Below are 43680 nucleotides of genomic sequence, written 5' to 3' on the forward strand. Positions count from 1 at the left end.
GGCCCCTCCCTGTCACGCTTAGATGAGACAGCCCGTTGACCAGGGGATACTCTTCCTGGACGGTCACGAGGAGAGATCATCAGCATGACGTCGAAGCCCAGCGAGAGCCCGGATCCGGACGTCCGGCCACAGCGGCGGACATTCACCGCGAAGTTCAAGGCGCGGATCCTGGACGAGTACGAGTCGGCGTCCGATGCGGCGGCTCGTGGGGTGATCCTGCGGCGGGAACGGCTGTACGGGTCACACATTCTGGACTGGTGCAAGGCCCGAGACGCGGGAGCCGCGGCCGGTCTGACGGACCGGCGGCATCGGCCGCGCGGGCGGCGTAGAAGGCCGAGACGGCTGAACTTGCCCGGTTGCGGCGGGAGAACACCCGCCTGACGGCGGAGTTGCCGAAGACGCAGACCGCGTTGGAGATCATGGGAAAAGCGCACGCGCTCTTGGAATTGCTCTCCGAGAGCGCGGAAACCGCGCCGATGCCGAGCCCGTCCTGGTCGAGGCGCACGAGGCGCTGAGCCCGGTATGGGGCATCGCCGGGGCGTGCCGGCTGACCGGCCTGTCCCGCGCCACTCTCTATCGGCGGCGCACCCCGCCGGCGGCGCCGAAGCCGCGGACGCTGCGCAAACCGCCGCCGTCGGCGTTGACCGAGACCGAGCGGCAGCAGGTCCTCGATCTGCTCAACCGGCCCGAGTACGCCGACCTGGCCCCGGCGCAGGTGTGGGCCCGCGAGCTCGACGAGGGCCGCTGGTGGTGCTCGGAGTCCACCATGTACCGGATCCTGCGCGCAGCCGGGCAGACCGGCGAACGCCGTAGCCAGGCCACCCATCCCGCCCGGACCAAGCCGGAACTGGTTGCCAGCGCGGCGAATCAGGTCTGGTCCTGGGACATCACGAAACTGCGGGGTCCAGTCAAAGGCGTCTGGTACCACCTGTACACGGTGATCGACATCTGGTCCCGGTACGTCGTCGGGTACCTGGTCGCCGCGTACGAGGACGGGCAGCTCGCCGAAGCGCTCATCGCCGACGCCGCAGCCCGTGAACGCGTCGATCCCGACCAACTGACCGTGCACGCCGACCGCGGCGCGGCGATGACCTGCAAAACCATCACCCAACTGCTGACCGACCTGAAGATCGGCCGTAGCCACAGCAGGCCCAAGACTTCCAACGACAACCCCTACATCGAGGCCAGCTTCAAGACCTTGAAGTACGACCCCACCTTCCCGGACCGGTTCAGGTCGATCCAGCACGCCCGCCAGCACTGCGAGGCGTTCTACACCTACTACAACCACGAGCACCGGCACTTCGGGATCGGCCTACACACCCCCGCCTCAGTGCACCACGGCACCGCCGAGCAGATCCGCGCAGGCCGGCAACGCACCCTGGACGCCGCCTGAGCCACCCATCCCGCACGGTTCGGCCGCCGCCGGCCCCAACCACCACGCATCCCGAACCGTGCATGGATCAACAAACCCGACACCACCGACCCGGACCAGGCCACCGCCCCGTCGCCGACCACCCACCCAATACCAACAAGCTAAAAAAAAATCAAGAAATTGTCTCATTTGACTTGACAGGTACCGGGTCGACTACGCCGGCCGCTACCCCACCGAACTGTCCGGTGGGCAACGCCAACGCGTCGCCATCGCCCGCGCCCTGGCAACCGAACCCCAGTACCTGCTCTGCGACGAGATCACCAGCGCCCTCGACACCGCCACCGCCGCCGCCATCATGGACCTGCTACACGGGCTGCGGGTCGAACGCCAGCTGGCCCTGGCACTGGTCAGCCACGAAACCCACCTGATGGCGGCCTACACCGACACCGTCCACGTCCTGAACGACGGCGTCCTGACAGCTCACGGCCCAACCTCGCGGGTGCTTTAGGAGCGATACGGACGGCTATCCGCCGAGCAGGCGGGCGCCACCGCTGACCACCACCGGTCGACAGCGCGCGGTATCGATCGGGGGAGACTTGTTTGCGGAAAATCGGAAACAAGCTCCGTAATGGAGCATTCGATGGAGAATCTCCCCCGAGGCGTTTACTTTTCGAGGGGGACAGCATGACCCAAACGCTGCACATGCCGCGGGTCGCAGACTGCAGCGCGACGGCCTGTGGCTACAACCAAGGCGGATGCCGCGCATTCGCGATCACCATCGGCGGGCCGAGGCAGTCGCCGGCGTGCGGCACCTTCGTCGCGGCGACCGACAAGGGTGGACAGGACACCAACGTGGCGCAGGTCGGGGCCTGCCGACGGGCCGAGTGCCGCCACAACGTGGATCTTGAGTGCCACGCCTCGCAGATCACCGTCGGACCGGACAAGGGCCGAGCCGACTGCCGCACCTTCGAGCCCCGCTGACCCTTCACGCGCGGGCCCGTCCTGGCGTTGCGCTCCCATCCCCGCCAGCGGGACCACCGCAGTCGGCCGAGGGCGGACGCCGGTCCAGGAAGAGTAGTTGGGCGCGCTTGCCGGGCAGGTCGATCCGCGGCCCGGGCACGAACCCGGCCCGCATCAGCCGGGCGATGGCCCGGTCGTTGCGGGCATCGGGTTCGGCCACGATCCGCCGGCGGGTCGGGTCGGCCAGCACGAAGTCCAGGAAGGCGGCGAGGACGGCGCCGGTGAAGCCCGGTTCGGGATCGCCGTCCGGCGGTGCGACCATCAGATGGATGCCGAAATCGCCGGGCCGCACGTCGTAGCACTCGCCCACCGGGTCGGCCGCCGGCTCGTAGGTCTGGAAGAGCCCTACCGGGCGGCCGTCCCGGTGGATCAGGTACGCGTGATGGGTGGTCAGCGAGTCCAGGTACGAGTAGATCTCCCGTACCCGGTCCCGGCTGGCGTCGCGCATCCCCCAGAACCGGGCCCGGTCCCGGGTGACCCAGTCGTGGATCAGGTCGGTGTCGGTCGCCGGGTCGACCGGCCGGATCGCCACCTCCCCGAAACCCTCGACGCGGCGCAGCCAGCCCGGGTCACTGGTCATGGTCATCTTGCTCCTCGGTGAGCCGGTGCCAGTCGGTGACGACCGGGATGAGATCGCCGCGCAGCCAGTACGGCAACTGGTCGCGCTGATGCGGGTCCCCGGGCACGCCGGAGGCGCCGAACGGGACGACCCACCGGCTGTCGTCGCGCCGGCCGAGGTCCCAGACGTAACGGGCGGCGGGGGCCCGGAAGCAGTGGTGCGTAACGCCGGGCACGCTGGAGGTGGCCAGCACGCAGTCGTGGTCGCCGGAGAGGCCCGGCCACTGCGCCGCGCGGTCGGGCAGCGCCTGCCAGGGGGCCAGCCGGTGCAGGTCGCCCCAGCACGCCGGGGCCGTCCCGGCCGCCTCCTCGACGGCGGCGCGGGCCGCGGTGCGCAGGTCGGCGGCGGGCAGGAGGCCGGCCCGCAGCAGCGTTTCCAGCGCGAAGCCGACCCTGGGCACCAGCGCGAGCCAGGGGTGGAAGACCGCCGGGTAGCGGGACGGGTCGGCCAGCGGGGCCAGCATCGGGTGGGCGGCCAGCCGGCGGACCAGGGCGGCGCGGACGGCGGCGAAGGCGCCGGCGTCCACACTGTCGGCGCGCATCTCGCGGTCCCAGTCCAGCAGCCGGTCGCGCAGCGCCACGGCGGCCGGGCCGAGCCCGTCCAGGTCGGCGAGGAGGGCCAGGAGCGGCTCGGCCGAGGCCAGCCGGGTGTCAGTGTGGACGGCGCCCAGGTCCCCGGCCGACCAGTCGGCTCGGCCGGTCAGCAGCTCCCGGATCCGGTTGGCCCGGTGGGGTGCCGCGAACTCGACACCGAGCGGCGCGGAGATCCCCCGATCGTTCGCCATCACCGCGAGGTCGGACACGTCGGCACGGGGCATGGCACGCCAACCACGCCACTCGTGCCCCGGCTTCCAGGCCGGTACGACGAGCAGCCCGTTGGCCCGGTCGCGGACCGGCACGGCGCCGGCGACCCGGTGCAGCAGCCCGCCCGCGGTGTCGGCGGCGAGCAGCACGTTGACCGGCTCCACCCAGTGCTCGCAGGCGGCGTCCACGTCGGCGACCCGGGTGGCGGCGAGCAGGGCGGGCAGCGCGGCGAAGCCGAGGTCGCCCCGGACCCGGGGCACGTACCGCAGGCTGATCGCCATCTCGTCGTCCGGTCCACCGACGACGACGGGGCCGCGTTCGGTCTCGATCACCTCGAGGTCGACCGGGTCGCCGCCGGCCACCTCGACGGTCTCGGCATGGGCCGCGGCGGGGCGCCAGCCGGCCGGGCCGAGCGCCTCGACCGTCCCGTCGCGGCGGCGCAGCCGTTCGGCGTAGAGGTCCTGGTAGTCGGCCATCGCGTTGGTGATCGCCCAGGCCACCGAGCCGGTGTGGCCGAAGTGGGCGATGCCGGGTACGCCCGGCACGGCGAGGCCGAGCACGTCGTACGCCGGGCAGGCGAGCCGGATCTGCTGGTAGCTGCCCGGGTCCTCGATGTAGCGGTGCGGGTCCCCGGCGAGGATCGGCGCACCGCTGGCGGTCCGCGCCCCGCCGAGCAGCCAGCCGTTGCTGCCGGCGGTATCCGGGCCGTCGGTGGCGAAGCAGCCGACCGCGTCCTCGCCGAGGTGGCGGGCGACCTCGGTACGCCAGAGTTTTGCCGGGAAGCCGGCGAACAGCACGTGGTGGGCGAGCCAGACGGCCAGCGGGGTCCAGGGCTGCCAGTGGCCGGGGGCCAGCCCGGTGCTGGCGAACTGCGGGGCTCGCCGGGCGCCGGCGGCGAGGCCGGCGTTGACCCCGTCGACGTACGCGCCCACCCAGGCGGCCGTGTCCGGATCGAGGTTGTCGTGGCAGCGGCGGGCGGTGTCCGCCAGCCGGGCCCGCCGCGCGAACCGATCCCAGTCGATCGCCTCCGGGCCGAGGAAGGACGCGCTGGTCCCCTGTGACCGGTGCCGCTCCACCTCGATCTGCCAGGCGCGGTCGAGGGCGGTGACGCGGCCCTGGGCGAAGGCCAGCGCCGCGGGATCGCAGGCCCGCAGGTGTCGTATTCCCCACGGATCGCGGTAGATCTGGTACTCCACGCCACTCCAAAGGATGAGGTTCGCCTAACCTATGAAATCCCCCGCCCGGGACGCAGTCGCGCCCGAAAGATGACTCACCGCAAGCCTGCGGCGACTCCTTGACAGGAGATTAGGTTAGGTTACCCTAACTCAGGCCCTCGCCGGCCGTCCGCTCCGGACGGCCGACCCGGCGGGTCCACCGTCTCCACGCGACCGTTGAGGAAACCGCCATGAACCCCCAGAGGTACTCCGCCGAGGCCGCACCGCACCCGACGCGCGGGCCGGCGACGGCCGCCCGCGCGCACCTGTTCCACCACGGCACGGTCGACCGCTACCGGCAGATGCTGGTCGCCGCGGTCGACCGGGTGGCGCACCGGGTGACCGACGTCGACCGCCCGTTCAGTGGGATCACCCCGGACCGGCTGGCCCCGGAGATCGACCGGATCGACCTGGACCGGCCGCTGACCGACCCGGCCGCCGCCCTCGACGAACTGGACGGCGTCTACCTCCGGGACGCGGTCTGGTTCCACCACCCCCGCTACCTGGCGCACCTCAACTGCCCGGTGGTGATTCCGGCGCTGCTCGGCGAGGCGGTGCTCAGCGCGGTGAACTCCTCTCTGGACACCTGGGACCAGAGCGCCGGGGGCACGCTGATCGAGCGCCGCCTGATCGAGTGGACGGCCGACCGGATCGGTCTCGGCCCCGGCGCCGACGGGGTGTTCACCAGCGGCGGCACCCAGTCCAACCTCCAGGCCATGCTGCTGGCCCGGGAGGAGGCCGGGGTGGCGGTGGACCGACCGCGCGAGGAACTTCTCCCCCGGCTGCGCATCCTCACCTCCGAGGCGGGGCACTTCAGCGTGCAGAAGTCGGCGCGGCTGCTCGGTCTCGCCCGGGACGCGGTGGTCACCGTCGAGACTGACCCCGACCGGCGGATGGGCAGCGCCGCGCTGGCCCACGAGATCGCCCGCTGCCGCCGCGACGGCCTGGTCGTGATGGCCGTGGTCGCCACCGCCGGGACCACCGATTTCGGCACCATCGATCCGCTGCCGGCCATCGCCGACCTGTGCCGCGCCACCGGGGTCTGGCTCCACGTCGACGCCGCGTACGGCTGCGGGCTACTGGTCTCGCCGACCCGCCGGCACCTGCTCACCGGCATCGAGCGGGCCGACTCGGTGACCGTCGACTACCACAAGTCCTTCTTCCAGCCGGTCAGCTCCAGCGCGCTGCTGGTCCGCGACCGCGCGGCGCTGCGACACGCCACTTACCACGCCGACTACCTCAACCCGAAGCGGATGGCCGAGCAGCGCATCCCCAACCAGGTCGACAAGAGCCTGCAGACCACGCGCCGCTTCGACGCCCTGAAACTCTGGCTCACCCTGCGGATCATGGGCCCGGACGTGATCGGGGCCCTCTTCGACGAGGTGCTCGACCTGGCCGCCGAGGCGTGGCGGCTGCTCGCCGCCGACCCCCGCTTCGAGGTGGTAGCCCGGTCGCAGCTGAGCACCGTGGTGTTCCGGTACCTGCCGGCCGAGCACCACCTGGCCGACGACGCCAACCTTTACGCCCGCGAGGCGCTGGCCGCCTCCGGTGCCGCCCTGGTCGCCGGCACGAAGGTCGACGGGGCGCACTACCTGAAGCTCACCCTGCTGAACCCGCAGACAACCGTGGACGACATCGCCCACGTCCTCGACCTGATCGCCGCCAGTGCGAGCCAGTACGTCCTGACGAAGAACGGCACCGAAGCGTCCGTGGCACCGACCGACGCCACCACCCAGCCCTGCCACATCGGCTGACCGCCGCCGTCCCGCCTACCGCGTCCACTCTCGGGAGAAACCCGCATGTCCACCACCCACGACTTCGTCGCGATCGGCCTGGGCCCGTACAACCTCGGGCTGGCCTGCCTGGCCGAGCCGATCGCCGACCTGGACGGTGTCTTCCTCGAGGCCCGGTCGGATTTCGACTGGCACCCCGGAATGCTGCTGGAGTCGAGCCGGCTCCAGACGCCGTTCATCGCCGACCTGGTCAGCCTGGCCGACCCGACCTCGCCGTACTCCTTCCTCAACTACCTGAAGGAGTCCGGACGGCTCTACCCGTTCTACATCCGGGAGAGCTTCTACCCACTGCGTCGGGAGTACAACGACTACTGCCGCTGGGCCGCCGGGAAACTGTCCAGCCTCCGCTTCGGCCACGAGGTCACCTCGGTCCGCTACCGCGACGGGGTCTACGTCGTCAGCGCCACCGTCGCCGCGACCGGGGCGACGGTGGAACATCGCGGCCGGCACCTGGTGCTGGGCACCGGCACCCCGCCGTACCTGCCGCCGGCCTGCGCCGGGCTCGGCGGCGACGTGGTCCACAACTCGCGCTACCTGGAGCATCGGGATGCGCTGCGGGCCAAGGAGAGCATCACCATCATCGGCAGTGGACAGAGCGCGGCCGAGATCTACCACGAGTTGCTCACCGACCTCGACAGCCACCGGTACCAGCTCAACTGGGTGACCCGGTCGCCGCGCTTCTTCCCCCTCGAATACACCAAGCTCACCCTGGAGCTGACCTCCCCCGACTATGTGGACTACTTCCACGCCCTGCCCGAGCCGGCCCGCTACCGGCTGGAGTCCGAGCAGAAGGGCCTCTTCAAGGGGATCAACGCCGATCTGATCAACGAGATCTTCGACCTGCTCTACGCCCGCAGCCTGGACGGGCCGCCGCGTACCCGGCTGCTCACCAACACCGAGCTGACCGGTGTGCGGTACGACGGGTCGACCGGCGGATACACACTCGACCTGCACCACATCGAGCAGGAGCGGGACTTCACCCTGGACACCGCGGGGCTGGTCCTGGCCACCGGTTACCGCTACCGGGTGCCGGATTTCCTGGAACCATTGCGGGAGCGGCTCCGCTGGGACGCGCACGGCCGCTTCGACGTGGCCCGCAACTACACCATCGACCACACCGGACGGGAGGTCTTCCTCCAGAACGCCGGCACCCACACGCACAGCATCACCTCGCCCGACCTGGGCATGGGCCCGTACCGCAACTCCTGGATCATCCGCGAGTTGACCGGCCGGGAGCACTACCCGATCGAGAAGCGCATCACGTTCCAGGAGTTCGGCGTACCGGCGGGAGCCGCATCGTGAGCGCGCGGAGCGCGGGTTGGCCGCCGCGGAGGAAGCACCGCGGTCGTGACCGTAAGGAAGGCGCTGTGAGACACCCTTCGCCAACCTCCGCCCCACCGTCCACACCGGACCAGTCGGTCGCGCATCTGACTCCGCGACACTGGGACCGGGCCAACCGGCTGCTGGTCCGCAAGGCACTGGCCGAATTCGCCCACGAGCGGCTGCTCACCCCCGAGCCGGTCGGCACCGATCGGTACGTGGTACGCAGCGACGACGGCACCGTCGAGTACCGGTTCACCGCCCAGGTGCTCACCCTGGAGCACTGGCAGGTCGACCCGGACAGCATCACCCGGCACCGGAACGGGCGCGAACTGCCGCTGGACGCCGTGGACTTCTGCACCGAACTGCGCGGCACGCTCGGCCTCTCCGAACGGGTGTTGCCGGTCTATCTCGAAGAGATCACCTCGACCCTGGCCGGGGCCGCGTACAAGCTCAGCCGGCCGCCGGTGCCCGCCGCCGAACTGGCCCGCGCCGACTTCCAGGCGATCGAGACCGGCATGACCGAGGGGCACCCCTGCTTCGTCGCCAACAACGGGCGGCTCGGTTTCGGCATCCGCGACTACCACCGCTACGCCCCGGAAGCCGGCCGGCCGGCCCGCCTGCTCTGGCTCGCCGCGCACCGCGACCACGCCACCTTCACCTGCGCGGCGGACCTGGACTACGACACCCACATGCGGCGGGAACTCGGGGACGAAACCCTGGCCCGGTTCGCCGCCACCCTCACCGGGCTGGGTCTCGACCCGGCCGACTACCTGCTCATCCCCGTGCATCCGTGGCAGTGGTGGAACCGGATCTCGGTCACCTTCGCCGGTGAGGTGGCCAGCCGCCGGCTGGTCTGCCTCGGCGAGGGGCCGGACGAGCACCTGGCCCAGCAGTCGATCCGCACGTTCTTCAACATCACCGCACCGCACCGGGACTACGTCAAGACCGCCCTGTCCGTACTGAACATGGGCTTCCTGCGCGGGCTGTCCGCCGCGTACATGGCGGCCACCCCGGCGATCAACGACTGGCTCGCCAAGCTCATCGACAACGACGACCTGCTCAGGTCCACCGGCCTGACCATCCTGCGGGAACGCGCCGCGATCGGCTACCGCCACCGACAGTTCGAGGCGGCCACCGACCGGTACTCCCCCTACCGGAAGATGCTGGCCGCGCTCTGGCGGGAGAGCCCGCTACCCGCCCTGGAACCGGGCCAGCGGCTGGCCACCATGGCGTCGCTGCTCCACACCGACCGGGCCGGCCACGCCCTGGCCGCCGCGCTGATCACGGAGTCCGGGCTGCCCGCCGAGGTGTGGCTACGCCGCTACCTGGACGCGTACCTGGTCCCGCTGTTGCACGCCTTCTACGCGTACGACCTGGCGTTCATGCCGCACGGCGAGAACGTCATCCTGGTCCTGGCCGGCGGCCGGGTGGAACGAGTGATCTTCAAGGACATCGCCGAGGAACTCGTCGTGATGGACCCGGCGGTAACCCTGCCCGCGCAGGTCAGCCGGATCCAGGCGGACATCCCGGAGGAGATGCGGCTGCTGTCGATCTTCACGGACGTGTTCGACTGTTTCTTCCGGCACCTGGGCGCGGTGCTCGCCGCCGAAGGCGTGCTGAGCGAGGAGGACTTCTGGCGCACCGTGGCCGCCTGCGCCATCGACTATCGCGACCGGGTGCCGCACCTGGCCGACCGGTTCCGGCGGTACGACCTGTTCGCCGACGAGTTCGCCCTGTCCTGCCTCAACCGGCTCCAGCTCCGCAACAACCAGCAGATGGTCGATCTGGCCGACCCCTCTGCCGCCCTGCAACTGGTCGGCACCCTGCGCAACCCTCTCGCCGCTTGGGCCCCGCCGGTCCGTGGTGGCACCGGCTGACCACAGTGGCGGAGCGGCACCGGCGGGAGCTGCACGTGCACTGCTACCGGATGCTCGGGTCGTTCGAGGACGCCGAGGACACCGTGCAGGAGACGTTCCTGCGTGCCTGGCGGCGGCGGGAGACCTTCGCGGGGCGGTCGACGTTCCGGGCCTGGCTGTACCGGATCGCCACCAACGCCTGCCTGGACCTGCTCGCCAAGTGCCGCCCGGAGCCTGCGACCGGCGGCGAGGTGCTGTGGCTGCAGCGGGCCCGCGCCGGTATGCGGGAGCACCTGCCCGCCGAGCGGCAGGACTGGACCGGCGGCGAGGAGGACGCCGGGACGCGCGAGCTGGTACGCCGCTATACCGACGCCAGCATCGCCGCGGACGTCCCGTTGCTCGCCTCGATGCTGCGGGACGACATCCGGTTCTCGATGCCCCCTACGCCGGGCCTGTACGCCGGGCGCGACACGGTCGTGAACGGCTGGGTCGAGAACGGCTTCGAGGGCATGACGAACCTGCGCGCCGTCGTCACCTCCGTGAACCGGCAGCCCGCCGTCGCCTTCTACCGCTGGCGGAAGCGGGCGGGCGCGTATCTGCCGCTGACGATCGACGTCCTGCGCGTCACCGGCGGGGCGATCACCAAGATCGTCACGTTCCACGACGGCCAGTTCCCGCGGCTCGGGCTGCCGGCGCGCCTGCCGGCGGACGGCACGGAGTAGTCCGACATGAACAACATGAATGAGACCGGGTCGCCGCAGACCCGGCATCGGGCCAGACCGGCTTCTTCTCGGTCGTGGGCATCGTCATGGCCGTCGCTCTTCTTCGTTGGAGCGCTCGCCCTGCAGAGCGATTCGTGTGGACGGCAGTGTCGCTGACCGTAATCTCGTTGGTCCCGCCCCTCCTTTCCGGGGCAAACACCGCCACCACCAGCGCCCTCCTCGGGCTACACCTCGTCCCCGCGGCGGTGATGATCCCCACCCTGACGCGGAGCCTCCGCACCAGGACCCGTCGGTGAGCCCCGGGGCCGATGTGTCACCAGTTGGCTGGCGGGTCACTGGCGGGAAACGACTGCTTCCCCCACTCATCGACGACGTCGCCGATGTCGGAGGCAGTTTCCGGGGCGAGTTCCGGTAGGTGGGGGCGGGTGCGAGCTGCCGTTTCGAGATCGTTCGCTGCCGTGGTCTGCTCCGCCGACAAGGGCTGCGGTGTCGTCGGAGCGCATGGTGCGCCTGGAGTTGGCTGGGTCATCGCTGAAGCCCCCGATCTGGTCGCCTGTCGCGTGGTCAAGGTGGCCGCGGAGCTTGTGACGGTCCCGCCACGACCCAAGCCTACGACGCCAGCCACGCTACAGCCCCTCGCGCAGGATGGGAGAGCATGACGCAGCAGGGCGACCAGGTTGAGAAGGGGAACGACCGGCCAGGTTGCCCGCGATCGCTGCTCCACTACGCCTCGTCGTCCGAGGTCATCCGGGGCGAGCTGGCTCGGTAGCGTCGTCCGGCGGGGTGGGGCGCTGGTACGGGGCGGTCATCACACCGTCGGGGTCCAGCCGGTCGAGGATCGCGTCGGTGATCCCGGCCAGCTGCGCAACCTGCTCCGGCGAGAGCACCTCGAACACGTGGTGCCGGACGTTGGCGACATGCCCGGGCGCGGATTCCACCACCTTCTGCCAGCCGGCCTCGGTCAGTCGAGCGTTGGTGGCCCGCCGGTCCTGCGGGCAGGGGAACCGCTCCACCAGGCCACGGTCCGCCAATCGCCCGACCACGTGAGACAGCCGCGACAAGGTGGCGTTCGTGCGCGCGGCGAGGGCGGTCATCCGCAGCGTTCGCTCAGGCGCCTCCGACAGCATCGCGACCACCATGTACTCGAAATGGGTCAGCCCGGCGTCACGGCGCAGCTGCGAGTCCAGGGCGCCGGGAAGCAGCTCCGCCACCGCGACCAGCCGCACCCACGTCGCCAACTGTTCGCTGGTCAACCACTGCTCGCTCATCCGCACACCCTATCAAAATAGTTGACGCGACAAGTAAATCTGCTACGGTGTTACTTGAAACTTCAACCATCCGCGTATCTCGGGGAGAAGTGATGACCAACCGCACCGCCGTCGGCACCACCTCGGCCGCCGACGCGCTCATCCCCGCCCAGCACCCGTTCGCCGCGCACCTGCGGCGGGCCGCCACCCTCGAGAACGCTCAACGGCACCGGCTGTGGACGCCGGCCGACGGGCCGCTACCCGCGCTCTACCTCAGCCACGGCGCCCCGATGCTGTTCGAGATGGCCGACTGGATGACCCAGCTGCACACTTGGGCCCGGGCCCTACCCAAACCGCGGGCGATCCTGATCGTCTCCGCGCACTGGGAGTCCGCGCCGCTGAGCATCTCCAGCACCCAGCCGGTCGATCTGGTCTACGACTTCGGCGGTTTCCACCCGATGTACTACCAGATGCGCTACGACACCCCACCCGCCGTGGACCTCGCCCAGCAGGTCGTCGCACTGATGCCGGACACCGAGCAGGTCCACGAGCACCCCAACCGCGGCCTGGACCACGGCGCCTGGGTACCGCTGAAGATCATGTACCCGGAGGCGGACATCCCGGTGTTGCAACTGAGCATGCCCACCCACGACCCGGACCGGCTGATGGCGCTGGGCCGGCGGCTCACGACGCTGCGGGAATCCGGAGTGCTGGTGATCGGGTCGGGCTACATGACTCACGGCCTGCCATTCCTGGACTGGCAGAATCTCGACAAGGTGCCCGGATGGTCATCCGACTTCGATCACTGGGCCGCCGAGGCGCTGGCCCGCGGCGACGTTGACGAGCTTGCCAAGTTCCGCTCCAACGCCCCGGGCATGCCCTACGCCCACCCCACCGTCGAGCACTTCACCCCACTGTTCGTTACCCTCGGCGCCGCCACCGACCCCACCGCGGCACCGACCACCACCATCGACGGCTACGCCCTCGGCCTGGCCAAACGGTCCATCGAGGCCGCCTGACGCGGCCATCGAGCCCATCATCAGGCCGGCGCCCCGACCAGTTGCGGGCACGGCGGCCGGGTCAGCGCGATGTACCACACGGAGGCCGCCAGCAGCCCAATTCCCCACAGTGTGTAGCCGCCCATCTGCAGCAGCAACGGCAGGAACGGGCCGCCGAACTCGCCGCGGATCCAGGCGGTCATTCCGGCGATGCCGAAGTACGCGGTCAGGCTCGCCCCGACGAACACGCGGGGGCCCAGTACCAGCCACCGCGGCACTGCCCGTCCCCGCAGGGGCACCACCCAGCGGGCCAGAGCGGCCCTACGAAGATCACCTCTCTGACTACAGTAGACAGTAGTCGAGAACGGCGCGAAGGTGCTCAGGCGGTGGAAGGATCGGCTCGATCAGTGGCGTGTTGCCGGCTTGCGGGCGCTAACCAAGTGGGTCGGCAACCAGGGGCCGCTCCACCACTGCCGCCAGCCCAAATCGCGGCGGCTCACCCCGGCCATGCCGAGATGCTGGAGCCGCTGCTGGTACCGGCGGGTGCCTTGCAGATCGGCGACCAGCAGGCGTCCACCGGGGCGCAGCACTCGAACAGCTTCGTCGATCGCCGTGTCACGCTCGGCGGTCGTCTTGACGTTGTGTACGACGACGTTCGAGATGACCAGGTCGAAGGACTCGTCGGGGAACGGCAACGCGGTAATGGTGGCGGTACGGACCTCGACGCGGTCGGAGACACCGGCCGCGGCCGCGTTGCGCATGGTGGCATCGGGACCGTTGCCCGACTGGTCGGTGCGCCACAGATCTACACCGACCGCTCGTCCATCGGGCACTCGGAGCGCCGCGGAGATCAACAGCGCGCCCCGGCCGCAGCCGAGATCCAGGATCGCCTCGTCGCCACGCAAATCCAGATCATCGAGAAGACGCGCCCAGACCACGAACTTCCCAACCCGGGAGGCGTACCAGCCCAGCACGCAGCAGGCGATGATCAACACGACGCCGACCAGCGGCCAGATCGTATGTTGCAGGACGGCCTGGACCATGCCGGCGAGGATCAGTAGCGCCGGAAACGCCACCAGCCGCGGAGCATCGATCCCATAGTTCCCCGGAGGCCGGGTGGCTGTCATCTCAGGCACCTGCGGGGCTCCTCTCGCTCAAGGTCTCGGCGGACATGGCAGGGCGCGCAGCGATCGCGGTCAAGGCGGCCAGGTGCGCATCGAAGGCTTGCCGGCCCGCCGCGGTGAGCGACAGCCAGGTGCGCGGCCTCTTGCCCACGTAGCCCTTCCGCGCCCGCACGTATCCCGCGTCGACCAACACGGTCACCTGCTTGGAGAGCACCGAGTCGCTGACCTCGATCGTGTCGCGCACGACACCGAACTCGGCCTGGTCCGCAGCCGACAGATAGGCGACGATGGATAGCCGTACGGGCGCGTGGATCACCGGATCGAGCCGGTGCCGCGGGTGCCCACCCTCCGGTCGCCTGCTCACGAATTGCCCCTTTCGCCGCCCCGGGTCGCGCGATGGGCCGCCAGCGCGGCGGCGGCCACCATCGGGGCCGCGACGATGAGGCCGACCGGAAACCAGTACCAGTAGGCCGTTCGATCGCCGAAGGCGAGACGGCCGAGCACAGTGGCCGAAACCCAGAGCACGGTCCACACCCCGGCCGCGGTCAGGTAGAGCCGGCGGAGCCCGCGGCCCAAGACCCGCCGCGACAGGGCGTAGGGAGCCACGCCTAGCACGAAACCGGTCCACGCCACCCCAGCCAGCACGGCACCCCGACCGTGCAGCATCCCGGTCGCCGGGAAAGAACACCGCGGTAGCCACGCCGTACGCCAACAGGACGCGGACCGCCCAGCTCGCCTGCCGCCGGGTGGCCGCCCTCGCCTGGTCCACCGAAGCCAGCGCCACTGCCGCCCAGGCCGGGCTAACCCCCTGCTCAGCATCCCCTACCACGCGGACAGACTAGACCAGTCTTTCCGGAATGGAAAGTACTTGCCGGCTGCGGGTGATGCGTTCAGCGGGACGCTGAGCGGATCCGTGGCCTCAGCCGGCGACCGCCTCCTTAGCGAAGAGCTGTTCCAGGAACATGCCGTGCTCGCGCAGCGTGCCCGGCGGGACCGCACGGAAGCGGCCGATCTCGTCGGACTGGGCGTCGCCGACGAGGACGTCGGAGGTGGGCTTCGCCTCGAACGCCATGCCGACCGGCCAGCCGCGGTAGCCGTCGCGCAGCATGTGGGGGTATTCGATGTACCCGAGAAACCGCCCGACGCGCACGGTCACGCCGAGTTCGTCGCGCGCCACCCGCACGACGGCGTCCCGCAGGTGCTCGCCGAAGTACACGGTTCCGCCGGGCAGGTGCCACTGTCCCTTGCACGGCTTGATCGCCCGCCGGGTGAGCACGTATCCGTCGGAGGTCGAGCACACCACCTCGACGGTCAGCCGGGGCACCTTGCCGTAGATATCGGCGAACTCAGCGGCCGAGAACGGCTGCCCACCCATGTCGTAGATCCTCTCGCCGGTTGGACCACACGGTGACGCATGCCACAGCCGGGGCCGCGTCGCGCGCGGGCAACGTCTTCTTCCTGCTGCGCGGTGTCCGCGCGAAGTTCTCCTCTGACGCCGCCGACTCCCGGGACTTCCTCATCCTCGACACCCTCGGCGGCCAGGACTGGGCGTCGCAGATCGACCTCGCCGAGCGCCTCGGCATCAACCGGACCATCATGGTCCAGGTCATCGACCGGCTCGAAGAGCGCGGCGAGGTCCAGCGCACCCGCGACCCAGGCAACCGGCGCCAATACGTGCTGTCCCTCACCGATCGGGGCCGGGCCGCCCTGGAGGAGCGGCGCCGCATCGTCGCCGAGCGCGGCGCCCGCCTGACCTCCGCGCTCACCCGGCGGGAGGCCGCCCGGCTCGACGCGCTGCTCGCCCGGCTGCTGCCCGAGGCGGTCCGGCCGTTGGTGCAGGGTACCGAGAACCTCGTGGCGCAGGCCGACCTCCGGCTGCGCCGGCAGGGCGACGACAAGCTCGCTGGCACCGGGCTCCGCCTGCGCTTCTACCGGCCCCTGTCGGCGCTCGTCGCCGCCGGGCCGTGCGCCCAGCAGGAACTCGCGGAGGTCCTCGCGATCACCAGGCCGGCCGCCTCGCAGCTCGTGGACGAACTGGTCAAGCCGGGGCTGGTACGCCGCGACCGCGACCCGCACGACCGGCGCCGGTACGCCTTGGAGGTGACCGAAGCCGGCCGCACGGCGCTCACCGTCATCGCCATGGCCGTTCAGGAACTCACCGACGAGGTCGAGGCCCTACTCGGCCCCGGCGGCGAGGACGCGCTGCGGGCGCTGCTGCTGAAGATCAAGCCACGTCCGCCGCGTCCTGAACCGCCCGCACCACCGCGGCCGGGGCATCACTCGAAGCGCTCGCCCCGTTCGGCGCGCGCCACCAGAGGATGCCGGCGCGGAGGCCAGTTCCTCAGCGCTGTCGATGAGGCCAGTTCCTCAGCGCTGTCGATGAGGCCGGGCAGGCCGCGCCTGTACTGGGGGACGCCGGCCGCTCGCGCCCGTAAAGACCGGTCGACATGACATCGGTCAGAGCCAAGGTGACTGAAGCGGCAAGCCCACGATCAACGATGATGACAAGCGCGGGTGTGGTCCTTGTCGGTGTCATGTTGTCTCAGCAACTCCATGATCACCGGCGGGGCCACACCCGTCCCGCAACACCCTCCAACCAGATCGCGACACCGCGTACGCCCAGGTCAGGCACACCTCAATCGACTACGCAAAGACCCTGCAGTCACCACCCCGGCCGACACGCTACGTAGGGGTCCGCCGAGGACTCCCCGATTCACGGTCACGCAGCGTAGGGGACGCCGGGGGCATCCGACGCCAGAGGCGCGCGCCCCGTCGTTGATACATTGACGTTCATGATTCTTTGATGCACGTTCCACCGCATGCGGGAAATACCACCTCGCCGGCAAATGCGGACACGACCAAGCAATCCGCGTTCTTCACGCCTTCACTGATTACAGTCGGTTGCCATACAGTAACTACGCCGGGCGGCCCGCACCATTCTTTGCCGCTCGATCCCCTACCCCCCTCCGGAAAGGGAATCGGCATGAGAATCGCACGAACAGACTCGCGTCCCCGCGCAGCGCGGCTGCTACTGGGCGCCGCACTGACCGCGGTCATGGCCCTCGCGGCCGGCGGCACCGCCACGGCGGCCACCGGCGCGGCGACCAGCGGCGCCAACGCCAAGGCCGCGGCCGCGGACCGCACCGACGTGTATATCCGGGACACCCTGGACGACTACGGCCTGGAGCCGCACGGGCCCATCTACTCGTCCTTCTTCAACAGCCCGGACGTGAAGATCTGCCCCAGCGCAGTCGAGTGCGGATCGCACACCAATCCGGTCGTCGGATCGACCAGCTACATTTTCGTAAATCTGCGCAACAACGGTCCGTACGGTTCGGGAATCAGCGACGGAACGCTGCGCGCGTACTACACCACCTCCGGCGGCGCCGCGAACTGGCCATCCGACTGGACGCCGATCGGCGCGAAGAGCCTGCCGGTCGTGCCCGGGGTCACCACGACGTCGATCGCGTGGCCGAACGTGCCCTCCATCGGGCACTTCTGCCTGCTGCTGCGCTGGGAGTCGGCCACCGACCCGATGCTGTTCGAGGGCACGGCGACGTCCATCAACACGCAGTACAACAACAACATCGCGTGGAAGAACGCCAACACCGTCTCGGCGGGCGGCGGCGTGGTCAGCGACCGACCGTACGCCCTCGCCAACCCCCTGCCCGTGCCGGCCGCGTTCGACATCGCGTTCCGGCCGATCGGCGAGGCGCTCCCCGGCGGCAAGATCATCGTGGACCTCGGGCCGCAGCTGTTCGAGCGCTGGCGGGCCGCAGGCGGCCAGGGTGACGGCATCCAGGTGGTCGGCAAGAGCGCCGTGCAGGTCGTCGACCCGTACCGGGGGCAGCTGCGGGGCCTGCCGATCAACCCGGGCGAGCGGCCCGTACTGAAGTTGAGCTTCTCCACCGGCGAGCTGCTGCAGAAGCCGTACGTCCTGCAGATCGTCCAGGTCGGCCCGCTCCAGAAGCCCGGGGAGCGCTACGACCTCGGCGGGGTGGAGTACACCTTCGAGCCCATCAAGCGCTGACCGAGTGGGACGGTGGGCCGGGGAACGCCCTCTGCCCACCGGCTGGCCGCCGCCGCACGGGACCGCGGCGGCGGCCAGCCGCGCGTCGGGCGCCCATCAGGACTCTTCGTCGTCGGCGTCGTGACGGACGCGCGCGTTCCGGATGTCGTACTCGTGGATTTCCGCCCAGCGGCCGACCTCGATGACGAGTGGCAACAAAGATCGCCCCAGGGCGCTGAGGGCGTAATCGACGCGCGCGGCCGGGCCGGGATGCGGTGTCCGGTCTACCAGCCCATCGCGCGCCAGCACCCGCGACGTGCGGGTACGCGACCCCGGGCACCTCTGACACGAGGAGTGCCCGGGGTCGCGGCGTAGGCCGCCGTGGCATCGTTACGCGACAGCCCAGGTGCGCTTTCGTGGGACGCCCACGATCTCGGGGCCCTCCTCGTAGGCGAACCGCTCGCGGAAGTCCTCCACCAACTCGATCCCGAGGCCCGGGGCGTCCGGCACGGTCACCGCACCGTCCTCGACCTGGACGGCGGGCGTGACCAGGACGTCCCGGAAGGCGTTGTCCTTGCCCGCGTCCCACTCGACGTGGCCCCGGATGTGGGCCGGGATCGCGGCGGCGAAGTGCAGATTGGCCACCTGCCCGACGCCGTTGTAGGTGTGCTGGGCGATGATGATGTTCGCCGCGCTGGCAATCGCCGCGATCTTCATGCACTCCGAGATCCCCGCGGACTTCACCACGTCAGGCGTGAGGTAGTCGACCCCGCCCTGCCGGACGAGATCCTCGAAGTCGAACCGGGTGAACACATTGCCGCCCGATGCGATCGCCGCCTGGCCGAGGCCGCGCAGGCGCGCGGCGTCGCGCTTGTGGTGCGCGATCGTGAAGTCGAACGGGTCCTCGAGCCAAAAGATGTTGTAGTCCTGCAGCCGCTTCGCGAGACGGGCGGCCTCCGGCCAGGAGTACCGGGCGTTCGTGTCGATCATGACGTCGATGTCCTCGCCCACGCGGTCGCGCACGGCCGCGATCGCGGCGAGGTCCTTGGGCACGCCGGCGCCTCCGCGGACCTTCACCGCCTTGAAGCCCTGGGCGACGTACTCCGCGGCCTCGTCGGCCAGCGCCTCGAGGTCGTCGCGGATACCGAGCGTCTGGCAACCGACGTAGGTCGTCAGCCGGGGCCCCGCGCCGCTGTTGTCCCCGCCGCCGAGGAGCCGGTACACCGGCTGCCCCGTGACCTTGCCGAGGATGTCCCACAACGCGATGTCGATGCCGGCGATCGCCTGCGCCGCGGCCGAGCCGAGGTGGATCGAGCCGAAGAACATCTTCTCCCAGAGGCTCTGGATCTGGCGCGGGTCCTGACCGACGACGAGCGGGCCGAGCTTGGTCTCGATCAGCGCCTTGATCGCGTGCGGCGTGTGGCCGTGATACGAGCTGCCGATCCCGGTGATGCCCTCGTTCGTGTCGACGAATACAAGCAGCTCGTCGCGCTTGTAAGCCGTTCCCAGGCCCATGACCCAGGGGTTCGTGAGCTTCTCCGAGATAAGGAGGCAGGACACGCTGGTGATCTTCACCGTGATACTTCCAATCGTCAGTGAACGGGGATCGGGTCGTGGTGCCGCGGCTCTGCGGCACCGTCGAGCGGGAAGTGGCAGGCGGCGGTGACATGCGCCTTCGTCGGTCGCAGCACCGGGCGCTCGAGCGTGCACGCCTCCCGCCCGGCCGAGACGATGCAGCGTGCGGCGAACGCGCACGCTGGTGTCGCCGCGGCCGTCTTGGGCGGCGCGCCTGAGATGAACGAGATGACCGGCCGCGTAATGGTGGGTGCGCAGTCCATCAGCGCCGCGGTGTACGGGTGGGTCGATGCCGACAGCACGTCCGCCGTCGGTCCGAGCTCGACGACGCGGCCGGCGTACATCACCGCGAGGTGGTCGGTGATGCGGCGCACTGCCTCGAGGTCGTGCGAGATCGAGATGACTGACATCCCCTCGGTCGACCGTAGGTCGTCGAGCAGGTCGAGGATCTGGGCCTTGACCGTGACGTCCAACGCGGTCGTCACCTCGTCCGCGACGAGGACCCGCGGACCGGCCGCGAGCGCCATGGCGATCGCCGCCCGTTGCCGCATGCCGCCGGAGAACTCGTGGGCGTACTGGCGAGCTCGGCGGCCCGGGTCGGGGATCCCCACTCGGCGCAGCGCCTCGATGGCGGTCTCGTCGGCCGCCCGCCGGTCGGTCCCCGGAATGTGCCGGCGCACGACCTCGGCGATCTGGCTGCCGACGGTCCGGACGGGGTTGAGGGACACCAGGGCGTCCTGGTACACCAGCGCGAGGTCCTTGCCGCGGCGGCGGTCGAGCTCCTTGCGGTTCAGACTCAGCAGGTTGACGCCGTCGAGCCGCACCGCGCCCGTGGTCGTCGCGTTGGTGGGCAGCAGCCCGAGCAGGGCGAGTGCGAGGGTGGACTTGCCGGAGCCGCTCTCCCCCACGATGCCGATCGACTCGCCGGCACCGATCGAGAACCGCACGTCGTCCAGGGCCGCGAGAGGCCCGGTCGGGGTCTGGTACGTGACACCCAGCCCGCTGACCTCAAGCAGTGACGTCGACACGGTCGGCCACCTCCTCGCTGGCGCTGATGGGGTGGTTGCACGCGAACCAGTGGGCTTCGGTCTCGACCCGGGCGACGTCGGTGTCGCACTCGGCGGTGCGGCGCCAGCAGCGGGCGCGGAATGGGCAGCCCGTATCCGCGAGCGGGAGCGGTGCGGCGTCGGTGGCGAGCGCGATCTTCGCCGCCGTGGGCATGGCCTGCTGGCCGTGGGCGGTCGCCGACCAGAGCAGGCCCTGGGTGTTGGGGTGCGCCGGTTCCGCGAAGACGCGCGGCGTTGCCCCACCTTCGACGAGTGAGCCGCGGTACATCACGAGCGTGCGGTCAGCGATCGCTCGGACGACGCCGAGGTCGTGGGCGATGACGAGCATGGCCACGTTCTCGCGCGTGCGGATGTCGTCGAGCAGTTGCAGGATCTGACCCTGGACCGAGACGTCGAGCGATGCGACCGGCTCGTCCAGGACGAGCAGCTGCGGCCGCGGGGCGATCGCCCGGGCAATTCCGACGCGCTGCCGTTGACCGCCGGAAAGCTCGCGCGGTCGGCGAGCGTGCTGGACCGGGTCGAGGCCGACGATGTCCAGGGACTCGGCGACCCGCTCGTGCCGCTGCGGGCGGGAGAGCCCCGAGAGCAGCAGTGACTCCTCGACCAGTTGGAATACGGGTTTCGTGGGGTCGAGCGAGCTGTAGGGGTCCTGGAAGACCATCTGCAGCCGCCCGGCGAGGTCGCGCCGGCCACGACGGGTCCGGGCGAGCCGCACCACGTCCTGGCCGGCCAGGTGGACCGTTCCGGATGTGGGCGCCTGGAGCCCGCTGATCGCCTGGGCGACGGTGGTCTTGCCCGATCCGGACTCGCCGACCAGCGCGACCGCCTCGGCCGGGGCCACCTGAAAACTGACGTCTTTCGCGGCCCAGAAGTGCCCGGAGCCGCCGGCGAACCGTTGCGAGAGACCGGCCACGTCGAGGACCGGCGTCTCGTCACGGACCTGTGTCATCGTTCCTTTCCCCTCAGGTACAGGCCGATGGTCGCGATGGAGGTGCAGGCGAGCACCAGCACCGCTCCGGCCACGAGCACGGGCATCGCGTTGGTCTGCAGGTAGTCCTTCTCGCTGGAGATGAGCAGCCCGAGGGACACCTGGGGCGGCTGGAGGCCGAAGCCGAGGAAGGAGATAGTGGACTCGGCCAGCATCACGTTCGGGATCTGCACGAGGGAGATGGACAGCAGGAGGTCACCGGTGTTGGGCAGGACGTGGCGCCCGAGGATGCGACCCAGCGACGTTCCGTACATCCGCGAGGCGGTGATGTACTCCTCGCGTCGGAGGCTGAGCACGCGGGCCCGGATGACGCGGCCGTAGTTGACCCAAGTCACCAGGACGAGGACCAGCACCAGCGCGCTGTAGCTCGGGCTCAGCACGGTGACCAGGGCAATCGCCAGGATGATGCCGGGGAATGCGTTGAAGACGTCCATAAGCCGGCCGAGGACGTTGTCGGTGACGCCGCCGACGTACCCACCGACGGCTCCGACGAGCCAGCCGAGCGCACCCGACACGGCGACCACCGTCAGCGCCATGAGGATCGATGTGCGGAGCCCGACGGCGATCATCGACGCGAGGTCGCGCCCCAGGTGGTCGGTGCCCAGGAGGGCGTCCGGGCCCGGCGGCGTGAACCGGCGGGCGGGGTCGACGGCGGTGGCGTCCGCCGGGTTGAGCAGAGGGACCAGCACGGCCCACAGGAGCAGCACCACGGCCACGGCGGACGCGACGGTGACGATCGGCGGGACGCGGCGGAGCACCGACCGCGGGGTGGGGTGCGGTTGGATCGGGGTGGGCATGGTGTCCGTCATGGGGTTCCCACCTCGATGCGAGGGTCCAGCTTCATGTAGAGGATGTCGAGCAGCGTGTTGAGGGCGAGCACCACGGCGGTCGCGACGAAGAGCGTCGCGCTGACGAGTGCGATGTCGTAGCGCTGCATGGCCTGGACATACAGGCGACCGATGCCCGGCCAGGCGAACACCGACTCGATGACCACGACGCCGCCGATCGCGAGGCGGGTGAGCTCGAGGCCGCCGACGGAGACGATCGGTACCGCGGCGGCGCGCAGCAGATGCGCCCGTAGGGTGTAGCTGGAACCGAGTCCTTTCGAGCGCGCGACGAGCATGAACGGTTCCGCCATCGTTGAGCGCACCGATTCGCGCACCACGTAGACGAGTCGCCCGATCGGCGGGATCGCCATGGCGACCGACGGCAGCACGAGGGCGGCCGCGGTTCCCGAGCCGCCCGTCGGGAAGATCGGGACGGTGACGGCGAGCGCGATGATCAGCACCAGTCCGGACCAGAACTCGGGCACCGACGAGGCGAAGGCGCCGACGGCCTGCAGGACGCGGTCGGCGGTCGTGCCGGCGCGGACGCCGGCCCAGGTGCCGAGCGCGATGCCGACGAGCGCCGTGATGACGAACGTCGTCGTTGCGAGCAGCAGCGAGTTCGGCAGGGCGTCCATGACGACGGCGATCGCGGGACGCCCGGCCGTGGTCGATTGGCCGAAGTCGAGCAGCACGGCGCCGCGCATGAAGCGCCAGAACTGTTCCAGTACCGGGTCGTCGTACCCCATCGCCGCGCGGTACGAGGCGACCTGTTCCTCGGAGGCGTTGATCGGTAGGGTCCGCCTGGCCGGATCACCGAGCACCTGGAACACCAGGAAGACCACGCCGAGCACCACGAGGAGCGTCAGGACCGCCGAGCCGATACGCCGGAGGATGTGGGCGAGCGTCGGCGACAGCCGTGTCCGCGGCTCGGCGAGGACGGCCGTGGTCACTTCTTACCACTCCACTCGTACCAGTAGACGGTGTAAGCGTCGCTGTAGAGCTGGCCGTGGATGCCGTCCTGCGTCGCGGCGGCGTTCTTCGGACTCGTGATCCACACCATCGGCGCGAGGTCGCGCGCCATCGCGTGGACCTTCTGGTACGCGGCCGCCTGCTGGTCGACGTTGTCGAGGTCGATCGCGGCCTTGGCGGCGTCCCGCAGTTTCTCGTCACAGAACGTCGCCCGGACCTTGCCGCATGTGTAGTAGTTGTCGAGGTAAAGGGTCGAGTCGAGGGTTCCACTGCCCGCCTGGACGTAGAAGAGGTCAGGCGCGGGGACCTTGTTCTGCGGGGCGAGCAGGCCCTGGGCGATCCACTGGTCGCGGGGCAGCAGTTGAACCTTGATGTCGAGCCCGAGCTTTTCGTAGGACGCGGCGAGCGTCTGGCACGTGTCCGTGCCCAGCGTCCCGTAGTACTCGGTGACGCACATCATCGTCAGGTGGGCGCCAGCGGCCCCGGCCTGGTCGATCAGCTCCTTGGCCTTGTTCATGTCGTACGGGTAGTCCTCGAGGTCCGGGTTGTACCCGTGCACCTGCGGGGTGACGCCCTGCCCATGCGGCGCCTGCGCGAAGCCGAACCGGAGGTGGTTGGTGAGCGAGTCACGGTCGACGGCATAGTTGAGGGCTTGGCGTACCCGGACGTCCTGGAGCGCGGGCTTGGCGTCGCTGATGCGCAGGATGTCGATCTCGGTCGACGGAGCCGTCACGGTGGCCGGGGCGGCGTCGAGCAGGTCTGGCGAGAGGTCGAACGCGACGTCCGTCTCGTTGGCGCGTAGCCCCGCGAGCCGGGCGCCCGTGTCCGGGACGACGCGCATCTCGACCTTCTTGTAGTACGGGTTGACGTCGCCCCAGTACTTGTCGTTGATGGCCAACACGGCGGTGTCGTGGGCCGGGGTGACCCTCTCCACCTTGTAGGGTCCGGTGCCGATCGAGTTGTTCTGGGCGGCCTTCGCGTCCTTACCCCAGCCGTCGGGCTGGATACCGATGGCTGCCACGGTGCGGTCGACGAAGAACGACGGAACCGTGGTGAGGATGTCGACCGTCAGGTCGTCGACCTTCTTCGCGCCGGCGATGGTCGCGAGCGTGCTGTCCTTGGCGCTCGCCGGGTCCGCGAGCTTGCTGATCGTCCAGACGACGTCATCGGCGTCGAAGGTGCTTCCATCGTGGAACGTCACGCCGTCACGGAGCTTGAACCGCCAGCGTTTGGGTTCCACCTGCTCCCACGACGTGGCCAGCAGCGGGTTCCACGACAGCTTGTCGCCGTCACTGACGACCTTCGTCAGCCCCTCGACGACGCTGCCCAGCAGCAGCCGGCGTGCCGTCCCGTTGACCTGGTCCGCCACCACGTCGAGCGTGCCGAGTTCGCTTCCGGTGGAGAAGGTGAGCGTCTCGTCCCCCGACCCCTGGGAGCCGCTCCCGCCAGAACACGCGCTCAGCGCGATGACCATGCTCACGGCCACCGCCGCGACCGCACTCCGTGAGAACACGGCTCTACCCATTGCCCTGCTCCTTCTCGTCCTTGAGCCAGATATGTCGCAGGGCGAATCGCCCCTGTAGACTTCTGTATACAGTCGTGTGCCATAGTATGTAGCGACATGCAGGCGCGCTGTCAACGGCTTCGCAACATCCGGGTGGTCACGCTTCGGAAACGGCAGGTATCTGCTACACAGTGAGCTCACACGCAGGCCCACCCAGGGCGTTGCGCGCCAGACGACCAGAGAGGTTCCGGGGTGGCGAACGGTAGGGGCGCTCGTGCGACGACGCGTCAGGGGCGCCGCGCGGAGGTGTGGCGATGAACCAGCTCTACCTGACGATGCGCCAGGACATCATCGAGGGCCGCCTACAGGTGGGCGAGCAGCTCATCGAAACCACGATCGCCCAGCGCTACCAGGTGAGCCGGACGCCGGTCCGTGAGGCGCTGCGCCGGCTCGAGCAGGACGGCCTGGTCGAGCGATCCCCGCGCGGGGGGATACGCGTCAAGGTCTGGACCGCCGATGAGATGTTCGACCTGTACGAGCTGCGGATCATCCTTGAGTCGGGCGCGGCGCGGTGGGCGGCGGAGCGCAAGACGCGGCTCGACGTCATCCGCCTGCGCCAGACGAACGAGGAAATGCGCAAGCTCGACCCGGCGGTCGCCAACAACCTCCGGGACGTCAACCTCGCCTTCCATGAGGCCCTGTGGCGAGCGAGCCACAACGCTCCCCTCATCGACACGCTGGGACGCCTCCAGCGGCAGATCATGCGTCACCCCGCGAGCACCCTGAAGCATCCTGGCCGCTGGGCCGCGATCGTCCAGGAGCACGATCGGCTCATCGAAGCGATCGAGCGAGGAGACGGCGAGCGGGCCGCGAACATCGCCGGCGAACACATGACCGAGGCGCGCGACCTGCGGCTGGCGAACTACTTGGCGGACCAGGACAAACCCAACCTGGCGTAGGTGGCGAGAAGCGCCTGGTACCCCATCCGCTGTCTGAGCGGGGAGTCGTGCCGGTTGGTCGGGCGCTGGTGATCCCGAGCGGGATGCGCACCGGTCGGGCGTTTCCTGCCGCCTCGGCCGCGGTCGGCTGGGGCTCGGCCAGCCCGTCATCGCCGCACGGTGCTTTCGTGATCCGCGCCGTCGGCGCTCGGCCAGATGCCAGTTCGTGGACCTACTCTGTTTACGGCTTCTCAGCGACCACCGGGTTCTGTAGTGTCCCGAGCCCGGTCACGCTCACCTCCACCCGGTCGCCGTCGCGCAGGAACACCTGCGGATCCCGGCGGTAGCCGATTCCTCCGGGAGTACCGGTGAGGATCACGTCGCCGACGTTGAGCTGGGTGAACTCGGAGATGACATTGATCAGATGGGGGATGTCGAAAATCAACTGCGAGGTTCGGCCGACCTGCAACCGTTCACCGTTGCGGCGCAGACTGATCTCCAGATCCGAGTGGTCCACCTCGTCTGGTGTCACCAGCGCCGGGCCAAGCGGCGTCGCGTCGTCCCACGCCTTGCCCTGCAACCACTGATGCGTACGGTACTGGTAGTCACGCATCGTCACGTCGTTGGCGATGGTGTAACCCAGCACGTGATCGAGCGCATCCGTGCGGCATACCCGCCGGCCGGGGCGGCCGATGACCACGGCGACCTCGGCCTCATAGTCGACCTCTGCGGACTCCACCGGCAGCTGAATCGCGTCGCCGGCTGCGATCAACGACTGCGCGAACTTGGCGAACAGCACCGGGTACGTGGGGATCTCGCGCCGGGTCTCTCCGACGTGCTCACGATAGTTGAGCCCGACGCAGAAGATCCGCGCGGGCCGCGGCACCACGGGCCGCAGGGTGACGTCGGCGAGGGCGACCCGACCCGCCTCCTCCAGCAGCGGGTCGGCGAGCGCCTCGATCGGCGTGTCCGCGCCGAGTTCGTCGATGCCACGCAGCGGCACGACGCTGTCGCCGTCGAGCAGGCCGGCCCGGCAACGGCCGCTCCGGCGGTAGGAGATAAACCTCATCCGTTCTCCTGGATTGAGATGGTCGTGGGTGTTCGGCCGAATCTCACCGGTGGCGCGTCGTGGCCGCGAACAGGTCGTGCGGGTCGACGAGTCGCGATGTAGGCAATTCGCTCACGACCGCATTCCCCGTCCCCGAACCCGGTTACCGATCACGTTTGCCACGACGGCAACCCCCGCTGTCAGCAGGACGAGAAAGACGCCGACGACGGAGGCGCGGGCGAGGTTATTGTCGGCCATCTGGTTCAGCTGCAGGATGGACAACGGGGCCGTATCACTGGTGGCGAGCAAGGCGACCGGGCCGGTGGCACGGGCGGCGGACGAGAACGCCAGGATCACCACCACGGCGAGGGTAGGACCGATCAGCGGCAATACGACGCGGCGGAACGTGTAGATCCAGACAGCGCCGCTGCTGCGCGATGCCTCCTCGAGTTCGTTGCCCAGCTGCGCGAAGCTGGTCTTGATCATCTGCGTGGTCAACGTCGCATTGCTGAGGATCAACACCACGATGAGCGCGCCGACCGTTCCATAAAGAAGGCCGCTGAAGAACGGGACGATGAGGAACAGTGTTAGGTACCCGAGCCCGATGACCATCCCTGGAAGCATCGACGGTAGCCAGACCATGAAGTCCAGCGCTGAGCGCCCACGAGTCTTCGTCCGGACAATGATGTAGGCAAAGACGGAACAGACCACCAACGCACCGAACGCGGTCGCGGTAGCAAGAACGAGCGTGTTCTCCAAGGCGTCGGTGAACGCCCTGCTCTGAAGGATCTGCGTCCAGTGCTGCGTGGTCCACGGATCTTTAGCGTCGAACCGGCCAAACAGCTTCATGAAAGTTCCGAGGACGACGAACACCAACGGAAAGACCGTCATCATCAGGACGAGCACCAGCACCCCGACAAAGGCCGCCCACTTCGACCTACCCAGGGGGAGCACATTAGACTTGAAGTGGCCGGTCACGGTCGCGAAGCTGCGCTTGTTGCTGTAGCGGTACTGGACGATCACAGCTGGCACCAACAGAAGCAGCGAGATGATACCTATCGCCGTCGCCGCGGAGAAGTCCGGCGGGAACTGGGCTCCGAGCCGGTAGATGCGCGTGGCCAGCACATCGATGCCGGCCGGCGTCCCAAGAACGAGTTCGACCTCGAACGACTCCATGGAGCGGATGACGCCCAAGACCAACGCGACCAGGATCGTCGGCATCAGAAGCGGAATCACGATCCGCCGCAGCGTCGTGAAACTGGTGGCACCGGAGGCGTAGGAGGCCTCTTCGAGGCTGGCGCTGATGTTGCGAATGGCGGGCGCGAGAAGGATCACCTTGAGCGGTATGACCGACGCCAGTAGCTGTACCCAGGTGATGCCCCAGAACGAGTAGATGTCGAAGGGCCCCTTGTCCACGAACGGCAGCAGTTCGACGGCGCGGTTCGCCAGGCCGTTGGCAGGATCCAGGACCATGATCCAGCCAAGCGTGACGGTCAACGAGGGAAGGAAGACCGCGACCCAACAGCCATACTCGAAGTACTTGCGACCTGGTAGGTCGGTGCGCGCGATGAGCCAGGCGACCCAGACGCCGATGACGATGCCGATGACCTGGCGGGTGACGGCCAGTACCGTGGTGTCCTTCAGTACTCGCCAGAAGCTGCCGTCGGTCAGCATCGATGTCCAGGTGTCGAACCCCCAGACGACCTCCTGGCCCATCCTCCCGACGCGAAAGCTCATCGGTACCATGACGACGATCGGCCCGAGCACGAACAGCGCGACCACAGCGAGGAGCAGCAGGAACCGCGGCGACCACCGCACCCGGCTGCGGCGACCGTCCGGCATTGCGCGAGCGGGAGCCCCCGAGTCGTCGTCGCTCCGATCTGGATCGGACTCCACCGCGTCCACCAGAAGGTCACCCGTGACGCGCCTGCTTCTGCTCATCGATTCTCCAGGGATTCTGATGTCGTGGTGTGCGCGGGTGGACCCGCGCACACCACGATCGCGTCGGCTGGCGGCAACGCTCAGCGCATCTTGCTCGTGATCTCCAGGGTGCGGTCGAGCAGGTCGCCCTCGCGGTCGCTTCCCTGGACCAGGGTCTTATCCGTGATGGTCGTGTAGTCCGTCGCGTAATCGTTGTGCCTCGGCACGTCCTTGCGCCGGCTGGATGCGTCGGCCCGGGAGACCTTCGCCCAGAGGTCCTGCCCTTCCTGGCTGAGGAAGTAAGCGAGGAACACGCGCGTCGCGTTCGGGTGCGGCGGGTTCTTCAGGATGTTGACCGACTGCGCGAGGCCGAACATGCCGATCTCATTCCGGCGCTCGATGCCGTCACCCAACCCGAGCTTCTTGTAATCGTCCACGATGTCGATGGTCGGGCCGATCGCGGCAACCGCCCGGCCGTCCGCGAGCCACTCCAGGGCGACCTGCTTGTTAGCGACCAGCTTGATGTCCTGCTGGACCAGCTTCTGGACGTATTCCTGGCCGTACGCGCTGAACAGAGCTGCGACGATCTGGGTCGCGCCAGCCGGCTGACGCAGGTCCTCGGCGACAATCTTGCCGCGGTACTCGGGCTTGAGCAGGTCGTCCGCCTTCGTGATCTCGGGAGCCAGCTTGGTGTTCACGTACACGCCACCGGTCATGTTGATCTGGTTCAGGAAACTGGTCCCCTGACCGGGTTCGCCGAACATCTCGAAACCACCGTGCCAGTCCTCGTCCCGCCGGACCTCATCCGGAAGATCCGCCAGGATCGGGCGAGCGTCCGCCAGCGCTCCGGCCGGCGCTAGTCCGTTGTGGACGGCAGAGTTCGGGCCGATGATCAGGTCCCATAGGTACCTGCCGTTCTGCTGTTCGGAGAGGATCCGCGGCACCGACTCGCTGGGACCGATACTCGTTACGCTGATGTTCCAGTTCGGGAACTTGTCCTGGATCAGCCGGCCCCACTCCTCGAAGCCGGCTCCGGCATGGACGCTGATGACGAGCTTGCCTTCCTTGTCCGCGGCGGCTTTGATCGCTTCCCACCCGCTCGCGGCCTGAGCGGGCTGCTCAGGCCCACTGCTGCAGGCGCCAAGAACGAGAGTTAACACCGCTGCCCCGACAAGGAGCATCCGACGTTTGACAGGTCTTGCACGACAAATGGTCACTGTCTATCTCCTCGGGACTCGTGATGGATGCGTCGGAGCGCGGTTAATCACTGTGGTGGCTGGCCGGGCGACCACCGTTGTCTGCCGACGGCCAGACCCGACAGCGTGACACCGGAAGCTCGAGATCGATATCCGATCCCTCCAGCCACTCCTTGCCCTCGTCGCCGTTGACGAAGAGGCGATACCCCCAGGACGTGTGGACTTCCAGCACGTACTTGTCGCCGTGAAAGAGGACGGTCGACAGCCGTGCGCGAAGCGGGTTGCGACAGGAGCCCGCATCCCCGGTGACGCGGGCCGTAACATGTTCAGGGCGAATACTCACCTCGGCCTGGCCGCCGACGGCGAGCGGATCGCCGGCGACGGCCTGGTGACCACGGACCCGCTCGCCCGACGGGAGTTCCACCACCACTTCCCCGTCATGGTCGACGCTCGCCACCCGACCGGTCAGGCGCAGGGACTGGCCGATGAAGTCCCGAGCCACCTTGGTTGTGGGCTGGCGGTACATCGTCGTGGGGTCGGAGATCTCCACGACCCGACCGCCGTCCATGAGGACGATTCGGTCCGAAAGCGCGAGGGCCTCCTGCTGGTCGTGGGTGACGAAGAGAATGGTCAGGCCGAGACGCTTCTGCAGGCTTCGGACCTCGGCCCGCATCTGTTCCCGCAGCTTCGCGTCCAGGTTGCTGAACGGCTCATCCATCAGCAGCAGCCGCGGCTCGAAGACCAGCGCCCGGGCCAGCGCGACCCGCTGCTGCTGGCCACCGCTGAGCATCGTCGCCGGGCGGTCACGCATTTTGGCCAGGCCGACATTGTCGATGACGCCCGTCACCGCTGACTCGATCTGCGGCTTTGGCACACGGCGCACACGGAGCGGATAGGCAATATTCTCGAATACGGTCATGTGCGGCCACACCGCGTAATTCTGGAATACCAATCCCATGTCGCGCTTGTGTGTGGGCACGAAGATCTTGTCGGAGTCGAGAACCCGGTCCTCGTAGGTGATGCGACCGCTGTCAGCACGTTCGAGGCCCATGACCAGACGCAGCGTGGTGCTCTTGCCACACCCGCTCGAACCGAGCATGGTCAGGATCTCGCCCTGGCGTACCTCGAAATCGACGCCGTCGACGGCCGCGGTGGCGCCAAACAGCTTGGTGACGTGTTCGAGTCGGAGTACAACATGAGTCACGGCGCTACCTCGATCTACTGCGAACTTCCGACCTGCGACTGGCCGACGGCGCGATCTTGATAAGTTGATCTTTCCGCAATGCGGATGTTCAGTTCATGATCCGGTAGACTAGGTTTGTTGGCGAACGATGTCAACGGCCGTTCGCCAAGTGAGTCCGGCCGCGATCGCCAGCAGGAACCCGCCCGACGTGAACACCGCCGCGACGCCGGCCACGGACGCTACGGCGCCCGCTGCCAACGGAACCAACACCTGGCCCAACCGGTTGCCGCTCAGCCGCACCGACAGGGCTACCGCGCGATTGCCGTGGTCGACCAGGCTCGTCACCCACGCCATGGTGAGGGGCTGGCCGATTCCCCAAAAGAATCCGGCGATGCACAGCAGTATCCCGATCATCCAGGGATAACCCACCCAGGGCAGGAGCGCCATGGGCGCTGCGGCACAGAGCGTCGATGAGACGAGCAGCCACCCTCGTGGAATCCGCGCGAGGATCGCCGGCAAGGCGATGCGCGACATCATCGCCGAGATCGTCCGCACCATCAGCAGCGTCGTCACGAGCAAGACGCTGAAGCCCAGTTGCTCGCCCAACAACGGCAGGTACACCGAGACGAGGTCGACCGACGTCAGGATGACGACGCTGGTGAACATCGCCGATCGCAGGGCCGGGATGCGCAACATCGCCCCGATCGCCTGTGGCGGCGGCTGGGATCCACGGTTGACCTTTTTCGCGCGCGCCCGGAACAGGAGCATCGGGAACAATGCCGTCAGGCATAGACCCGAGAGCAGCAGCAGTGCCGGGGTGGTGGCGGTCGGCGCCCCGGCCGCCGTGGTCGAGACGGTGACCAGGCCCACCAGCGGGAGACCGACGGTCTGGCCCGCCGATACGCAGAGCGACCACGCGGAGAAGTTGCGGTCCAGGTCCTCGGGTCTCGAGAGCAGCGGCACCATTCCCTGGCTGGCCACCACGACCAGCAGTTGCCCGGTACCCATCAGGACGTTGGCGAGACAGAGCGCGACGATGCTCTTGCTCAGGCCGATAAACGCGACCGACACCGCCGTCAGGAGCATGCCGCCCCGCAGCACCAGGTCCGGGTACCGCCCGTCCACAGCCCGGCCGGCCCATACGGCAAGGAGCACAGGAACCAGGGCGAACAGCGCCGTGACCACCCCGAGCATGGCGGCGTCACCACCCAGGGCAAGGGTCCGGTAACTGACCAGGACCCGCGTTCCACCGAACACCCCCTGCGCCACTCCCGTGCCCAGGCACAGGTACAGCAGCCAACGCCGGTTGCCAGTCTGAACCGACGCCTCAGACATGCCGCCGTCCCTCCCAGTGCCGCGCGGCACGCGCACCCGCACGAACCAGGCCCCGCCCGGCTCCCGCCATGGCCGCATCCGTCGAACCGCAGATATCGACAAGGGTTATGGCATGCGTGCCACGTGGTAGTTCCGCGTCGTCACGCACGCCGCACACCACGTATGCGTCCGTACCGCGCTCGCCGGCCTGCGTTAGGACGTGACCGGGAACCTTGCCGCGGCTGCTGGTCCGGTCGAACCTGCCCTCGCCGGTGATGACGACGTCTGCCCGATTCAATGCGGCCGGCAAACCGGCCAGCTCGGCGATGGCCGTGCTGCCCGGGCTGATTCGCGCTCCCCACACGGTGGCCAGGCCGTAGGCGGCGCCTCCCGCGGCGCCCGAACCCGGTCGGTCTGGGTCACCGCCAAGGATGTCGGCCAATCTGCGCAGTCCCGCTTCCAGCGCCGCCATCTCGGCCGGTCCGGCCCCCTTCTGCGGACCGAAGGTGGTCGCCGCCCCGGCGCCGCCCAGCAGCGGCGCCGCCACGTCGACCAGCAGTTCCACGCCACCGTCCGGGGCGGAAACGAGCGCGCCGATGTCAATCTGGTCGAGCCGCGCCAGCGACCCGCCCCCGTCCGGCAGCACGGCACCCCAACCATCGAGGAACTGGACGCCCAGCGCAGATAGCGCCCCAGTTCCGCCGTCGGTGGAGCTCGACCCACCCAACGCGACGAGGCATCGGCGGGCTCCCGCCTCGACCATGTGCCGCAGCGTCTCGCCGAGTCCTCGCGACGTCGCCTGGAGTGGGGACGCCCTGGTCAGCAGGGGCAGGCCACTGGACGCCGCTATCTCCACCACGGCCGTACCGTCCGGCAGCAGCAGCGCGGACGTGCCACGCGGATCACCGAGCGGCCCGGCGACGGTCAGGCTCACCCGGCGGGCGCCCGGGACCAGTCGTTCGACGACATCGAGCGTGCCCTCGCCGCCGTCGGCGAGCGGGAGCTCCACGACCTCGTCCCGTGGTCGAACCGAACGCCAGCCACGCGCCAGCGCGTCGGCCACCTCGACCGCCGCGAGACTGCCCTTGAACGTGTCGGGGGCGACGACGACGGTCGCCATTACCTCAGCCCCACCGGGCTCAGCGGGTCACCGCCACGCAGCACCGCCACCACGTTCGCCACGGCCATCTCCGCCATGGCACGCCGGGTCGCCGCGTCCGCGCTCCCGACGTGGGGGGTGAGGACCACGTTCGCCAGCTTGAGCAGTCCCGGGTGAGGGTCGGGCTCGTGCTCGAAGACGTCCAGGCCCGCGGCCCGGATCGCGCCGGTCTCCAGTGCCCGCACCAGAGCGGACTCGTCAACGATGGCGCCGCGAGCGGTATTCACCAGTGCGGCCGACCGCTTCATCGACTCCAGCTCTCGGGCCCCGATGAGGTGCCGCGTCCGCTCGTTCAGCGGGCAGTGCAGGGAGACCACGTCGGACCGGCGAAGCAGCTCGGGCAGCTCCACCACGTTGACGTCCTTCGCCCCGTACGCACCCCGGCCGGGGGACGCGAGAATCCGCATTCCGAACGCGCGGGCGCGTCTGGCCGTGGCTCGTCCGATGCGGCCATAGCCCACGATGCCCAGCGTGCTGCCGGCCAGCGCCTCGCCGACGAAGAAGTCCGGGGCCCACGCCCAGGGTTCCTGGCTCCGGACGAACGCGTCGGCCTCGACGATGCGCCGCTGTACAGCGAGCAGTAGGCCCATCGTCAGATCGGCGGTGGCCTCGGTGAGGACGTCAGGTGTATTGGTGACGATCACCCCGCGGGCATGGGCCGCGGCCAGGTCGATGTTGTCGGTGCCCACGGCCACGTTCGCGACGACCCGCAGGCTCGGACCGGCGGCGTCGAGTACCTCGGCATCGATCCGCTCCGTCAACGAAACCACCATCGCGCAGGCACCACGAACGCTATCCAGGAGAAGGCCGCGCGGAGTAGGGCCGCCAGAGTCGTCGTAGCTGACGACGGATGGACCAAGCATCGACAGCCGTTCCATCAGGCCACCGGCAAGCCGTCGACTCAGGTAGATATGCACTGGTGCCAATTCATTCACCTCTGTCGTCCGATGGTCTGGTTGAGGCACGACGGATTGGTCGGTGGAGGAGCCCGCATCAGTCAGCGGTCAGCACCCGTGACCTGATGTCCTTGCGCGCCCGTACGGCGCGGGCCGGCCAGTTGACGGCGAGGGCACCCACCAGCGAGCCTCGCTGGTCGCGATAGGTGATGGCCCACCGGTTCTCGTCTTGAAGGCTGCGTTCCATCTCGCCCTCGCATCCGGCTGGACGGACCCCGACGAACTGGACCAGCATGGCTCCCTGGCTGCTCCAGAAGTACGGAACGGCCCGGTACGGCGTTCGAGAATGCGCCTCGCCCGCGAGCTCACACGTGAGATTCGCCGCCGCCGCCGTCGCCTGGTCTATCGCGTTCGTCCAGTGCTCGACCCGCATCGGACTGCCATAGGCCAGGTTCAGCCATCGGCACGCGTCGCCGGCCGCGTAGACGCCGTCGATCGCGGTGCGGCAGAACTCGTCCGCCTCGATACCGTCCGAACTCAGCACCGCGGTGCCGGCCAACCAGGCCACGTCAGGGGCAGCGCCGATCCCCACCAGCGCCAGGTCAGCGTCTATCCGGCTGCCGTCGTTAAGCGTGACCGTGGTCAGCTTGTCCAGACCTTCGAACGACGCGACGACGCGGCCGCCGACGAACTTGACGCCCGCCTTCCGTAGATGTCTGAGGAGAAGGTCGGCCGCCTGCCTACCGAGCAGGACCTGGAACGGCATCTCCTGGATGTCCACCACGGTCACGTCCAGGCCGAGCCCCGCCGCGAGCACCGCCGCCTCGACGCCGATGAAGCCGCCCCCTACGACGATCATTCGTCTGCCCGCCGACAGCAGGCTCCGGATCGCCACGGCATCGTCCAACGTGCGCAAATAGCGCACTCCCGCAAGTTCGGTGCCCGGGCAGGACAGCCGACGGGGCGAGGCCCCCGGACACAGCACCGCGCCGTCGAATGGGAGGCGGAGGCCACCATCCGCGTGCAGAACCCGTTCGGCCGGGTCCAGCCGTTCGACCCGCACACCGGACAGGTACTCCACGCCGAGGGTGTCGAGATCTTCCGAACTCAACAGGGTGATGTCGGCGGCCACCGACTCGTCCAGCAGGAAGTCCTTCGATAACGGTGGCCGGTCATAGGGCAGCCCGGCCTCCCCTCCGACGAGGGTGAGGTGGCCGTTGAAGCCACTCGACCGCATCGACTGGATGGCACGGACACCGGCGACCCCGGCACCAACGACGACCACCGTTTGGAGGCTGTTCATGTCCGGTTGATCCGAAGCGCGTTCGTGGGGCAGCTGCGGACCGCCGCGTCGAGCTGCCGCTCAGCCACGGTTTGCGCGGCTTCCTCATCGACCAGTACGACCCCGTCCTCGTCGTTCAGGTCGAAGACTTCCGACAGGGCTGCGACGCAGTTGCCGTAACCGAAGCAGCGGGTACGGTCCACCACAATACGAATCATTGGCCTTCCTCGGGCTCATAGCATGAAGGTGAGATTGCCCTGCGGCATTTCCCGGTTGAGCAACAACACCTTCTTCATCGCAATGAGTGGGTTGCCATTCACGATGCGGACCGTGTAGTGAACCTGACCAGCCAACACATTCACGACGCCGAGCCCGACCTGGCTGAAATCGCCAACCCGGATCTCATGAATGATCTGGTTGGTCCGCACCAGGTACTCACCCGACTCCTGCTTAACCGACTCCACATTAGACACCAAATGCATCGTTCGCGATCGGGGGGACTGGGCGGGGAACGGGATGTCCAACAGGTGCCGCACCCGCTCCTCGCGGCGAAGCGGCCAGTCGTAGATGATGGACACCGACTCGTCAACCGGCGCATTCTCGTCAATCGGCACCCAGTAGATCCCGTCGTCGGTAAACAGCGTCAACCACTCGTCGAGTTCGAGGTCGTCCAACAGCCGCGCCTCGCGGTAGACCAGCGCCTCCGCCTGCCGGCGTCCGAACACCAGGTTGGTCATGACTGCTCCTCCTGGGACTCCATCCGCCGCATCCATTCCAGCCAGAACGACCGCTGTGGGACCTCACCGCCCGGCTGACCCGACCAGTCCCCACCGCCCTCGTCCCGCTCGGCGTGGAGCCCGCGCTCGAGGATCAGCCAGTCAACCGCGGTCGCGCTGAGTCCCTGCTGGTTCACCGCGAAGACCTCGGTGTCGTCGGGCTGGCCGTAGCCGGCGGCGCCGTAGAAGCGTTCCTGGCTGCGCAGCCAACCTCGATTGATCTCCTCGTCGACACCCACGAGGTCGTAGGGGTAGACGGTGACCTCGGTCAGGTTCGCCGACAGCGGGCGCCACACCCGGATTTGGTGGTGGATGAGGCCGAGGTTCGGGAAGATGCTGGCAGTACTCCGCCCGGCGATCATTTTGAGCCGTTCCTCGCCGTAGGCGTCCAGCAGTTCCCGGTAGTACGCCCCGTGCTTACCTTCGAGCCAGGGCACCAGGTCGGCTACCGGCCGGGCGGTCAGGCCGTGCCCGTTGGGCGTGCCGTAGTTGCGACCGCGAGACCGGACCCGGCGTACGTCGGCTGGGCTGTCGTTGCCCGCGTGCACCCCGAAGTCACCCGTCGCGTCCTGGTACTGCCGTTGCAGGTGAGTGAACCCCTCATGCACGAACGAAAAGTGGTAACCGTCCACAATGTTCTCGGCCTGGAACTTCCAGTTCCCGGGGTACCGGGCGACGATCGGCTTCGAGCGGAGCTGGATCTGCCCGACCGGGGAGGCGTCCAGTTTGTTGTCGATGATCCAGGCGGCACGCCCGAGGTACTCGACGAGCGGCTTGACATCGGGGTTGAGACTCGCAAACACCATGCCCCGGTAGCTTTCAACCCGGGGTACCCGGACCAGTCCCTCGGGCCGGTCGAAGTCGCTGTCGTACCCGGCGTCGCCACCGGCGAGGCTCATCCCGACCAGCTTGCCGTCGTTGCCATACATCCAGCCGTGATAGGGACACCGGAACAGATTGGCGCTCCCCCGCTGTTCGCGACAGACAGCGGCACCCCGGTGTACACAGCGGTTCAACAGGACGTGGATCTGGCGGTCGTCGTCGCGCGAGATGATCACGGGTTGGAGCCCGATGTGACTCGTCTTGTAGTTCCCCGGCTCGGAGATTTCGCTCTCGTGGGCCACGAAGACCCAGTTGGACTCGAACACCCGCTTCATCTCGCGCGCGAACACCACCGGGTCGACGTAGGCGGCCGTGCGGACGCGGAACCGCTTCGGCCCAGTCCAGACCAGCCCGGGGTCTGCTGCTTCGTTGGACTCAGTCACTCCTCAACTCCTCGTCCGCTCACTGTCCACGGATCGGGCCGGTCAGCCCGAGATTCCCTCGATCTGCATCTCGTCATCGCCGACCATGCCGTCGAAGTCCTCGCCCCTCGCGCGCTGCCCGAAGGTGCCCGCATACGACGGGTCGGCCAGCGCTCTGATCTCGTCGCGGCTCATCCGCGTGATCGCCTCAAGTTCCAGCGGATCCAGCACCACCGACCGCCCGCGTCGCAGGTCACTGATCCGCAGTAGTGCGGGGTCGTCCCCGACCCGCTCGACGAGGACGGTGGCGAACTCGTTGCTGGCGGTCAGTCCACGTGCCGTCCCAACCGATTGCGGGTGATGGGACATGGTGGGCCTCCTTCGACGATCGACGTTCGCGACCAGGTCACAGCCGGGGCGGGCGATTCGCTCGGGGGTCGAACGCGGCAGCGGGTGCTATCCGCCTGTCGACTATCCATTCCGTATTACGGAATATATGGCGGGCACCTGAGAGTGTCAAGCAGTCCTCCGGCCGATCGCCGCCACGGTGGCCAGCCCGCCATCCCGACCACGAGCATGGCGCTCATTCCCGAAGCCTTACGGCGATCCGCGCAACCCGCCTACGGCGAACAAGCGCCGGCGGACCCCTCGTACCGCACGCCTCCCCCACCGCCCTCCGCACCCGGAGGTCCTCCTGCAATGCGGTACTGTGTTTCGCATGGCGAACATTGCGTGGCAGCCGCCTGGTCAGACTTACCAAGGTGACGCCTCGGCCTCAGCCAGCCGGCGGGGCGGGGTGACGCACCTTATCGACGCAGGGCGTTACGGAAGGCAGGATGGGCGGGTGCACATTCCTCCTACCGCTCGCATCAGGTCCGTCACGACCACGGAGGCCCAAACTCGGTATCTGATGCTCCGAGGCCGCCGATGAGCGAGCAGAACGAATCGCGGCCGGCAGTGCAGTCCCTGGACCGCGCCTTCCAGATCCTGCGGACGTTCGACCTGGACCACCCCGCCCGAGGCGTCTCGGAGATCGCTCGGATCGTAGGACTCACGCCGAGCACGACGCACCGGCTGTTGACCAGCCTCCAGGAGAACAACCTCGTACGGCGCACCGAGGATGGTCGCCAGTTCACGCTCGGCTCCGAGCTCATGAGGCTGGCCCAGGTTGCCCGAAACACGGTCAAGCTGACAGATTTGGCCCGGCCGATCCTCACCTGGCTGCGGGACCAGACCGAGGAAACCGCGGCATTGCACATCATCGATCCCACTCCGGGCAGGATCGTCATCGATCAGATCGAGAGCCTCCAGCCGCTGCGGCGCACCTATACCGACCTGGGCGAGCTGATCCCCCTCCACCAGGGGGCCGCCGGCAAGGTTCTCCTCGCGCACGCCTCGGAGGGCTTGATCGAGCTAACCCTCTCCCGGCCGTTGGAGAAGGTCACCTCCCGCACTCTGACCGACCCGGTCGCGCTGCGGGAACGGCTCGTGTCCGTACACAAGAAGGGCTACTCGCTGTCGGTCGAGGAACGCATCGTCGGAGTGTGTACCGCCGCCGTACCGGTGATGGACCACACCGGCACGGTGAACACCGCCATCAGCATCAGCGGTCCCGCGAGTCGCGTCGATCGGGCCCGGATGATGAGCTTCCTGCCGTACCTGCGCTCCGGGGCGGATGACCTGTCCCGGGAGCTGGGGGCACGCCGCAAGCCCTAACCTCTACATGTAACCGCTGAGCAGGTCACCGCCGCTCACTCCGCCGCCGACGGCGCGCCAACTCGCCGTCGCCGAGCCCAGGATCGCCGCGGTGTCCTTCCAGACGGTGGCGAACCGGTAGCCGGCCGCTATCTGGGCGATCCCGTCGCGCTCGTTGTCGCATTGGATGCCGGCCGGTGTTCCCACCCCGTTGGTCACCTCGGCCACCGTTCTCAACCCGGCCCGGTGCTCGGGTTCCGGACGCTTGAGCCCTGGCGGCAACCCCATAGCGACAGCAAGATCGGCGGGACCGACATAGACCGCGTCCACGCCGTCCACGGCGCAGATCTGCTCCAGGTTAGCGATACCGGTCGGCGTCTCTATCATCACGATGCACAAAGCGTCACCGAGCAACGCCGGGTCCCGGGTTCTGTGTAGCCGGGCCGCCCGGATCGGACCATAGCTGCGCACGCCCCGCGGAGCGTAACGGCATGCGCGGGCTACGGCCTCGGCCTGTTCGGCGGTCTCCACCATCGGGACCACGACGCCGTTGGCCCCCGCGTCCAGCACCTTGCCGATGGCCGCCTGGTCCGAGCTGGGCACCCGGACCAGGACGTCGCTTCGCGACGTTCGCAGGCTGACCAGCGCGCCCAGGACATCGGCGTAGTCGAAGAAGCCGTGCTGGGAATCGAGACACACGTAGTCCCAACCGATCTCGCCCACCAGCTCGGTCATGGTGATGGACGGAATGGTCAGCCAGGCACCGAAAGCGGGTTGACCAACGGCCCACTTCTGCCTCAGGGCACTTTGGATGGTCATTCGTTCTCGCCACCCTCCTCGGTCCGCAGCAGCAAGTGGAGTTCGTCCGCCAGCGCTCGCCCTAGCCGGTGATCGACTTCCTTTGACGCGCCTGCAACCGCTACCCCCCACTGTCCTCGCGGGGTTTCGACCACGAAACCGCCGTCTCCGATAACGAACGGCAGGGCGGCCGCGGCCACGAACGACTGGAACGCGATCGGATTGCTGTTCGCCTTGGCAACTGTGTGCTCAGTGTCGCGGCCGAACATCACGGCGCACCGGGCCTTGCCCGTCGCCGTGACGCTGGTGACGAGTTTCGCCAAGGGGTCGCGCAGGAACGCGACCTGGTGTCCGCCAGCGTCGACCACGCTCAGGGCGACCGGGTTCCCACCCTCGCGGGCGCGCATCAAGGTACGCCCCATGGCATGCATCAGCTGATCGAGTTTCTTGTCGGAAAGCAAGATCTCTACCCTTCAGAGAATCAACCGCGGACGGGCGTCAGCAGAGCCGAGACGTCGGGAACGTCCGCGAGCTGCCAGATCTTGGGTACGACCGCGTCGAACCAGTCCTGATGACCCTGGGACGCGGCCAGCCCGCGGGCCTTTTCTTCCAGCTCCCGGTCGCTGAACGCCGCTTGCCCGTGCCCTGGTAGGTTTCTCGACTCCGCCCGGGTGGTCGAGCCGTCCGACCACATGATCGTCGTAATCGCACCGTAGTCGGGTCCCTCCTCCGCGGTAAGCGACATCGACGGCTCGATGCTGACGACCTTCCGGAGCACCTTCGCCACCTCGGGACGGGAACGCTTGGTCTCGTCAAACGACCCCACGCCTACATCGCCGTCGACGACGGCGGTTGCGACGAGGAACGGCAAGGAATGGTCGGCGCCATCGATGGACAGAGGATCGTAAGCGTCCATTCGCACCATGTGGTCATGCACCTCCATCGGCACGTCCACAATCACCCGTACCGGTTCCCGCCCATCCCGCCGTCCCTCCCGCAGGGCCTCGAGGGTCGCCTTGATGCTCGCCTGGGCCCGCGAGCCGGCAGGCCATCGCTTATAGGCGACGGTCGGTGCCGTCCACTCGTCCACGCTGCCCAGTCGGCTCATCAGTGCCGACACCTCATCCGACCGCATGCCGAGGATCGTGGTGAGGCCTGACCGCCTGCCCAGCATGGGATGGTATGGACCTTCGACCCCAAGCTTGACCAGGCTGATGGCCTCGTGCGCCTTGACCGCGGCCCACGCGGCGTTGAACCGCTTCCAGCCCGTGAGAAGCCCGGCCCGGTTCCGGGCGCCGGATTCCATCTCCGACGGGGGAACTCCCATGGAGATCATGATGGCGATAGCGTGCTGGAGCTGGATCTCGTCAAGGCCGTGCAGTCGGGCCAGGCCACAGACCGCGCCGATGCCGGTGAGAGTCGTGTAGTCCCACATCTTCGACGGCGCCAGGAAGTGATCGCCGAGCAAGGCTTGGATATGGAAGGCCACTTCGGCGCTCTCGAGAAGCCGCTGGCCGCTTGCCCCGATCGACTCGGCGTTCGCCGTAAGCACCGGGATCACGTCGCTGGGGTGGACACCACGGCTCGGCCCGAAATAGAGGTCGTTGTAGTCGTAGCAGCGCAGGCGTGAGCCGTTGAGTACGGTGGCGGTAACCGGCGACACGACCGCGTCGGGCAATCCCCATACCCTGCACGATGCGGGCGCGGGCGCGCCCAGGGCGGCTTCCCAGACCGGCCATCTGCCCAGATTTTCCCTCCAGAGGGGATGCGCACTGCCAGCGAGAACGACGCCGATGGCGTCGACGAAAGATCGGCGGACGACCTGAGCCGTCTCATTGTCGGAGCCAACACGAACCACCGCTTTGGCGAGCGCTCTGACGAGTGCGTCCTCAAGTGGACCCTGGTAGTCGGACATGGCAACCCCTCGTGTGACGAGCTGAACCGCGGGCATCATGGTGCGCCCGCCCGTTCAGCCGAGCTCACTTCTCTTTCCGTGCACCGGAGGCTAGCACCACGATGCGGAAAAGTCAGCGTCAAGTCCGGCGATGCCACGGTGCCCCATGACACCAGGCCAGCACAGGAAGCTTGCAGCCATACCTGGTGTGCGCGAGCTACTCGACTGGCTGCCAACGGAGTCCGCACCCGTCACCCCGCTCGGGATCGCGCCGCCAGGTGGGAGTTCTTACCGACACGGAGGGCGCTTCGCGGTGCAGCCGATGGACTGATTGACATTCCTCAATCAGGCTTGGGAGGATACGGTCGCTATGTGTACGGCCGTTCGTATCGCGAACAGGAGGTGGTGGACCACGACGGTGGCGCTCCCCGGCGCATGACCCTATTCGGCCTGTCGGCTGATTCGGTCCCACTCCCTGATAGCGGCCCGCTCCCACCGGTCGTGTTGCTGGTGGAACAGTCGCACGGCACGCAGTCCGCTCCATGTATCGGGAAGCAGTTGCCGAGGCAGCGCGGGATCCGTTAACGGCAGGCGACGCCAGTGGTGCATGAGCTGGGTGTACCGGGCGATCGGATCGCTGGCGGGCTGGCGGGAGAACGCCTCGATGAACGCCTCGTAGCCTCGGGCGATCTCGTCGAGGTCCCACGCCTGGCGGACCAGGCTTGGCAGTTCGGCACCGCCGACGTATTCGGAGAGGAAGACCTGTGCGTGATCGCGCGCACCGGCTTCCTGGAGGATGATTTCGGCCTCCTTGATCCGGTCGGTGTGCGTACTGATCCAGACCCCGGGCGACGGTCTGCCGAAGCCCGCCCATTGCAGCCGGGTGTGCAACAGGTGTCGGCCGGCCCGGTCGCCGTCCGCCACCCGGGCCAGGATCAGCAGCCATCGACGGTCCCAGGCCGGCTGGGTGCCGGTGAAGGCGAGGATGCGGCTGGCACCGAGGTCGAGGAAGCGCTCGAACGCCGGGCTGAGCCGCCACCAGGTGTACCGGCCGTCCCGGCTGGCGACCAGCCAGCCGTCGGCTGACGCGCGGATCAGGGCCTGCCGGCAGGCGGCCTCGGTGACCCCGAGCCGGCCCAGCACCTCGATGAATGCGGACGTCGGGGCCGGTTGCCGGGCGGGGCGGACGTAGTCGCCGAGCACCGTGATCAGTAGCCCGCGGACGCCACCGGTGCCGGCGGCGTAGCGCCGGGAGATGACGAACCTCTCCCGCGAGGCGTTGCCGAACGGGCTGTCCGTTCCCTGGC

At 68.6% G+C, this 43680-nt stretch carries 44 protein-coding genes and 1 pseudogene; 14 read left to right on the top strand and 31 right to left on the bottom strand.

Going from position 1 to position 43680, the window contains the following annotated elements; translation table 11 throughout:
• Nucleotides 1–490 precede the first annotated feature (490 nt).
• The 4 genes and pseudogenes from KJS59_RS22995 (at nt 491) to KJS59_RS23005 (ending at nt 2353) form a co-directional block, all read left to right on the top strand.
• Nucleotides 491–1393 carry an IS3 family transposase gene (locus tag KJS59_RS22995; protein WP_283775863.1) on the top strand — a complete coding sequence of 301 codons (903 nt, stop codon included), beginning with the start codon at nt 491–493 and terminating at the stop codon, nt 1391–1393.
• A 205-nt stretch (nt 1394–1598) separates the two neighbouring features.
• Nucleotides 1599–1722 (top strand): annotated as a pseudogene (locus tag KJS59_RS31875) (ATP-binding cassette domain-containing protein); the annotation flags it as partial.
• Nucleotides 1723–1727: 5 nt separating this feature from the next.
• Nucleotides 1728–1880: a hypothetical protein gene (locus KJS59_RS31390; protein WP_249714752.1), complete on the top strand. Its 153-nt coding sequence runs from the start codon at nt 1728–1730 to the stop codon at nt 1878–1880.
• A gap of 176 nt (nt 1881–2056) precedes the next feature.
• Nucleotides 2057–2353 (top strand): DUF1540 domain-containing protein, encoded by a 297-nt coding sequence (locus tag KJS59_RS23005; protein ID WP_213455046.1) that lies wholly within the window; start codon nt 2057–2059, stop codon nt 2351–2353.
• Nucleotides 2354–2357: 4 nt separating this feature from the next.
• Here the strand turns inward: KJS59_RS23005 and KJS59_RS23010 are convergent, their stop codons facing one another.
• Nucleotides 2358–2972 (bottom strand): GNAT family N-acetyltransferase, encoded by a 615-nt coding sequence (locus KJS59_RS23010; RefSeq protein WP_213455087.1) that lies wholly within the window; start codon nt 2970–2972, stop codon nt 2358–2360.
• Nucleotides 2962–5010 (bottom strand): penicillin acylase family protein, encoded by a 2049-nt coding sequence (locus tag KJS59_RS23015; protein WP_213455047.1) that lies wholly within the window; start codon nt 5008–5010, stop codon nt 2962–2964. The genes KJS59_RS23010 and KJS59_RS23015 overlap by 11 nt, the downstream gene beginning before the upstream one ends.
• 209 nt (nt 5011–5219) lie before the next feature.
• On the opposite strand from KJS59_RS23015, the gene KJS59_RS23020 reads away from it, so the two are divergent.
• The 5 genes from KJS59_RS23020 (at nt 5220) to KJS59_RS31395 (ending at nt 11018) form a co-directional block, all read left to right on the top strand.
• Entirely contained in the window at nt 5220–6782 is a 1563-nt protein-coding gene (locus KJS59_RS23020; RefSeq protein WP_213455048.1) for a pyridoxal phosphate-dependent decarboxylase family protein, read from the top strand.
• A 45-nt stretch (nt 6783–6827) separates the two neighbouring features.
• Entirely contained in the window at nt 6828–8123 is a 1296-nt protein-coding gene (locus KJS59_RS23025) for a lysine N(6)-hydroxylase/L-ornithine N(5)-oxygenase family protein (RefSeq protein WP_213455049.1), read from the top strand.
• Nucleotides 8124–8188: 65 nt separating this feature from the next.
• The gene (locus KJS59_RS23030) at nt 8189–10021 is read left to right on the top strand and encodes an IucA/IucC family protein (protein ID WP_213455050.1); all 1833 of its coding nucleotides are present in this window, start codon (nt 8189–8191) and stop codon (nt 10019–10021) included.
• Entirely contained in the window at nt 9988–10722 is a 735-nt protein-coding gene (locus tag KJS59_RS23035; protein WP_213455051.1) for a sigma-70 family RNA polymerase sigma factor, read from the top strand. Before KJS59_RS23030 ends, KJS59_RS23035 begins: the two co-directional genes overlap by 34 nt.
• Before the next feature lie 86 nt (nt 10723–10808).
• Nucleotides 10809–11018 carry a DUF6069 family protein gene (locus KJS59_RS31395; RefSeq protein WP_249714760.1) on the top strand — a complete coding sequence of 70 codons (210 nt, stop codon included), beginning with the start codon at nt 10809–10811 and terminating at the stop codon, nt 11016–11018.
• Between the two features lie 447 nt (nt 11019–11465).
• Here KJS59_RS31395 and KJS59_RS23040 read toward each other — a convergent pair whose 3' ends face one another.
• Nucleotides 11466–11990 (bottom strand): MarR family winged helix-turn-helix transcriptional regulator, encoded by a 525-nt coding sequence (locus KJS59_RS23040; protein WP_213455052.1) that lies wholly within the window; start codon nt 11988–11990, stop codon nt 11466–11468.
• A 92-nt stretch (nt 11991–12082) separates the two neighbouring features.
• On the opposite strand from KJS59_RS23040, the gene KJS59_RS23045 reads away from it, so the two are divergent.
• Nucleotides 12083–12988, top strand: coding sequence for a dioxygenase family protein (locus KJS59_RS23045; protein WP_213455053.1), 906 nt, complete (start codon nt 12083–12085; stop codon nt 12986–12988).
• A gap of 20 nt (nt 12989–13008) precedes the next feature.
• On the opposite strand, the gene KJS59_RS23050 is transcribed toward KJS59_RS23045, so the two are convergent.
• From KJS59_RS23050 to KJS59_RS23070, 5 genes are all read right to left on the bottom strand, one after another.
• Nucleotides 13009–13245 carry a hypothetical protein gene (locus KJS59_RS23050; RefSeq protein ID WP_213455054.1) on the bottom strand — a complete coding sequence of 79 codons (237 nt, stop codon included), beginning with the start codon at nt 13243–13245 and terminating at the stop codon, nt 13009–13011.
• 126 nt (nt 13246–13371) lie between these two features.
• Nucleotides 13372–14094: a class I SAM-dependent methyltransferase gene (locus KJS59_RS23055; RefSeq protein ID WP_213455055.1), complete on the bottom strand. Its 723-nt coding sequence runs from the start codon at nt 14092–14094 to the stop codon at nt 13372–13374.
• Nucleotide 14095: 1 nt separating this feature from the next.
• Nucleotides 14096–14455 carry a winged helix-turn-helix domain-containing protein gene (locus KJS59_RS23060; protein WP_213455056.1) on the bottom strand — a complete coding sequence of 120 codons (360 nt, stop codon included), beginning with the start codon at nt 14453–14455 and terminating at the stop codon, nt 14096–14098.
• A complete protein-coding gene (locus KJS59_RS23065; RefSeq protein ID WP_213455057.1) occupies nt 14452–14697 on the bottom strand; it encodes a hypothetical protein in 246 nt (81 codons plus the stop codon). The genes KJS59_RS23060 and KJS59_RS23065 overlap by 4 nt, the downstream gene beginning before the upstream one ends.
• Nucleotides 14698–15010: 313 nt before the next feature.
• Nucleotides 15011–15466, bottom strand: coding sequence for an NUDIX hydrolase (locus KJS59_RS23070; protein ID WP_213455058.1), 456 nt, complete (start codon nt 15464–15466; stop codon nt 15011–15013).
• Between the two features lie 32 nt (nt 15467–15498).
• On the opposite strand from KJS59_RS23070, the gene KJS59_RS23075 reads away from it, so the two are divergent.
• Nucleotides 15499–16542 carry a MarR family transcriptional regulator gene (locus tag KJS59_RS23075; RefSeq protein ID WP_213455059.1) on the top strand — a complete coding sequence of 348 codons (1044 nt, stop codon included), beginning with the start codon at nt 15499–15501 and terminating at the stop codon, nt 16540–16542.
• Nucleotides 16543–17074: 532 nt separating this feature from the next.
• Nucleotides 17075–18121 carry a hypothetical protein gene (locus KJS59_RS23080; protein ID WP_213455060.1) on the top strand — a complete coding sequence of 349 codons (1047 nt, stop codon included), beginning with the start codon at nt 17075–17077 and terminating at the stop codon, nt 18119–18121.
• A gap of 96 nt (nt 18122–18217) precedes the next feature.
• Here the strand turns inward: KJS59_RS23080 and KJS59_RS23085 are convergent, their stop codons facing one another.
• From KJS59_RS23085 to KJS59_RS23115, 7 genes are all read right to left on the bottom strand, one after another.
• Nucleotides 18218–18409, bottom strand: a complete 192-nt coding sequence (locus KJS59_RS23085; RefSeq protein ID WP_213455061.1) for a winged helix-turn-helix transcriptional regulator — start codon at nt 18407–18409, stop codon at nt 18218–18220.
• 81 nt (nt 18410–18490) lie between these two features.
• Entirely contained in the window at nt 18491–19675 is a 1185-nt protein-coding gene (locus KJS59_RS23090; protein WP_213455062.1) for a mandelate racemase/muconate lactonizing enzyme family protein, read from the bottom strand.
• A 17-nt stretch (nt 19676–19692) separates the two neighbouring features.
• Nucleotides 19693–20703 carry an ABC transporter ATP-binding protein gene (locus KJS59_RS23095; RefSeq protein WP_213455063.1) on the bottom strand — a complete coding sequence of 337 codons (1011 nt, stop codon included), beginning with the start codon at nt 20701–20703 and terminating at the stop codon, nt 19693–19695.
• Nucleotides 20684–21691, bottom strand: a complete 1008-nt coding sequence (locus KJS59_RS23100) for an oligopeptide/dipeptide ABC transporter ATP-binding protein (protein WP_213455064.1) — start codon at nt 21689–21691, stop codon at nt 20684–20686. Before KJS59_RS23100 ends, KJS59_RS23095 begins: the two co-directional genes overlap by 20 nt.
• Nucleotides 21688–22539, bottom strand: coding sequence for an ABC transporter permease (locus KJS59_RS23105; RefSeq protein WP_213455065.1), 852 nt, complete (start codon nt 22537–22539; stop codon nt 21688–21690). The genes KJS59_RS23100 and KJS59_RS23105 overlap by 4 nt, the downstream gene beginning before the upstream one ends.
• Nucleotides 22536–23507, bottom strand: a complete 972-nt coding sequence (locus KJS59_RS23110; RefSeq protein ID WP_213455066.1) for an ABC transporter permease — start codon at nt 23505–23507, stop codon at nt 22536–22538. Before KJS59_RS23110 ends, KJS59_RS23105 begins: the two co-directional genes overlap by 4 nt.
• A complete protein-coding gene (locus KJS59_RS23115) occupies nt 23504–25039 on the bottom strand; it encodes an ABC transporter substrate-binding protein (protein ID WP_213455067.1) in 1536 nt (511 codons plus the stop codon). Before KJS59_RS23115 ends, KJS59_RS23110 begins: the two co-directional genes overlap by 4 nt.
• 305 nt (nt 25040–25344) lie before the next feature.
• On the opposite strand from KJS59_RS23115, the gene KJS59_RS23120 reads away from it, so the two are divergent.
• Nucleotides 25345–25989, top strand: a complete 645-nt coding sequence (locus KJS59_RS23120) for a GntR family transcriptional regulator (RefSeq protein WP_213455068.1) — start codon at nt 25345–25347, stop codon at nt 25987–25989.
• Between the two features lie 220 nt (nt 25990–26209).
• On the opposite strand, the gene KJS59_RS23125 is transcribed toward KJS59_RS23120, so the two are convergent.
• The 12 genes from KJS59_RS23125 to KJS59_RS23180 all read right to left on the bottom strand — a co-directional run bounded on the left by KJS59_RS23125 (nt 26210) and on the right by KJS59_RS23180 (nt 38355).
• Nucleotides 26210–27037 carry a fumarylacetoacetate hydrolase family protein gene (locus KJS59_RS23125; RefSeq protein WP_213455069.1) on the bottom strand — a complete coding sequence of 276 codons (828 nt, stop codon included), beginning with the start codon at nt 27035–27037 and terminating at the stop codon, nt 26210–26212.
• A 111-nt stretch (nt 27038–27148) separates the two neighbouring features.
• A complete protein-coding gene (locus KJS59_RS23130) occupies nt 27149–28921 on the bottom strand; it encodes an ABC transporter permease (protein ID WP_213455070.1) in 1773 nt (590 codons plus the stop codon).
• 116 nt (nt 28922–29037) lie between these two features.
• Nucleotides 29038–30117, bottom strand: a complete 1080-nt coding sequence (locus tag KJS59_RS23135; protein ID WP_213455071.1) for an ABC transporter substrate-binding protein — start codon at nt 30115–30117, stop codon at nt 29038–29040.
• 79 nt (nt 30118–30196) lie between these two features.
• Nucleotides 30197–31336, bottom strand: a complete 1140-nt coding sequence (locus KJS59_RS23140) for an ABC transporter ATP-binding protein (RefSeq protein ID WP_213455072.1) — start codon at nt 31334–31336, stop codon at nt 30197–30199.
• A 108-nt stretch (nt 31337–31444) separates the two neighbouring features.
• Nucleotides 31445–32650, bottom strand: coding sequence for an MFS transporter (locus tag KJS59_RS23145; RefSeq protein ID WP_213455073.1), 1206 nt, complete (start codon nt 32648–32650; stop codon nt 31445–31447).
• Nucleotides 32643–33749 carry a glycerate kinase gene (locus KJS59_RS23150; RefSeq protein ID WP_213455074.1) on the bottom strand — a complete coding sequence of 369 codons (1107 nt, stop codon included), beginning with the start codon at nt 33747–33749 and terminating at the stop codon, nt 32643–32645. The genes KJS59_RS23145 and KJS59_RS23150 overlap by 8 nt, the downstream gene beginning before the upstream one ends.
• Nucleotides 33749–34666, bottom strand: coding sequence for a 2-hydroxyacid dehydrogenase (locus KJS59_RS23155; RefSeq protein ID WP_306345194.1), 918 nt, complete (start codon nt 34664–34666; stop codon nt 33749–33751). The genes KJS59_RS23150 and KJS59_RS23155 overlap by 1 nt, the downstream gene beginning before the upstream one ends.
• 115 nt (nt 34667–34781) lie before the next feature.
• Entirely contained in the window at nt 34782–35987 is a 1206-nt protein-coding gene (locus KJS59_RS23160) for an NAD(P)/FAD-dependent oxidoreductase (protein WP_213455076.1), read from the bottom strand.
• A complete protein-coding gene (locus KJS59_RS23165; protein WP_213455077.1) occupies nt 35984–36184 on the bottom strand; it encodes a ferredoxin in 201 nt (66 codons plus the stop codon). The genes KJS59_RS23160 and KJS59_RS23165 overlap by 4 nt, the downstream gene beginning before the upstream one ends.
• A 15-nt stretch (nt 36185–36199) precedes the next feature.
• On the bottom strand, nt 36200–36703 hold the full coding sequence (locus KJS59_RS23170; protein WP_213455078.1) for an aromatic-ring-hydroxylating dioxygenase subunit beta: 504 nt from the start codon (nt 36701–36703) through the stop codon (nt 36200–36202).
• Nucleotides 36700–38007, bottom strand: a complete 1308-nt coding sequence (locus tag KJS59_RS23175) for an aromatic ring-hydroxylating oxygenase subunit alpha (RefSeq protein WP_213455079.1) — start codon at nt 38005–38007, stop codon at nt 36700–36702. The genes KJS59_RS23170 and KJS59_RS23175 overlap by 4 nt, the downstream gene beginning before the upstream one ends.
• 42 nt (nt 38008–38049) lie before the next feature.
• Entirely contained in the window at nt 38050–38355 is a 306-nt protein-coding gene (locus KJS59_RS23180) for a hypothetical protein (RefSeq protein ID WP_213455080.1), read from the bottom strand.
• Between the two features lie 558 nt (nt 38356–38913).
• Between KJS59_RS23180 and KJS59_RS23185 the strand changes: the two genes are divergently transcribed.
• A complete protein-coding gene (locus KJS59_RS23185) occupies nt 38914–39702 on the top strand; it encodes an IclR family transcriptional regulator (RefSeq protein ID WP_213455081.1) in 789 nt (262 codons plus the stop codon).
• A 3-nt stretch (nt 39703–39705) separates the two neighbouring features.
• Here the strand turns inward: KJS59_RS23185 and KJS59_RS23190 are convergent, their stop codons facing one another.
• The 4 genes from KJS59_RS23190 to KJS59_RS23205 all read right to left on the bottom strand — a co-directional run.
• Nucleotides 39706–40500 (bottom strand): HpcH/HpaI aldolase family protein, encoded by a 795-nt coding sequence (locus KJS59_RS23190; RefSeq protein ID WP_213455082.1) that lies wholly within the window; start codon nt 40498–40500, stop codon nt 39706–39708.
• A complete protein-coding gene (locus KJS59_RS23195; protein WP_213455083.1) occupies nt 40497–40940 on the bottom strand; it encodes a GlcG/HbpS family heme-binding protein in 444 nt (147 codons plus the stop codon). The genes KJS59_RS23190 and KJS59_RS23195 overlap by 4 nt, the downstream gene beginning before the upstream one ends.
• A 20-nt stretch (nt 40941–40960) precedes the next feature.
• Complete coding sequence (locus tag KJS59_RS23200; RefSeq protein WP_213455084.1) at nt 40961–42394, bottom strand: MmgE/PrpD family protein; 1434 nt, start codon at nt 42392–42394, stop codon at nt 40961–40963.
• A 420-nt stretch (nt 42395–42814) separates the two neighbouring features.
• Nucleotides 42815–43680 (bottom strand): PaaX family transcriptional regulator (locus KJS59_RS23205; protein ID WP_213455085.1); only part of this gene is annotated, 866 nt, incomplete at its 5' end.

It is taken from the genome of Rhizomonospora bruguierae, assembly GCF_018397995.1.
Taxonomy (GTDB): Bacteria; Actinomycetota; Actinomycetes; order Mycobacteriales; family Micromonosporaceae; genus Rhizomonospora; species Rhizomonospora bruguierae.

Bases quoted from the DNA above. Each gene is read 5' to 3' on its own strand.
- KJS59_RS23105 (WP_213455065.1), bottom strand. From the start codon at position 22,539: ATGACGGACACCATGCCCACCCCGATCCAACCGCACCCCACCCCGCGG.
- KJS59_RS23055 (WP_213455055.1), bottom strand. From the start codon at position 14,094: ATGACAGCCACCCGGCCTCCGGGGAACTATGGGATCGATGCTCCGCGG.
- KJS59_RS23020 (WP_213455048.1), top strand. From the start codon at position 5,220: ATGAACCCCCAGAGGTACTCCGCCGAGGCCGCACCGCACCCGACGCGC.
- KJS59_RS23200 (WP_213455084.1), bottom strand. From the start codon at position 42,394: ATGTCCGACTACCAGGGTCCACTTGAGGACGCACTCGTCAGAGCGCTC.
- KJS59_RS31395 (WP_249714760.1), top strand. From the start codon at position 10,809: ATGGCCGTCGCTCTTCTTCGTTGGAGCGCTCGCCCTGCAGAGCGATTC.
- KJS59_RS23135 (WP_213455071.1), bottom strand. From the start codon at position 30,117: ATGCTCCTTGTCGGGGCAGCGGTGTTAACTCTCGTTCTTGGCGCCTGC.
- KJS59_RS23150 (WP_213455074.1), bottom strand. From the start codon at position 33,749: ATGGCGACCGTCGTCGTCGCCCCCGACACGTTCAAGGGCAGTCTCGCG.
- KJS59_RS23125 (WP_213455069.1), bottom strand. From the start codon at position 27,037: ATGAGGTTTATCTCCTACCGCCGGAGCGGCCGTTGCCGGGCCGGCCTG.
- KJS59_RS23180 (WP_213455080.1), bottom strand. From the start codon at position 38,355: ATGTCCCATCACCCGCAATCGGTTGGGACGGCACGTGGACTGACCGCC.
- KJS59_RS23025 (WP_213455049.1), top strand. From the start codon at position 6,828: ATGTCCACCACCCACGACTTCGTCGCGATCGGCCTGGGCCCGTACAAC.
- KJS59_RS23145 (WP_213455073.1), bottom strand. From the start codon at position 32,650: ATGTCTGAGGCGTCGGTTCAGACTGGCAACCGGCGTTGGCTGCTGTAC.
- KJS59_RS23080 (WP_213455060.1), top strand. From the start codon at position 17,075: ATGAGAATCGCACGAACAGACTCGCGTCCCCGCGCAGCGCGGCTGCTA.
- KJS59_RS23120 (WP_213455068.1), top strand. From the start codon at position 25,345: ATGAACCAGCTCTACCTGACGATGCGCCAGGACATCATCGAGGGCCGC.
- KJS59_RS23045 (WP_213455053.1), top strand. From the start codon at position 12,083: ATGACCAACCGCACCGCCGTCGGCACCACCTCGGCCGCCGACGCGCTC.
- KJS59_RS23070 (WP_213455058.1), bottom strand. From the start codon at position 15,466: ATGGGTGGGCAGCCGTTCTCGGCCGCTGAGTTCGCCGATATCTACGGC.
- KJS59_RS23040 (WP_213455052.1), bottom strand. From the start codon at position 11,990: ATGAGCGAGCAGTGGTTGACCAGCGAACAGTTGGCGACGTGGGTGCGG.
- KJS59_RS23165 (WP_213455077.1), bottom strand. From the start codon at position 36,184: ATGATTCGTATTGTGGTGGACCGTACCCGCTGCTTCGGTTACGGCAAC.
- KJS59_RS23190 (WP_213455082.1), bottom strand. From the start codon at position 40,500: ATGACCATCCAAAGTGCCCTGAGGCAGAAGTGGGCCGTTGGTCAACCC.
- KJS59_RS23155 (WP_306345194.1), bottom strand. From the start codon at position 34,666: ATGGAACGGCTGTCGATGCTTGGTCCATCCGTCGTCAGCTACGACGAC.
- KJS59_RS23100 (WP_213455064.1), bottom strand. From the start codon at position 21,691: ATGACACAGGTCCGTGACGAGACGCCGGTCCTCGACGTGGCCGGTCTC.
- KJS59_RS23170 (WP_213455078.1), bottom strand. From the start codon at position 36,703: ATGACCAACCTGGTGTTCGGACGCCGGCAGGCGGAGGCGCTGGTCTAC.
- KJS59_RS23185 (WP_213455081.1), top strand. From the start codon at position 38,914: ATGAGCGAGCAGAACGAATCGCGGCCGGCAGTGCAGTCCCTGGACCGC.
- KJS59_RS23160 (WP_213455076.1), bottom strand. From the start codon at position 35,987: ATGAACAGCCTCCAAACGGTGGTCGTCGTTGGTGCCGGGGTCGCCGGT.
- KJS59_RS23010 (WP_213455087.1), bottom strand. From the start codon at position 2,972: ATGACCAGTGACCCGGGCTGGCTGCGCCGCGTCGAGGGTTTCGGGGAG.
- KJS59_RS31390 (WP_249714752.1), top strand. From the start codon at position 1,728: ATGGACCTGCTACACGGGCTGCGGGTCGAACGCCAGCTGGCCCTGGCA.
- KJS59_RS23005 (WP_213455046.1), top strand. From the start codon at position 2,057: ATGACCCAAACGCTGCACATGCCGCGGGTCGCAGACTGCAGCGCGACG.